Source organism: Pseudomonas sp. NFACC32-1 (assembly GCF_900101215.1).
In the GTDB taxonomy this organism is placed as follows: Bacteria; Pseudomonadota; Gammaproteobacteria; order Pseudomonadales; family Pseudomonadaceae; genus Aquipseudomonas.
The window spans coordinates 167,452-214,391 of record NZ_FMUL01000012.1 but is presented as its reverse complement, the minus strand read 5'-3'; the positions used below and the strand labels follow the sequence as shown (position 1 = coordinate 214,391).

Annotated in this window: 57 protein-coding genes (1 of these 57 running past the window's edge); 42 read left to right on the top strand and 15 right to left on the bottom strand. The window is 61.1% G+C overall.

The annotated features are described in order from the left end of the window. The 31 genes from BLP99_RS19050 to bfr all read left to right on the top strand — a co-directional run. On the top strand, positions 1–707 hold a 707-nt coding region (locus BLP99_RS19050), incomplete at its 5' end, for an EF-Tu C-terminal domain-related protein (protein ID WP_256327880.1). A gap of 156 nt (positions 708–863) precedes the next feature. Further along, positions 864–1,175: a 30S ribosomal protein S10 gene (rpsJ, locus tag BLP99_RS19045; protein ID WP_003186070.1), complete on the top strand. Its 312-nt coding sequence runs from the start codon at positions 864–866 to the stop codon at positions 1,173–1,175. Between the two features lie 80 nt (positions 1,176–1,255). Then, positions 1,256–1,891, top strand: a complete 636-nt coding sequence (gene rplC / locus BLP99_RS19040; protein ID WP_053151955.1) for a 50S ribosomal protein L3 — start codon at positions 1,256–1,258, stop codon at positions 1,889–1,891. 12 nt (positions 1,892–1,903) lie between these two features. After that, complete coding sequence (gene rplD, locus BLP99_RS19035) at positions 1,904–2,506, top strand: 50S ribosomal protein L4 (protein WP_003186057.1); 603 nt, start codon at positions 1,904–1,906, stop codon at positions 2,504–2,506. Next, positions 2,503–2,802, top strand: coding sequence for a 50S ribosomal protein L23 (rplW, locus tag BLP99_RS19030; protein WP_002555488.1), 300 nt, complete (start codon positions 2,503–2,505; stop codon positions 2,800–2,802). Before rplD ends, rplW begins: the two co-directional genes overlap by 4 nt. 14 nt (positions 2,803–2,816) lie before the next feature. Continuing rightward, complete coding sequence (gene rplB, locus BLP99_RS19025) at positions 2,817–3,641, top strand: 50S ribosomal protein L2 (RefSeq protein WP_053151953.1); 825 nt, start codon at positions 2,817–2,819, stop codon at positions 3,639–3,641. Positions 3,642–3,657: 16 nt separating this feature from the next. Next, the gene (gene rpsS, locus BLP99_RS19020) at positions 3,658–3,933 is read left to right on the top strand and encodes a 30S ribosomal protein S19 (RefSeq protein WP_002555486.1); all 276 of its coding nucleotides are present in this window, start codon (positions 3,658–3,660) and stop codon (positions 3,931–3,933) included. 11 nt (positions 3,934–3,944) lie between these two features. Beyond that, positions 3,945–4,277 carry a 50S ribosomal protein L22 gene (gene rplV, locus BLP99_RS19015; protein WP_003103908.1) on the top strand — a complete coding sequence of 111 codons (333 nt, stop codon included), beginning with the start codon at positions 3,945–3,947 and terminating at the stop codon, positions 4,275–4,277. A gap of 13 nt (positions 4,278–4,290) precedes the next feature. Further along, positions 4,291–4,977, top strand: a complete 687-nt coding sequence (gene rpsC, locus BLP99_RS19010) for a 30S ribosomal protein S3 (protein WP_024778328.1) — start codon at positions 4,291–4,293, stop codon at positions 4,975–4,977. Positions 4,978–4,989: 12 nt separating this feature from the next. Then, positions 4,990–5,403 carry a 50S ribosomal protein L16 gene (gene rplP / locus BLP99_RS19005; RefSeq protein ID WP_003186052.1) on the top strand — a complete coding sequence of 138 codons (414 nt, stop codon included), beginning with the start codon at positions 4,990–4,992 and terminating at the stop codon, positions 5,401–5,403. Beyond that, the gene (gene rpmC / locus BLP99_RS19000; RefSeq protein ID WP_002555481.1) at positions 5,403–5,594 is read left to right on the top strand and encodes a 50S ribosomal protein L29; all 192 of its coding nucleotides are present in this window, start codon (positions 5,403–5,405) and stop codon (positions 5,592–5,594) included. Before rplP ends, rpmC begins: the two co-directional genes overlap by 1 nt. Positions 5,595–5,596: 2 nt before the next feature. Further along, a complete protein-coding gene (gene rpsQ, locus BLP99_RS18995; protein WP_003194644.1) occupies positions 5,597–5,863 on the top strand; it encodes a 30S ribosomal protein S17 in 267 nt (88 codons plus the stop codon). A 23-nt stretch (positions 5,864–5,886) separates the two neighbouring features. Next, entirely contained in the window at positions 5,887–6,255 is a 369-nt protein-coding gene (gene rplN, locus BLP99_RS18990; RefSeq protein ID WP_024778329.1) for a 50S ribosomal protein L14, read from the top strand. Between the two features lie 11 nt (positions 6,256–6,266). Beyond that, a complete protein-coding gene (gene rplX, locus BLP99_RS18985) occupies positions 6,267–6,581 on the top strand; it encodes a 50S ribosomal protein L24 (protein ID WP_003186046.1) in 315 nt (104 codons plus the stop codon). A gap of 20 nt (positions 6,582–6,601) precedes the next feature. Further along, entirely contained in the window at positions 6,602–7,141 is a 540-nt protein-coding gene (rplE, locus tag BLP99_RS18980) for a 50S ribosomal protein L5 (RefSeq protein WP_024778330.1), read from the top strand. A gap of 13 nt (positions 7,142–7,154) precedes the next feature. Continuing rightward, the gene (rpsN, locus tag BLP99_RS18975) at positions 7,155–7,460 is read left to right on the top strand and encodes a 30S ribosomal protein S14 (protein WP_072395485.1); all 306 of its coding nucleotides are present in this window, start codon (positions 7,155–7,157) and stop codon (positions 7,458–7,460) included. A gap of 209 nt (positions 7,461–7,669) precedes the next feature. Next, positions 7,670–8,062 (top strand): 30S ribosomal protein S8, encoded by a 393-nt coding sequence (gene rpsH, locus BLP99_RS18970; protein WP_011063773.1) that lies wholly within the window; start codon positions 7,670–7,672, stop codon positions 8,060–8,062. A 12-nt stretch (positions 8,063–8,074) separates the two neighbouring features. After that, the gene (gene rplF, locus BLP99_RS18965; protein ID WP_072395487.1) at positions 8,075–8,608 is read left to right on the top strand and encodes a 50S ribosomal protein L6; all 534 of its coding nucleotides are present in this window, start codon (positions 8,075–8,077) and stop codon (positions 8,606–8,608) included. A gap of 10 nt (positions 8,609–8,618) precedes the next feature. Next, the gene (gene rplR, locus BLP99_RS18960; protein ID WP_003186037.1) at positions 8,619–8,969 is read left to right on the top strand and encodes a 50S ribosomal protein L18; all 351 of its coding nucleotides are present in this window, start codon (positions 8,619–8,621) and stop codon (positions 8,967–8,969) included. A gap of 3 nt (positions 8,970–8,972) precedes the next feature. Next, a complete protein-coding gene (gene rpsE, locus BLP99_RS18955; protein WP_003186035.1) occupies positions 8,973–9,473 on the top strand; it encodes a 30S ribosomal protein S5 in 501 nt (166 codons plus the stop codon). A 2-nt stretch (positions 9,474–9,475) separates the two neighbouring features. Beyond that, on the top strand, positions 9,476–9,652 hold the full coding sequence (rpmD, locus tag BLP99_RS18950) for a 50S ribosomal protein L30 (RefSeq protein ID WP_003176408.1): 177 nt from the start codon (positions 9,476–9,478) through the stop codon (positions 9,650–9,652). Between the two features lie 3 nt (positions 9,653–9,655). Further along, positions 9,656–10,093 (top strand): 50S ribosomal protein L15, encoded by a 438-nt coding sequence (gene rplO, locus BLP99_RS18945; RefSeq protein ID WP_003186032.1) that lies wholly within the window; start codon positions 9,656–9,658, stop codon positions 10,091–10,093. Then, positions 10,094–11,422 carry a preprotein translocase subunit SecY gene (gene secY, locus BLP99_RS18940; RefSeq protein ID WP_072395489.1) on the top strand — a complete coding sequence of 443 codons (1,329 nt, stop codon included), beginning with the start codon at positions 10,094–10,096 and terminating at the stop codon, positions 11,420–11,422. It begins immediately after the preceding gene. Between the two features lie 30 nt (positions 11,423–11,452). After that, a complete protein-coding gene (rpmJ, locus tag BLP99_RS18935) occupies positions 11,453–11,569 on the top strand; it encodes a 50S ribosomal protein L36 (RefSeq protein ID WP_002555468.1) in 117 nt (38 codons plus the stop codon). Positions 11,570–11,699: 130 nt separating this feature from the next. Further along, positions 11,700–12,056: a 30S ribosomal protein S13 gene (gene rpsM, locus BLP99_RS18930; RefSeq protein WP_072395491.1), complete on the top strand. Its 357-nt coding sequence runs from the start codon at positions 11,700–11,702 to the stop codon at positions 12,054–12,056. Between the two features lie 30 nt (positions 12,057–12,086). Beyond that, positions 12,087–12,476 carry a 30S ribosomal protein S11 gene (gene rpsK / locus BLP99_RS18925; protein ID WP_002555466.1) on the top strand — a complete coding sequence of 130 codons (390 nt, stop codon included), beginning with the start codon at positions 12,087–12,089 and terminating at the stop codon, positions 12,474–12,476. Positions 12,477–12,494: 18 nt separating this feature from the next. Next, entirely contained in the window at positions 12,495–13,115 is a 621-nt protein-coding gene (gene rpsD, locus BLP99_RS18920) for a 30S ribosomal protein S4 (RefSeq protein WP_003176404.1), read from the top strand. A 22-nt stretch (positions 13,116–13,137) separates the two neighbouring features. Then, positions 13,138–14,139, top strand: coding sequence for a DNA-directed RNA polymerase subunit alpha (locus BLP99_RS18915; protein ID WP_003186012.1), 1,002 nt, complete (start codon positions 13,138–13,140; stop codon positions 14,137–14,139). Between the two features lie 42 nt (positions 14,140–14,181). Beyond that, positions 14,182–14,568, top strand: a complete 387-nt coding sequence (gene rplQ, locus BLP99_RS18910; RefSeq protein ID WP_024778333.1) for a 50S ribosomal protein L17 — start codon at positions 14,182–14,184, stop codon at positions 14,566–14,568. A gap of 222 nt (positions 14,569–14,790) precedes the next feature. Beyond that, positions 14,791–16,239, top strand: coding sequence for a catalase (locus BLP99_RS18905; protein WP_072395493.1), 1,449 nt, complete (start codon positions 14,791–14,793; stop codon positions 16,237–16,239). A 158-nt stretch (positions 16,240–16,397) separates the two neighbouring features. After that, positions 16,398–16,862 (top strand): bacterioferritin, encoded by a 465-nt coding sequence (gene bfr / locus BLP99_RS18900; RefSeq protein WP_072395495.1) that lies wholly within the window; start codon positions 16,398–16,400, stop codon positions 16,860–16,862. 102 nt (positions 16,863–16,964) lie between these two features. On the opposite strand, the gene uvrA is transcribed toward bfr, so the two are convergent. Further along, positions 16,965–19,799 (bottom strand): excinuclease ABC subunit UvrA, encoded by a 2,835-nt coding sequence (gene uvrA, locus BLP99_RS18895; RefSeq protein ID WP_072395497.1) that lies wholly within the window; start codon positions 19,797–19,799, stop codon positions 16,965–16,967. Between the two features lie 178 nt (positions 19,800–19,977). Here uvrA and BLP99_RS18890 point away from each other — a divergent pair, with 178 nt between their 5' ends. Together BLP99_RS18890 and BLP99_RS18885 are read left to right on the top strand one after the other, a co-directional pair. Beyond that, entirely contained in the window at positions 19,978–21,375 is a 1,398-nt protein-coding gene (locus tag BLP99_RS18890) for an MFS transporter (protein ID WP_072431446.1), read from the top strand. A 9-nt stretch (positions 21,376–21,384) separates the two neighbouring features. Then, entirely contained in the window at positions 21,385–21,897 is a 513-nt protein-coding gene (locus BLP99_RS18885) for a single-stranded DNA-binding protein (protein WP_072395501.1), read from the top strand. 79 nt (positions 21,898–21,976) lie between these two features. Here the strand turns inward: BLP99_RS18885 and BLP99_RS18880 are convergent, their stop codons facing one another. Beyond that, entirely contained in the window at positions 21,977–22,531 is a 555-nt protein-coding gene (locus BLP99_RS18880) for a cysteine hydrolase family protein (RefSeq protein WP_092181414.1), read from the bottom strand. Between the two features lie 98 nt (positions 22,532–22,629). Between BLP99_RS18880 and BLP99_RS18875 the strand changes: the two genes are divergently transcribed. The 3 genes from BLP99_RS18875 to BLP99_RS18865 all read left to right on the top strand — a co-directional run bounded on the left by BLP99_RS18875 (position 22,630) and on the right by BLP99_RS18865 (position 25,666). Further along, the gene (locus tag BLP99_RS18875; protein ID WP_072395505.1) at positions 22,630–23,625 is read left to right on the top strand and encodes a GlxA family transcriptional regulator; all 996 of its coding nucleotides are present in this window, start codon (positions 22,630–22,632) and stop codon (positions 23,623–23,625) included. A gap of 183 nt (positions 23,626–23,808) precedes the next feature. After that, complete coding sequence (locus BLP99_RS18870; protein ID WP_092181412.1) at positions 23,809–24,918, top strand: DUF3182 family protein; 1,110 nt, start codon at positions 23,809–23,811, stop codon at positions 24,916–24,918. Next, positions 24,908–25,666 carry an alpha/beta hydrolase family protein gene (locus BLP99_RS18865; RefSeq protein ID WP_072395509.1) on the top strand — a complete coding sequence of 253 codons (759 nt, stop codon included), beginning with the start codon at positions 24,908–24,910 and terminating at the stop codon, positions 25,664–25,666. The genes BLP99_RS18870 and BLP99_RS18865 overlap by 11 nt, the downstream gene beginning before the upstream one ends. A gap of 132 nt (positions 25,667–25,798) precedes the next feature. Here the strand turns inward: BLP99_RS18865 and BLP99_RS18860 are convergent, their stop codons facing one another. From BLP99_RS18860 to BLP99_RS18845, 4 genes are read right to left on the bottom strand one after another with little or no spacing between them, the layout of a single operon-like run. Next, a complete protein-coding gene (locus BLP99_RS18860) occupies positions 25,799–26,815 on the bottom strand; it encodes a lysylphosphatidylglycerol synthase domain-containing protein (protein WP_072431441.1) in 1,017 nt (338 codons plus the stop codon). Next, complete coding sequence (gene clsB, locus BLP99_RS18855; protein ID WP_072431440.1) at positions 26,802–28,100, bottom strand: cardiolipin synthase ClsB; 1,299 nt, start codon at positions 28,098–28,100, stop codon at positions 26,802–26,804. Before clsB ends, BLP99_RS18860 begins: the two co-directional genes overlap by 14 nt. Next, entirely contained in the window at positions 28,097–28,918 is an 822-nt protein-coding gene (locus BLP99_RS18850) for an endonuclease/exonuclease/phosphatase family protein (RefSeq protein WP_231991113.1), read from the bottom strand. Before BLP99_RS18850 ends, clsB begins: the two co-directional genes overlap by 4 nt. Then, positions 28,915–29,841 (bottom strand): DUF72 domain-containing protein, encoded by a 927-nt coding sequence (locus BLP99_RS18845; protein WP_072395515.1) that lies wholly within the window; start codon positions 29,839–29,841, stop codon positions 28,915–28,917. The genes BLP99_RS18850 and BLP99_RS18845 overlap by 4 nt, the downstream gene beginning before the upstream one ends. 379 nt (positions 29,842–30,220) lie before the next feature. Between BLP99_RS18845 and BLP99_RS18840 the strand changes: the two genes are divergently transcribed. Beyond that, positions 30,221–32,308 (top strand): mechanosensitive ion channel family protein, encoded by a 2,088-nt coding sequence (locus BLP99_RS18840; RefSeq protein WP_092181410.1) that lies wholly within the window; start codon positions 30,221–30,223, stop codon positions 32,306–32,308. A 36-nt stretch (positions 32,309–32,344) separates the two neighbouring features. Here BLP99_RS18840 and BLP99_RS18835 read toward each other — a convergent pair whose 3' ends face one another. Next, positions 32,345–36,658, bottom strand: a complete 4,314-nt coding sequence (locus BLP99_RS18835) for a DEAD/DEAH box helicase (protein ID WP_072458879.1) — start codon at positions 36,656–36,658, stop codon at positions 32,345–32,347. A gap of 325 nt (positions 36,659–36,983) precedes the next feature. On the opposite strand from BLP99_RS18835, the gene BLP99_RS18830 reads away from it, so the two are divergent. Further along, positions 36,984–37,868 (top strand): sugar nucleotide-binding protein, encoded by an 885-nt coding sequence (locus BLP99_RS18830; RefSeq protein WP_072395531.1) that lies wholly within the window; start codon positions 36,984–36,986, stop codon positions 37,866–37,868. Beyond that, complete coding sequence (locus BLP99_RS18825; RefSeq protein ID WP_072395542.1) at positions 37,861–38,790, top strand: NAD-dependent epimerase/dehydratase family protein; 930 nt, start codon at positions 37,861–37,863, stop codon at positions 38,788–38,790. The genes BLP99_RS18830 and BLP99_RS18825 overlap by 8 nt, the downstream gene beginning before the upstream one ends. 84 nt (positions 38,791–38,874) lie before the next feature. Here the strand turns inward: BLP99_RS18825 and BLP99_RS18820 are convergent, their stop codons facing one another. The 5 genes from BLP99_RS18820 to BLP99_RS18800 form a co-directional block, all read right to left on the bottom strand. Further along, complete coding sequence (locus BLP99_RS18820) at positions 38,875–39,573, bottom strand: OmpW/AlkL family protein (protein ID WP_072395544.1); 699 nt, start codon at positions 39,571–39,573, stop codon at positions 38,875–38,877. A gap of 183 nt (positions 39,574–39,756) precedes the next feature. Continuing rightward, on the bottom strand, positions 39,757–40,275 hold the full coding sequence (locus tag BLP99_RS18815) for a DUF3299 domain-containing protein (protein ID WP_072395546.1): 519 nt from the start codon (positions 40,273–40,275) through the stop codon (positions 39,757–39,759). A gap of 11 nt (positions 40,276–40,286) precedes the next feature. After that, positions 40,287–41,552, bottom strand: a complete 1,266-nt coding sequence (locus BLP99_RS18810; protein ID WP_072395549.1) for an ABC transporter permease — start codon at positions 41,550–41,552, stop codon at positions 40,287–40,289. A gap of 1 nt (position 41,553) precedes the next feature. Continuing rightward, entirely contained in the window at positions 41,554–42,264 is a 711-nt protein-coding gene (locus BLP99_RS18805; RefSeq protein ID WP_072395551.1) for an ABC transporter ATP-binding protein, read from the bottom strand. Positions 42,265–42,395: 131 nt separating this feature from the next. Then, entirely contained in the window at positions 42,396–42,980 is a 585-nt protein-coding gene (locus BLP99_RS18800; RefSeq protein WP_072395553.1) for a DUF2796 domain-containing protein, read from the bottom strand. A 130-nt stretch (positions 42,981–43,110) separates the two neighbouring features. Between BLP99_RS18800 and BLP99_RS18795 the strand changes: the two genes are divergently transcribed. Next, the gene (locus tag BLP99_RS18795) at positions 43,111–43,458 is read left to right on the top strand and encodes a hypothetical protein (protein WP_072395555.1); all 348 of its coding nucleotides are present in this window, start codon (positions 43,111–43,113) and stop codon (positions 43,456–43,458) included. A gap of 61 nt (positions 43,459–43,519) precedes the next feature. Here BLP99_RS18795 and trxA read toward each other — a convergent pair whose 3' ends face one another. From trxA to BLP99_RS18780, 3 genes are all read right to left on the bottom strand, one after another. Continuing rightward, entirely contained in the window at positions 43,520–44,392 is an 873-nt protein-coding gene (gene trxA, locus BLP99_RS18790; protein ID WP_072395557.1) for a thioredoxin, read from the bottom strand. A 176-nt stretch (positions 44,393–44,568) separates the two neighbouring features. Further along, positions 44,569–45,228: a class I SAM-dependent methyltransferase gene (locus BLP99_RS18785; protein WP_072431449.1), complete on the bottom strand. Its 660-nt coding sequence runs from the start codon at positions 45,226–45,228 to the stop codon at positions 44,569–44,571. 11 nt (positions 45,229–45,239) lie between these two features. Beyond that, on the bottom strand, positions 45,240–45,704 hold the full coding sequence (locus BLP99_RS18780; RefSeq protein ID WP_072395568.1) for a YbaY family lipoprotein: 465 nt from the start codon (positions 45,702–45,704) through the stop codon (positions 45,240–45,242). A 127-nt stretch (positions 45,705–45,831) separates the two neighbouring features. Here BLP99_RS18780 and nrdR point away from each other — a divergent pair, with 127 nt between their 5' ends. Both nrdR and ribD read left to right on the top strand, forming a co-directional pair. Then, positions 45,832–46,296, top strand: coding sequence for a transcriptional regulator NrdR (gene nrdR, locus BLP99_RS18775; protein WP_013694316.1), 465 nt, complete (start codon positions 45,832–45,834; stop codon positions 46,294–46,296). Beyond that, positions 46,293–46,940: the 5' portion of a bifunctional diaminohydroxyphosphoribosylaminopyrimidine deaminase/5-amino-6-(5-phosphoribosylamino)uracil reductase RibD gene (gene ribD / locus BLP99_RS18770; RefSeq protein ID WP_092181408.1), read on the top strand. 486 nt of this gene lie beyond the right edge of the window; 648 of the gene's 1,134 nt are visible here — the first part of the coding sequence; the start codon lies at positions 46,293–46,295; its stop codon lies off the right edge, out of view. The genes nrdR and ribD overlap by 4 nt, the downstream gene beginning before the upstream one ends.

Below are 46,940 nucleotides of genomic sequence, written 5' to 3'. Positions count from 1 at the left end.
TCCCAGGTGATGACACCCCGATCATCGTTGGTTCCGCGCTGATGGCCCTGAATGGCCAAGACGACAACGAAATGGGCACCACTGCTGTCAAGAAGCTGGTGGAAACTCTGGACAGCTACATCCCAGAGCCAGAGCGTGCTATCGACAAGCCGTTCCTGATGCCGATCGAAGACGTATTCTCGATCTCCGGTCGTGGTACCGTTGTGACTGGTCGTGTTGAGCGTGGCATCGTCCGTATCCAGGAAGAAGTTGAGATCGTTGGCCTGCGCGACACTCAGAAAACTACCTGCACCGGCGTTGAAATGTTCCGCAAGCTGCTGGACGAAGGTCGTGCTGGCGAGAACTGCGGCGTGCTGCTGCGTGGTACCAAGCGTGACGACGTAGAGCGTGGTCAGGTTCTGGTCAAGCCAGGCACCGTCAAGGCTCACACCAAGTTCACCGCAGAAGTTTACGTTCTGAGCAAGGAAGAAGGCGGTCGTCACACTCCGTTCTTCAAAGGCTACCGTCCACAGTTCTACTTCCGTACAACTGACGTGACTGGTAACTGCGAGCTGCCAGAAGGCGTTGAAATGGTAATGCCAGGTGACAACATCCAGATGACTGTCACCCTGATCAAGCCGATCGCGATGGAAGATGGTCTGCGTTTCGCTATCCGTGAAGGCGGTCGTACCGTCGGCGCTGGCGTCGTAGCCAAAGTCATCGAATAAGACTCTTATCAGAGTCAGCTTGATGAGTGAAGAAGCCCCCGCCTAGCGGGGGCTTTTTTATTGAGTTGACACCTACCAGGGGCGTCTATAGAATTGCGCCTCCTTTTAACGGGCGTATTGCGCCCGGTGGGAATAGCAGCCGGAGTCTGAAATCCAATGCAAAATCAGCAAATCCGTATCAGGTTGAAGGCTTTTGACCATCGCCTGATCGACCAATCCACCCAGGAAATCGTGGAAACCGCGAAACGTACTGGTGCTCAAGTGCGTGGTCCAATTCCACTGCCTACCCGTAAAGAGCGGTTCACCGTTCTGGTCTCCCCGCACGTCAACAAAGACGCGCGTGACCAGTACGAGATCCGTACTCATAAGCGCGTTCTGGACATCGTCCAGCCAACGGATAAAACCGTTGATGCACTTATGAAGCTCGATCTTGCGGCCGGTGTGGAAGTGCAGATCAGCCTCGGCTAAGACTCGGTCTTGGTCGTGTAACGCTCTGAAATGGGCGGCCATAGCGGGTGAAAGCCCCGTACACTCATGAGGTTTACAACATGACTATTGGTGTAGTCGGTCGTAAATGCGGTATGACCCGTATTTTCACCGAAGAAGGTGTCTCCATTCCGGTCACGGTCATTGAGATCGAGCCGAATCGCGTCACCCAGTTCAAAACTGAAGAGACCGATGGCTATCGTGCAGTGCAAGTCACTGTCGGCGAGCGTCGTGCTTCGCGTGTAACAGCAGCTCAGGCTGGCCACTTCGCCAAGGCGAACGTTGCCGCTGGTCGTACCGTAATGGAATTCCGCCTTGAAGAAGGCGAGTACCAGGCCGGCGATCTGATCAAGGCCGAAATCTTCGCCGCTGGCCAACTGGTTGATGTAACCGGTCAGTCCAAGGGTAAAGGCTTCCAGGGTACGATCAAGCGTTGGAACTTCCGCGGGCAAGATAACACCCACGGTAACTCCGTATCCCACCGCGTCCCAGGCTCTATCGGCCAGTGCCAGACTCCTGGTCGTGTATTCAAGGGCAAGAAAATGTCCGGTCATATGGGCGCTGAGCGCGTGACCGTGCAGTCCCTGGAAGTAGTGCGCGTGGACGCTGAACGCAATCTGTTGTTGGTCAAGGGCGCTGTTCCTGGCGCTACTGGCGGCAACGTGGTTGTACGTCCAGCAGCCAAGGCTCGCGGTTAAGGGGAAGCTGACATGCAATTAAATGTAAATGACGCTCAAGCGATCGAAGTTTCCGAACTGACATTTGGCGGCGAATTCAACGAGACGCTGGTTCACCAAGCAGTCGTGGCCTACATGGCTGGCGGCCGTCAGGGTAGCAAGCAGCAAAAGACCCGTTCCGACGTTTCCGGTGGCGGCAAGCGCCCATGGCGTCAGAAAGGTACTGGCCGTGCTCGTGCCGGTACTATCCGTAGCCCAATCTGGCGTGGCGGCGGTACCACTTTTGCAGCTCGTCCTCAGGATCACTCCCAAAAGCTGAACAAGAAGATGTATCGCGCAGCGATGCGTTCCATCCTTGCTGAGCTGGTGCGTACTGATCGTCTGGTCGTGGTTCAGGACTTCGCTGTCGAAGCGCCGAAAACCAAAGATCTGCTGAACAAGCTCAATGGCATGGGTCTGACTGATGTCCTGATCGTGTCCGATGCTGTTGATCAGAACCTGTACCTGGCTGCTCGCAACCTGCCACACGTCGATGTTCGTGACGTGCAGGGTTCCGATCCGGTCAGTCTGATCGCATACGACAAGGTGTTGATCACCGTGTCGGCCGTGAAGAAATTCGAGGAGCTGCTGGGATGAACCAGGAACGCGTATTTAAAGTTCTGCTTGGCCCGCACGTTTCCGAGAAGGCTACGGTTCTGGCAGACAAGAAAGGCCAGTTCGTTTTCAAGGTTGCTACCGACGCAACCAAGCTGGAAATCAAGAAGGCCGTCGAAAGCCTGTTCAGCGTGAAAGTAGAGCGCGTGACTACCCTGAATGTTCTGGGTAAGAGCAAGCGCACTGCTCGCGGTCTGGGCAAGCGCAATGACTGGAAGAAGGCAGTTATCTCCCTTCAGCCAGGCCAAGATCTCGATTTCAGCAGCAGTGCTGAGTAAGGAAGGGGTGCATCATGGCAATCGTTAAATGCAAACCGACTTCCCCTGGCCGCCGTTTTGTGGTCAAGGTGGTCAACCAGGAGCTGCATAAAGGCGCTCCTCACGCACCGCTGCTCGAGAAAAAATCGAAGTCTGGTGGTCGTAACAACAATGGCCGTATTACCACTCGTCACGTTGGTGGTGGTCATAAGCAGCATTATCGTCTGGTCGACTTCCGTCGCAACGACAAGGATGGCATCGCTGCCACCGTCGAGCGTATCGAATACGATCCAAACCGTACTGCTCACATCGCCCTGCTGCTGTACGCAGATGGCGAGCGTCGCTACATCATCGCCCCTAAAGGCGTGAGCGCTGGCGACCAGCTGATCTCTGGTGCTCTCGCACCGATCAAGCCGGGCAACGCTCTGCAACTGCGTAACATCCCAGTGGGTAGCACCGTGCACGGCATCGAACTGAAGCCAGGTAAAGGCGCGCAGATCGCTCGTTCCGCTGGCGCCTCGGCTCAGCTGATCGCTCGTGAAGGTGTGTACGTTACCCTGCGTCTGCGCTCCGGTGAGATGCGTAAAGTACTGGCTGAGTGCCGTGCGACCCTGGGTGAAGTCTCGAACTCCGAGCACAGCCTGCGTTCGTTGGGTAAAGCTGGTGCCAAGCGCTGGCGTGGCGTTCGCCCAACCGTTCGTGGTGTTGCCATGAACCCGGTTGACCACCCACATGGTGGTGGTGAAGGTCGTACCTCTGGTGGTCGTCATCCGGTATCGCCATGGGGCTTCCCGACTAAGGGCGCGAAGACTCGTGGTAATAAGCGTACCGACAAAATGATCGTCCGTCGTCGCAAGTAAATAGAGGGATACGACAGTGCCACGTTCTCTGAAAAAAGGTCCTTTTATTGATCTTCACCTACTGAAGAAGATCGAAGTGGCGGCGGAAAAGAACGATCGCAAACCAGTTAAGACCTGGTCGCGTCGTTCGATGATCCTGCCACAGATGGTCGGTCTGACCATCGCTGTACACAACGGTCGCCAGCACGTCCCAGTTCTCGTGAACGAAGACATGGTCGGCCACAAACTGGGCGAGTTCGCCGGTACCCGCACATACCGTGGGCACGTGGCTGACAAGAAAGCCAAGCGTTAAGGGGTAAGGAAATGGAAGTAGCCGCTAAGTTGTCGGGCGCTCGAATCTCCGCCCAGAAAGCCCGCTTGGTCGCCGACCAGATCCGCGGGAAGAAGGTGGGCGAAGCGCTCAACCTGTTGGCTTTCAGCAGTAAGAAAGCCGCCGAGATCATGAAAAAAGTGCTGGAGTCGGCCGTAGCCAACGCCGAGCATAACGAAGGCGCAGACGTTGATGATCTGAAGGTCAGCACCGTTTTCGTTAACGAAGGGCGTTCGCTGAAGCGCATCATGCCACGTGCCAAAGGCCGTGCTGATCGCATCGTCAAGCGGTCTTGCCATATCACTGTCAAGGTTGCTGACAAGTAACGGAGTCGAAGAGATGGGTCAGAAAGTACATCCCATTGGCATTCGCCTGGGAATCGTCAAGGAGCACACCTCCGTCTGGTACGCAGACGGTCGGACTTATGCGGACTACTTGTTCGCTGATCTGAAGGTGCGTGAGTATCTCCAAGACAAACTAAAAAGCGCGTCCGTAAGCCGTATCGATATCCATCGTCCGGCTCAGACAGCACGTATCACCATCCACACCGCTCGCCCAGGTATCGTTATCGGGAAGAAAGGTGAAGATGTTGAGAAACTGCGTCAGGACCTGACCAAGCAAATGGGTGTGCCTGTGCACATCAATATCGAAGAGATCCGCAAGCCGGAGCTCGACGGTATGCTGGTTGCGCAGAGCGTAGCTCAGCAGCTGGAGCGTCGCGTAATGTTCCGTCGCGCTATGAAGCGCGCTGTACAGAACGCCATTCGCATTGGTGCCAAAGGCATCAAAATCCAAGTGAGCGGTCGTCTCGGCGGTGCTGAAATCGCACGTACTGAATGGTATCGCGAAGGTCGTGTGCCACTGCACACCCTGCGTGCCGACATCGACTATGCCAACTACGAAGCTCACACCACCTACGGTGTGATCGGTGTAAAGGTTTGGATCTTCAAAGGCGAAGTAATTGGTGGTCGCCAAGAAGAGCTGAAGCCACAAGCACCAGCGCCTCGTAAAAAAGCTGCTAAGTAAGGGGTACGCCAAATGTTGCAACCAAAGCGTACGAAGTTCCGCAAGCAGATGACCGGTCACAACCGTGGCCTGGCATTGCGCGGTAGCAAAGTCAGCTTCGGCGAGTTCGCGCTGAAGTCTGTTGCTCGTGGTCGTCTCACCGCTCGTCAGATCGAGTCGGCACGTCGTGCTCTGACCCGTCACGTAAAACGTGGCGGCAAGATCTGGATCCGTGTGTTCCCGGACAAGCCTGTCACCAAGAAGCCTCTCGAAGTGCGGATGGGTAAAGGTAAGGGTAACGTGGAATACTGGGTTGCCCAGATTCAGCCAGGCAAAGTCCTGTATGAAATCGAGGGTGTTTCTGAAGAGCTGGCGCGTGAGGCTTTCGCCCTGGCTGCTGCAAAGCTGCCGCTCGCCACCTCCTTTGTTAAACGGACGGTGATGTGATGAAAGCGAATGAACTTCGTGAAAAATCCGCACAGCAGCTGAACGAGCAACTGCTCGGCCTGCTGCGCGACCAGTTCAATCTGCGTATGCAGAAGGCAACTGGCCAGTTGGGGCAGTCTCATCTGCTCTCGCAAGTTAAGCGTGACATCGCTCGCGTGAAAACTGTGCTCAACCAGCAGGCAGGTAAGTAATCATGGCAGAAGCCGAAAAAACTGTCCGTACGCTGACTGGCCGTGTTGTCAGCGACAAGATGGACAAAACCATCACCGTTCTGATCGAGCGTCGCGTAAAGCACCCGATCTACGGTAAATACGTTAAGCGTTCGACTAAGCTGCACGCGCACGACGAAACCAATCAGTGCCACATCGGCGACAAGGTCACTATTCGTGAAACCCGTCCGATGGCCAAGACCAAATCTTGGGCGCTGGTTGATGTTCTCGAACGCGCTGTGGAAGTCTAAGGGCTAGGGGTCGGAGAAATTATATGATTCAGACTCAATCCATGCTTGATGTGGCCGATAACAGCGGCGCTCGCCGCGTTATGTGCATCAAGGTGCTGGGTGGCTCCCATCGTCGTTACGCTGCAATTGGCGACATCATCAAGGTTACCGTCAAGGAAGCAATTCCTCGCGGTAAGGTGAAGAAAGGCCAAGTGATGACTGCTGTTGTAGTCCGCACTCGCCATGGTGTTCGTCGTGCAGACGGCTCCATCATCCGCTTTGATGGCAACGCTGCTGTTCTGTTGAACAACAAGCAAGAGCCAATCGGCACCCGTATCTTTGGGCCAGTGACCCGTGAACTTCGTACTGAGAAGTTCATGAAGATCGTCTCGCTCGCCCCAGAAGTGCTGTAAGGAGATCCGACATGCAAAAGATTCGTCGTGACGACGAGATCATCGTGATCGCCGGCAAAGACAAGGGCAAGCGCGGTAAGGTGCTTAAGGTTCTCGCTGACAACCGTCTGGTTGTTGGTGGTCTGAACCTGGTCAAGCGTCATACCAAGCCTAACCCGATGTCGGGCGTACAGGGCGGTATCGTCGAGAAAGAAGCGCCACTGCACGCTTCCAACGTCGCCATTTTCAACGGCGAAACCAACAAGGCTGACCGCGTTGGTTTCAAAGTAGAAGACGGCAAAAAAATTCGTGTCTTCAAGTCGACCCAAAAAGCGGTTGATGCTTGAACACTGCTAGGTAGAAGACCATGGCACGACTGAAAGAGATTTACCGGAAGGAAATCGCACCGAAGCTTAAGGAAGAACTTAAGCTGGCGAACGTGATGGAAGTTCCGCGCATTACCAAGATCACCCTGAACATGGGTCTGGGCGAAGCGATCGGCGACAAAAAAGTCATCGAGCACGCGGTAGCTGACCTGGAGAAGATCACCGGCCAGAAAGTCGTTGTGACTCACGCTCGCAAATCCATCGCTGGCTTCAAAGTCCGTGAAGGTTGGCCGATCGGTGTCAAAGTGACCCTGCGTCGCGATCGTATGTATGAGTTCCTGGATCGTCTGCTGTCGATCTCCCTGCCTCGGGTTCGCGACTTCCGCGGCCTGAATGCCAAGTCCTTCGACGGTCGTGGCAACTACAGCATGGGCGTGAAAGAGCAGATCATTTTCCCGGAAATCGATTACGACAAGATCGATGCTCTGCGCGGTCTGGACATTACCCTGACCACCACTGCCAAATCGGATGACGAAGGTCGCGCTCTGCTGCGTGCTTTCAAATTCCCGTTCCGCAACTGATTGGAGTAGGAAAATGGCCAAGAAGAGCATGAAGAACCGTGAGCTGAAGCGTCAGCTCACCGTTGCCAAGTACGCCGCCAAGCGTGCAGCGCTTAAAGCTATCATCGTTGATCTGAACGCAAGTCCAGAAGCACGCTGGGAAGCTACCGTAGCACTGCAGAAGCAGCCACGTGACGCAAGCGCCTCGCGCATGCGTAACCGCTGCCGCCTGACTGGTCGTCCGCATGGCGTGTACCGCAAGTTCGGCCTGGGCCGTAACATGCTGCGTCAAGCTGCAATGCGTGGTGACGTTCCAGGTCTGGTCAAAGCCAGCTGGTAAGCACTGTCAAAGTCTCGGTGGTCAGGGTCTCAGGATCCTGACCACCGGTGGCCTTGAAGCCGAATCAAGCCCCTTTTGGGGCTTGATTCATTTCTGGGGTGTGTCTAGAATGACCGGCTCGCCTGAGCCCGTGTTTTTCATGCCCGGAGTTTCTCGGCGACACGTAGTAGCCGTAAGGCTAATTTTTTTGCATTAGGAGCGTCTAGCCCATGAGTATGCAGGACCCGTTAGCGGACATGCTAACTCGAATCCGTAATGCCCAGATGGCTGAAAAGTCCGTCGTAAGCATGCCGTCTTCCACGTTGAAGGTGGCTGTAGCAAAAGTCCTGAAGGACGAAGGTTACATCGCGGGTTATCAGATCAGCAGCGAAATCAAGCCTCTGCTGTCCATCGAGCTGAAATACTTCGAAGGCCGTCCGGTCATCGAGGAAGTGAAGCGCGTTAGCCGTCCAGGCCTGCGTCAGTACAAGTCCGTCGAGGAGTTGCCGAAAGTTCGCGGCGGTCTGGGCGTGTCTATCGTCTCCACCAACAAGGGTGTGATGACTGATCGTGCTGCGCGCGCTGCCGGTGTCGGCGGCGAAGTTCTTTGCACTGTGTTCTAAGGGGGGATAAGCATGTCTCGCGTCGCTAAGAACCCCGTTAAGCTGCCAGCCGGTGTCGAAGTCAAATTCGCAGGCCAACAGCTTTCGGTGAAGGGTGCCAAGGGCACTCTTGAACTGAACATCCATTCGTCCGTTGAGATCGTTCAGGAAGCCGGTGAGCTGCGTTTTGCTGCTCGCAATGGTGACCAACAGACTCGCGCAATGGCTGGTACCACTCGTGCGTTGGTAAACAACATGGTCCAAGGCGTAAGCCAAGGCTTCGAGCGCAAGCTCCAGCTGGTCGGTGTTGGTTACAAAGCGCAAGCAAAAGGCTCGGTTCTGAACCTGGCTCTTGGCTTCTCGCACCCAGTGGATTACGAACTGCCGGAAGGCATCACCGCTGAGACTCCTAGCCAGACCGATATCCTGATCAAGGGCATCGACAAGCAGCTGGTAGGTCAAGTGGCCGCCGAGATCCGCGACTTCCGTCCACCAGAGCCGTACAAAGGCAAAGGTGTGCGCTACGCGGACGAAGTCGTCCGTCGTAAAGAAGCCAAGAAGAAGTAGGGCATAGCAAATGACCGACAAAAAAGTTACTCGACTGCGTCGCGCTCGCAAAGCACGCCTGAAAATGCACGAACTCGAAGTCGTGCGTCTCTGCGTGTTCCGCTCTTCGCAGCACATCTACGCCCAGGTCATTTCGGCCGACGGCAACAAAGTCCTGGCAAGTGCCTCGACTTTGGATAAAGAACTGCGTGATGGTGCTACCGGCAACATCGACGCGGCCACTAAGGTTGGCCAGCTGGTCGCTACGCGTGCTAAAGCCGCTGGCGTCTCGCAGGTGGCTTTCGACCGCTCTGGCTTCAAGTACCACGGCCGCGTCAAGGCGCTGGCTGATGCTGCTCGTGAAGCTGGGCTGGAGTTCTAAGTTATGTCCAATAACGACCAAAAGCGCGACGAAGGCTACATCGAGAAGCTGGTTCAAGTTAACCGCGTAGCCAAAACCGTAAAAGGCGGCCGTATCTTCACTTTCACCGCGTTGACCGTGGTAGGTGATGGCAAGGGCCGTGTTGGCTTCGGCCGTGGCAAGTCGCGTGAAGTGCCTGCTGCGATCCAGAAGGCAATGGAAGCTGCTCGCCGCAACATGATCCAGGTTGATCTGAACGGCACCACTCTGCAGTACGCAATGAAGTCTGCCCACGGCGCTTCGAAGGTGTACATGCAGCCTGCTTCTGAAGGTACCGGTATCATCGCCGGCGGCGCCATGCGTGCTGTCCTCGAGGTTGCTGGCGTTCAGAACGTTCTGGCCAAGTGCTATGGCTCGACTAACCCTGTAAACGTGGTTCACGCCACTTTCAAGGGCTTGAAGGCTATGCAGTCTCCTGAATCCATTGCCGCCAAGCGTGGCAAAAGCGTCAAGGAGATCTTCTGATCATGGCTACCGTAAAAGTTACGCTGATCAAAAGCATGACCGGCCGCATCCCTAACCACAAACTGTGCGTTAAGGGTCTGGGTCTGCGTCGCATCGGTCACACTGTAGAAGTCCAGGATACTCCCGAGAACCGCGGGATGATCAACAAGGCTTACTACATGCTGCGTGTCGAGGGTTAATCGATGAAACTCAATGATCTGAGTCCAGCGCCGGGTTCCCGTCGCGAAAAGCATCGTCCGGGCCGTGGTATCGGTAGTGGTTTGGGCAAGACTGGTGGCCGTGGTCACAAAGGTCAGACCTCCCGCTCCGGTGGCACCATTGCTCCAGGCTTTGAAGGCGGTCAACAGCCGCTGCATCGTCGCCTGCCGAAGTTCGGTTTCGTTTCCCTGAAGGCCATGGACCGCGCAGAAGTGCGTCTGTCCGAGCTGGCTAAAGTGGACGGCGACATCGTCACCGTGCAGTCCCTGAAGGATGCCAACGTGATCAACCAGAACGTACAGCGTGTGAAAATCATGCTGTCGGGCGAAGTTGCTCGCGCTGTCACCATCGGAAAGGGAATCGGCGCCACCAAAGGTGCGCGTGCGGCTATCGAAGCAGCTGGCGGCAAGTTCGAGGAATAAATGGCTAAGCAAGGTGCTCTCTCTGCGCTCGGCAAAGGCGGTATGTCTGAACTCTGGGCTCGTCTGCGTTTTCTGTTCCTGGCGATTATCGTCTACCGAATAGGCGCACACATCCCGGTTCCAGGTATCAACCCGGACCGACTCGCAGACCTGTTTCGACAGAATGAGGGGACCATTCTTAGCTTGTTCAACATGTTTTCCGGCGGCGCGCTGGAGCGGATGAGCATCTTTGCACTGGGGATCATGCCGTACATCTCGGCATCGATCATCATGCAGCTGATGACCGCTGTCAGCCCGCAGCTGGAACAGTTGAAGAAGGAAGGTGAAGCTGGCCGTCGCAAGATCAGCCAGTACACCCGCTACGGCACTGTCGTTCTCGCTCTTGTCCAGGCCATTGGCATGTCCATCGGCCTGGCGGGGCAAGGCGTTTCGTTCACTGCTGACTTCAGCTTCCATTTCGTCGCGGTAACCACTTTCGTGGCGGGCGCGATGTTCATGATGTGGCTGGGTGAGCAGATTACTGAGCGTGGTGTTGGCAACGGTATCTCGATGTTGATCTTCGCAGGTATCGTCGCCGGTCTTCCGAGAGCGATCGGGCAGTCTTTCGAGTCTGCGCGTCAGGGTGATATCAACATTTTCGCTCTGGTTGCCATCGGTTTGCTGGCAGTAGCGATTATCGGTTTCGTGGTATTCATCGAGCGTGGTCAGCGTCGTATTGCTGTTCACTACGCCAAGCGTCAGCAGGGCCGCAAGGTATTTGCTGCGCAGACGAGCCACTTGCCGTTGAAGGTGAACATGGCCGGTGTTATTCCGGCTATTTTCGCGAGCAGCATCTTGCTGTTCCCGGCTTCGTTGGGCGCCTGGTTCGGCCAGTCTGAAGGTATGGGCTGGTTGCAGGATCTCTCGCAGTCGATCGCTCCTGGTCAGCCGTTGAATATTCTGCTGTTTAGTGCAGGGATTATTTTCTTCTGCTTCTTCTATACGGCGTTGATGTTCAATCCGAAAGACGTAGCGGAAAACCTGAAGAAGTCCGGTGCCTTTATTCCGGGTATCCGTCCGGGTGAGCAGTCTGCGCGCTACATTGATGGCGTTCTGACTCGCTTGACCATGTTCGGTGCTCTTTACATGACGGCCGTCTGCCTGTTGCCCCAGTTCCTGGTGGTTGCGGCAAACGTACCGTTCTACCTTGGCGGGACCTCGTTGCTGATCGTGGTCGTGGTTGTGATGGACTTCATGTCCCAAGTACAATCGCACCTCGTTTCGCACCAGTACGAATCCCTGATGAAGAAAGCCAACCTGAAGGGCTACGGCAGCGGCATGTTGCGCTGAGTAGCGTCCATAAGGTTCGAGGAGTTGGTGATGAAAGTTCGTGCATCGGTGAAAAAGCTGTGCCGTAACTGCAAGATTATTCGCCGCGAAGGTGTTGTTCGGGTAATTTGCAGCGCGGAACCGCGTCACAAACAGCGCCAAGGCTGAGTGTGATTGTGCTTTAAGCCCGGCAGCTAGTGCGCTGCCGGGTTGATTATTTGTTATTACAGCGATATTATCTCGCGCCCTATTTCTTGGCTTCCGGGGCGTAGGTAGCTGTCAATTGGAGTCCCACTGAATGGCCCGTATTGCAGGCGTCAACATTCCAGATAACAAGCATACTGTTATCTCGCTGACCTACATCTATGGTGTTGGTCGCACTACTGCACAGAAAATTTGTGCAGTGGCTGGGGTCAACCCAGCGGCAAAGATCAAAGATCTGAGCGACGAGCAGATTGAACAGCTGCGTGGCGAAGTGGCGAAGTTCACCACTGAAGGTGACCTGCGCCGTGAAACCAACATGAAAATCAAGCGCTTGATGGACCTCGGTTGCTATCGCGGTCTGCGTCATCGTCGTGGTCTTCCAGTACGCGGTCAGCGTACCAAGACCAACGCGCGTACCCGTAAAGGCCCGCGTAAGCCGATCCGCAAGTAATCGCCCCAGCGAATCGACAGGAATTTAATCATGGCAAAACCTGCTGCTCGTCCTCGTAAAAAAGTTAAAAAGACAGTGGTTGATGGCATCGCCCACATCCATGCATCTTTTAACAACACCATCGTGACCATTACCGACCGTCAAGGTAACGCTCTTTCCTGGGCTACCTCCGGTGGTTCGGGTTTCCGCGGTTCCCGCAAGTCCACCCCGTTCGCCGCTCAAGTTGCTGCTGAACGTGCTGGTCAAGCTGCGCTGGAATACGGCCTGAAAAACCTCGACGTCAACGTCAAGGGTCCAGGTCCAGGTCGTGAATCCGCAGTTCGTGCATTGAACGGCTGTGGCTACAAGATCGCCAGCATCACCGACGTGACGCCAATCCCGCACAACGGGTGCCGTCCGCCGAAGAAGCGCCGCGTGTAATCCAGGAGATTGTAAAGAATGGCTCGTTACATTGGTCCAAAATGCAAACTCGCTCGTCGCGAAGGCACCGATCTCTTCCTGAAGAGCGGCGTGCGCGCGATCGAATCGAAGTGCAACATCGAAGCAGCACCTGGTATCCACGGCCAGCGCCGCGGTCGCCAGTCCGATTACGGCACCCAACTGCGTGAGAAGCAGAAGGTTCGTCGTATCTACGGCGTTCTCGAGCGTCAGTTCAGCGGCTACTACAAAGAAGCAGCTGGCAAGAAAGGCGCAACCGGCGAAAACCTGTTGCAACTGCTCGAATGCCGTCTGGACAACGTTGTATACCGTATGGGCTTCGGTTCTACTCGTGCCGAATCCCGTCAGCTGGTATCGCACAAGTCGATCAGCGTTAACGGTCAGACCGTAAACGTTCCGTCCTACCAGGTTCGTGCTGGTGACGTGGTTGCTGTTCGCGAGAAAGCAAAGAATCAACTTCGCATTGTCCAAGCTCTCGATCTGTGTGCCCAACGTGGCCGCGTAGAATGGGTAGAAGTAGACACTGAGAAGAAGTCGGGCGTTTTCAAGAACGTTCCAGCTCGCAGTGATCTGTCCGCCGACATCAACGAAAGCCTGATTGTCGAGCTCTACTCCAAGTAAGGGCTAGAAAATAGGTGCATCCATGCAGATTTCGGTAAATGAGTTCCTGACACCCCGCCATATCGATGTGCAGGTTGTCAGTCCAACCCGCGCCAAGATCACACTCGAGCCTCTCGAGCGTGGTTTCGGCCACACCCTGGGCAACGCGCTGCGCCGCATCCTGTTGTCCTCAATGCCCGGCTGTGCAGTAGTCGAGGCCGAGATTGACGGTGTACTCCATGAGTACAGCGCGATCGAAGGCGTACAGGAAGATGTCATTGAAATCCTGTTGAACCTTAAAGGCCTGGCTATCAAGCTGCACGGTCGTGACGAAGTTACGCTGACCTTGTCGAAGAAGGGTTCGGGGGTGGTTACCGCTGCCGATATTCAGCTGGATCATGATGTCGAGATCGTTAACCCCGATCACGTAATCGCTAACCTGGCGTCTAACGGCGCCCTGAACATGAAGCTCACCGTAGCTCGTGGTCGTGGTTATGAGCCGGCAGACTCGCGTCAGAGCGATGAAGACGAAAGCCGCAGCATCGGTCGCTTGCAGCTTGACTCTTCGTTCAGCCCGGTTCGCCGTATCGCATACGTGGTGGAAAACGCCCGTGTCGAGCAGCGTACTAACCTGGACAAGCTGGTTATTGATCTGGAAACCAACGGTACCCTGGATCCTGAAGAGGCTATCCGTCGTGCTGCAACCATCCTGCAACAGCAGTTGGCTGCGTTCGTCGACCTCAAGGGTGACAGTGAGCCAGTGGTTGTCGAGCAGGAAGACGAGATCGATCCGATCCTGCTTCGCCCGGTTGACGATCTGGAACTGACTGTACGTTCGGCTAACTGCCTTAAGGCGGAAAACATCTACTACATCGGCGACCTGATTCAGCGTACCGAAGTAGAGCTGTTGAAGACTCCGAACCTTGGCAAGAAATCCTTGACTGAAATCAAGGACGTTCTGGCCTCCCGCGGTCTGTCCCTCGGCATGCGCCTCGACAACTGGCCGCCTGCAAGTCTTAAGAAGGACGACAAGGCGACTGCCTGATCGTCGTAATCACCGAACGTTGTGTTTGGTAAGGAATGAACCATGCGTCATCGTAAAAGTGGTCGTCACCTGAGCCGCACCAGCTCGCACCGCAAGGCCATGTTCCAGAACATGGCGGTGTCGCTGTTCGAGCACGAGCTGATCAAAACTACACTGCCGAAAGCCAAAGAACTGCGCCGCGTTGCCGAGCCGCTGATCACTCTGGCCAAGACAGACAGCCTGGCTAACCGCCGCCTGGCTTTCGACCGTACTCGTTCGAAAGCTATCGTTGGTAAGCTCTTCAACGACCTGGGCAAGCGTTACGCTACCCGTGAGGGTGGCTACCTGCGCATCCTCAAGTGCGGTTTCCGCGCTGGCGACAACGCGCCTATGGCGTACGTCGAGTTGGTTGATCGTGCTACCGGCGGTGAAGCTGTATCCGCTGAGTAAGACGGCAATAAAGAAAAAACCGGGCCTTGTGCCCGGTTTTTTTGTGCCTGTGAAAAGGTAAACGGCCGTTTCGGCTGGTCTCGCTATTGGCAACACGGCAGCATTAGATAATGACTATCGATGTCCATGATTTAATGAATTTGGATACTGTAACTAACATGGTCAATACTCCTTTCCAGCCGATTAGCCGGCAGTTCAGAGACCGACCGAGGAAGATTGAGCATGAGCCAGACCAAAACGCTTACGACAGCAAGCGGCGCTCCTGTCGCCGATAACCAGAATTCTCGCTCTGCGGGCCCCCGTGGCCCGTTGCTGCTCGACGACTTCCACCTTATCGAGAAGCTCGCTCACTTCAACCGCGAGAATATCCCCGAGCGCCGCGTGCACGCCAAAGGCTCGGGCGCCTACGGCACATTCACCGTGACACGGGATATCACCCAATACACCTGTGCTAAATTGTTCGAGTCTGTCGGCAAGCAGACGCCTACTTTCCTGCGGTTTTCCACTGTCGGAGGCGAGCGAGGCTCTGCCGATACTGAGCGCGATCCCCGTGGTTTCGCCCTGAAGTTCTACACCGAGGAAGGTAACTGGGACATTGTGGGTAACAACACGCCGGTATTCTTCATTCGCGATCCGCTGAAGTTCCCGGACTTTATCCACACCCAGAAACGTCTGCCGCAAAGTAACCTGAAAAGCGCCCAGATGATGTGGGATTTCTGGTCGCATTCGCCTGAGGCCCTGCACCAGGTCACCATTCTGTTCTCTGACCGCGGCATTCCTGACGGCTATCGCCACATGCACGGCTTTGGTAGCCACACCTACAGCTTGATCAATGCACAGGGTGAGCGTCACTGGGTCAAATGGCACTACAAGACCAAGCAAGGCATCAAGAACCTGTCGCCGGCCGAGGCCGCTCGCCTGGCGGGTACTGATCCGGATTACGCCCAGCGTGACCTGTTCAACGCCATTGAGCGCGGTGATTTCCCGAAATGGAGCGTCTGCATCCAGATCATGACCGAAGCCCAGGCTGCTGCGCATTACGAAAATCCGTTCGATGTGACCAAGACCTGGTCGCAGAAAGAGTTTCCGCTGATTGAAGTCGGCGAACTGGAGCTCAACCGCAACCCTCTGAACTACTTCGCTGAAGTGGAGCAAGCAGCGTTCGGGCCCAGCAACATGGTGCCAGGTGTGGGGCTTTCGCCGGACCGCATGTTGCAAGGCCGCGTATTCGCCTACGCGGATGCGCACCGCTACCGTGTCGGCACCAATCATCAGCAGTTGCCGGTGAATGCTCCGCGCAGCCCGGTCAACACCTATCAGCGCGACGGTGCCATGGCGTTCGGCAGCAACGGTGGAGCAGCGCCCAACTACGAGCCGAACAGCTATGTGGAGGCGCCGAAGCAGGCACCACGTTATGCGGAGCCGGCTCTGGCCTTGAGCGGGGCGGCCGATCGCTACGATCATCGCGAGGATACTGACTACTACAGCCATGCGGGGGCGCTGTTCCGCTTGATGAACGACGAGCAGAAAGCGCTGTTGATCAGTAATATCGCCGGTGCGATGGCGGGTGTCTCGGCAGACGTCGTCGACCGTCAATTGCAGCACTTCTTCAAGGCAGACGCCGCTTACGGCGAAGGCATCGCAAAGGCGTTGGGCGTACAGCTTAACTAAGTCTAAACGAGAAGCAGAACCGCCCTCATTTGGGCGGTTTTTGCGTTATTTAACCCTATTTTCTCGGATTTTCTTCGCTTTTATTGCGATGAGCGAGTGACCTTGCAGTCAGCATGGTTCAAACTAGAGCCTTTCAAAGCTTGTGGAGATGTAGGGCGATGCAAGGTCACCCAGACGTAATCGATTACCTCAACACGCTGCTGACCGGTGAGCTGGCGGCACGTGATCAATATTTCATCCATTCGCGGATGTACGAGGATTGGGGTTTTACCGAGCTCTACGAACGTATCAACCATGAGATGGAAGAAGAGACTCAGCACGCCGATGCACTCATGCGCCGGATCCTGATGCTTGAAGGCACTCCACGCATGCGCGCAGACGACCTGGATATCGGAACCACCGTGCCCGAAATGCTGGCCGCTGACTTGCGTCTGGAATACAAGGTCCGCGCGGCGTTGTGCAAAGGCATCGAACTGTGCGAGCAACACAACGACTACGTGACCCGCGAGATCCTGCGCGTCCAGCTCAACGATACCGAGGAAGACCACACCTACTGGCTTGAGAAGCAGTTGGGGCTGATCAAGTTGATCGGGTTGGAAAACTACCTGCAGTCGCAGTGCTGATTCTGGCTTGAGGTCGGTGAGACCGTTGTTCTGGTGGGCATGCCGTTATGAAAAAGCCCCTGGCATCGATGAGATGGCAGGGGCTTTTTCATGACCGGTGTCTCAATCCCGGTCGCGCTCCAGCAGAGGCTTGAGGTAGTGACCGGTATGGGATTGCTTCATCTGCGCCACTTGCTCGGGCGTCCCCACCGCGATGATCTGGCCACCCTTGGAGCCACCTTCCGGCCCAAGGTCCACCAGCCAGTCGGCGGTCTTGATCACGTCCAGATTGTGCTCGATCACCACCACGGTGTTGCCGTGGTCGCGAAGACGATGCAGCACGTCGAGCAATTGCTGGATATCGGCGAAGTGCAAGCCCGTGGTCGGTTCGTCGAGGATGTACAGGGTCTTGCCGGTGTCGCGCTTTGACAGTTCCCGGGACAGCTTGACCCGTTGGGCCTCCCCCCCGGACAAGGTTGTCGCCGACTGCCCAAGCTTGATGTAGGACAGGCCCACGTCCATCAGCGTCTGGAGCTTGCGTGCCAGGGCCGGCACCGCGTCGAAGAACTCCCGCGCCTCTTCGATGGTCATCTCGAGGGTTTCGTGGATGTTCTTGCCCTTGTATTTGATCTCCAGGGTTTCGCGGTTGTAGCGCTTGCTCTTGCACACGTCGCACGGCACATAGATGTCCGGAAGGAAGTGCATCTCCACCTTGATCAGGCCATCGCCCTGGCACGCTTCGCAGCGCCCGCCCTTGACGTTGAACGAGAACCGGCCCGGGCCGTAGCCCCGGGAACGGGATTCGGGCACGCCGGCGAACAGCTCACGAATCGGCGTGAACAAGCCGGTGTAGGTCGCCGGGTTCGAACGCGGCGTACGGCCGATCGGGCTCTGGTCGATGTCGACCACCTTGTCCAGGTGCTCCAGGCCCTTGATGCTGTCGTGAGCCGCCGCTTCCAGGGTGGTTGCGCCGTTCAGGGCCGTGGCGCTGAGAGGGAACAGGGTGTTGTTGATCAGGGTGGATTTGCCGGAGCCGGATACGCCGGTGACACAGGTGAGCAGACCGATCGGGATCTCCAGGTCAACGTTGCGCAGGTTGTTGCCACGGGCTCCCTTGAGGGTCAGGGACAGCTTCTTGTTGCGCGGCGTACGTTTGGCCGGGACCTTTATCTTCACACGGCCGGACAGGTATTTGCCGGTCAGGGAGTCAGGATGGGCCATGACCTCGGCGGCAGTGCCCTGCGCCACGATATGCCCGCCATGTACCCCCGCACCGGGGCCGATATCCACCACGTAGTCCGCCAGGCGGATCGCGTCTTCATCGTGCTCCACCACGATCACCGTGTTGCCGATGTCCCGCAAATGCTTCAGGGTCCCCAGCAGCCGATCGTTGTCCCGTTGGTGCAGGCCGATGGAAGGTTCGTCGAGGATGTACATCACCCCCACCAGGCCCGCGCCGATCTGGCTGGCCAGGCGGATGCGCTGGGCTTCGCCGCCGGACAAGGTGTCCGCGCTGCGATCGAGGGTCAGGTAGTCCAGGCCGACATTCACCAGGAACTGCAAGCGTTCACGAATCTCCTTGAGAATCTTGTCCGCGATTTCGCCGCGGCGCCCGGTGAGCTTGAGGCCGCCGAAATAGTCGGTGGCATCGCCGATCGGTAGGTTGGTCACCGCCGGCAAGGTCTTCTCGCCCACCCAGACATGCCGGGCCTCCCGCCGCAAACGGGTGCCACGACAGTCGGGGCAGGGCTGGGTGCTGAGAAACTTGGCCAGCTCTTCGCGCACGCTCGCCGATTCGGTCTCACGGTAGCGCCGCTCGAGGTTCGGCACGATGCCTTCGAACGGGTGGGAGCGCTTGACGATGTCGCCGCGGTCGTTCAAGTACTTGAAGTCGACGTTCTGCGAGCCGCTGCCGTGCAGGATGTACTGCTGCCGGTCGGCGGGCAGTTCGTTGAACGGCTTGTCCAGGCTGAACTTGTAGTGGGCCGCCAGGGACCCGAGCATCTGGAAGTAATAGACGTTGCGCCTGTCCCAGCCGCGAATCGCGCCTTCGGCCAGGGTCAGTTCGCCATTGACCAGGCGCTTGGTGTCGAAGAACTGCTTGACCCCCAGGCCATCGCACGTCGGGCAGGCGCCCGCCGGGTTGTTGAAGGAGAACAGCTTGGGTTCCAGCTCGCTGATGGCATGGCCGCAGACCGGGCAGGCGAAGCGTGCGGAAAAAATGATTTCCTCACCGGGTTCGTCGTCCATCGGCGCGACCAGGGCAATGCCGTCGGCCAGCTTCAAGGCGGTCTCGAAGGACTCGGCCAGGCGTTGTTGCAGGTCGGGTCGGACCTTGAAGCGGTCCACCACCACATCGATCGAATGCTTCTTCTGTTTATCCAGCTTCGGCAGTTCGTCCAGTTCGCACAACTTGCCGTTCACCCGGGCCCGCACGAAGCCCTGGGCTCGCAGCTCTTCGAAGACCAGCAGGTGCTCGCCCTTGCGCTCGCGGACGACCGGTGCCAGCAGCATCAGCTTGCTGCCTTCGGGCTGGGCCAGTACCAGGTCGACCATCTGGCTGACGGTCTGGGCTTCCAGGGGGATGTCGTGATCGGGGCAGCGGGGGATCCCGACTCGCGCGTAGAGCAGGCGCAGGTAGTCGTAGATCTCGGTGATGGTGCCGACCGTCGATCGGGGGTTATGGGAAGTCGATTTCTGTTCGATGGAAATCGCCGGCGACAGGCCTTCGATGGTGTCGACGTCGGGTTTTTCCATCATCGACAGGAATTGCCGGGCGTAGGCCGACAGCGATTCGACATAGCGTCGCTGGCCTTCGGCGTACAGGGTGTCGAAAGCCAGGGATGATTTGCCGGATCCGGACAGGCCGGTGATGACGATCAGCTTGTCCCGTGGCAGGGTCAGGTCGATATTCTTCAGGTTGTGGGTACGGGCCCCACGAATCAGGATCTTGTCCAAAATGGCCTCGCTCGGCGGGCGTCGAAAACGTAGGAGTATAAGGGCAAATACTGGATGGATGCACACTATTGAATCGCGACGGCGGCCATACATGAAGACTGCGCGTCAAACCGTCGCGATATACCCCCTCAATCGATGGGACTGGTAGAATCGCCGCCGGTTCAGATGAGGTTTTTCCATGCACGATCCCCACAGCGAACGCATGAGTAGCGGCGAGACCCGAGCGGCAAGCGGTCTGGCCCTGGTGTTCGCCTTCCGTATGCTGGGCATGTTCATGGTGTTGCCGGTGCTGGCGACCTATGGCATGGACCTGGCGGGCGCGACGCCGGCCCTCATCGGGCTGGCGATTGGCGCGTATGGCCTGACCCAGGCGATTTTCCAGATTCCCTTTGGTGTCATTTCCGACCGTATCGGCCGGCGTCCGGTCATTTACCTGGGGTTGATCGTCTTTGCCCTGGGCAGCGTCCTGGCGGCCAGCGCCGATTCGATCTGGGGCGTGATCGCCGGGCGGATCCTGCAAGGTGCCGGGGCGATTTCCGCCGCCGTCATGGCACTGCTGTCAGACCTGACCCGCGAGCAGCACCGGACCAAGGCCATGGCCATGATCGGCATGACGATCGGCCTGTCGTTCGCCGTCGCCATGGTGGTCGGTCCCTTGCTGACCCGGGCTTTCGGCCTGTCGGGGCTGTTCCTGGCGACCGGTGCCATGGCCCTGCTGGGCATCCTGATCGTGGCCTTCGTGGTACCGCAATCCACCGGGCCGCTGCAGCATCGCGAGTCCGGCGTGGCCCGCCAGGCGCTGATACCCACGCTCAAGCACCCGGACCTGTTGCGCCTGGACCTGGGCATCTTCGTGCTGCATGCCATGCTGATGTCCAGCTTCGTGGCCTTGCCGCTGGCGCTGGTCGAGAAGGCCGGCCTGCCCAAGGAGCAACACTGGTGGGTTTACCTCACCGCGCTGCTGATTTCTTTCTTCGCCATGATTCCCTTCATCATCTATGGCGAGAAGCGACGCAAAATGAAACGAGTTTTGCTCGGCGCCGTCGTGACGCTGATGCTCACTGAGCTATTCTTCTGGCAGTTCGGCGACAGCCTGCGGGCCCTGGTGATCGGCACGGTGGTATTTTTCACCGCGTTCAATCTGCTGGAGGCCTCCCTGCCGTCGCTGATCAGCAAGGTTTCACCGGCGGGCGGCAAGGGCACGGCGATGGGGGTCTATTCCACCAGCCAGTTCCTGGGTTCGGCGTTGGGCGGGATCCTGGGCGGCTGGTTGTTCCAGCATGGCGGTTTGTCGGTTGTATTCCTGGGATGCGCGGCGCTGGCTGCACTTTGGCTGGTCTTTGCTGTTACCATGCGCGAACCTCCGTATGTGACGAGCCTGCGCTTGCCGTTGTCGCCCGAAGCCATCCGCGAAGCAGGCCTGGCCGAGCGCCTCAGGGCCGTCGTTGGAGTAACCGATGCAGTGGTGGTCGCCGACGAAGCGGCCGTTTATATCAAACTGGACACCGAATTATTGGATCGTGCGACGCTCGAGCGCCTGGTGAACAACCCGGCACCGACCGCGTGCGAAGCCTAGGAGAACGTTATGGCCCGTGGGGTTAACAAAGTCATATTGGTCGGTACTTGCGGCCAGGATCCCGAGGTTCGCTACCTGCCTAACGGCAACGCCGTGACCAACCTGAGTCTGGCGACCAGCGAACAGTGGACCGACAAGCAGACCGGCCAGAAGGTCGAAAAGACCGAATGGCACCGCGTGTCGATGTTCGGCAAGGTGGCGGAGATCGCCGGCGAATACCTGCGCAAGGGTTCGCAGGTGTACATCGAAGGCAAGCTGCAGACCCGCGAGTGGGAAAAAGACGGCATCAAGCGCTACACCACTGAAATCATCGTCGACATGCAGGGCACCATGCAACTGCTGGGCGGCCGTCCGCAGGGCGATCAACAAGGTGGCAACAACTACCAGCAGTCCGCGCCTCGTCAGCAGGCTCCACGTCCGCAGGCGGCGCCTCAGCCACAGCGCGAGCGTCCGGCCCCGCAACAGACCGCACCGCAGCCGGCGCCGGATTTCGACAGCTTCGATGACGATATTCCGTTCTAAGAGTCGCTGAATACCGCATCGCACAAAAAACCGCGCTTCGTTTTCGAAACGCGGTTTTTTTACGCCTGGCCCTTGGTGCTCAGGCTCTGCCACCTAGAAATTCCTCCGTACTCACCACGCTCGCGTACGCAAACTCCAGCGCCGCCATGAAGGCCGCATGCACTTGGGCGGCGGGGACGACGACGCCGTTGAATTCCAGGTCCAGGGTGGCGCAAGCGTCGTGGATCACCGTGACGTCATAACCCAGATCCGCCGCCGCACGGGTGACACCGTCGACGCACATATGGCTCATGCTGCCGACGATGACCAATTGTTCGATACCGTGCTGGTCGAGGAGGGCCTGCAGCTCGGTTTCACGGAACGAATTGACATAATGCTTGAGCACCACCGGCTCATCGGCGCGGTTGAGCACCTTGGAATGCAGCTTCGCGCCTTCGGAGCCTGGCGTGAAGAACGGAGCATCTTCGGAGGTGAATTCGTGGCGAATATGCACTACTTGGTTGCCGGCCTGGCGAAAGGCTTCAATGATCCGGGCGGCGTTGTCGGCGGCGGCTTCGGCGCGGACCAGCGGCCATTTTCCCTGGGGGAAGTAGTCGTTCTGGATATCGACTACGATGAGCGCTTGCTTGGACATGGGGCTTTCCTCGATCAGGTTGGAAGTGAGGCCATCATCGGCTTTTGCCGCCGCGTCGAGGATTGGCCGCAACGACAATAAGCGAGGGAAAACTGACAATGGTGCAACAAAGGGCGGTCGCGGAGCTCGGGGTGTTGATCTATCCGGGCGCGCAGTTGGCGGCGGTGCATGGCTTGACCGACCTGTTCGCCGTGGCGGACCGGATCGCGCTGGAGCATGCCAGCGCGCCGTTGCCGCGTCTGCGGGTCAGCCATTGGCGGGCGGAGCACGGTGAGGCACCGTCACGGGTGTTCGACAGCGCAGCCGGGCCGGCGGGCCAACTGGCCGCGCTGCTGATCCCGCCATCCCTCGACGGTTTCAGCGAAGGCCAGGCTGCCGACGGACTGATGAACTGGCTGCGGACACAGCATGCCGGCGGCACGGTACTGGGCGGGGTCTGCGTCGGTTCGATCCTGCTGGCCGAAAGCGGCTTGCTCGATGGGCGTAGCGCCACCACTCACTGGACGTCCGCCAAGAGTTTCGCCGCCCGCTACCCCAAGGTCAGGCTCCAGGCGGACAAGCCCATCGTCGACGATGGCGACCTGATTACCACGGCCGGACTGATGGCCTGGTCGGAGCTGGGGTTGCGCCTGGTGGACCGCCTGCTCGGGCCGAGCATCGCCACACGCACGGCGCAATTTCTGGTGATCGAGCATAGCGACAGCGCCAGCCAGTGCGGCAGCAACTTCGCGCCGATCCTCGGGCATGGGGATGCGGCGATTCTCAAGGTCCAGCACTGGCTGCAAGGCAGCGGAGCGGTGGATGTGTCTCTGGGCGCGATGGCCGAACGGGCAGGGCTGGAAGAACGCACCTTCCTGCGAAGGTTCCGCGCCGCCACCGGCCTCAAGCCTACCGAATACTGCCAGCACCTGCGGGTTGGCAAGGCACGGGAAATGCTGGAATTCACCAACGGCACCATCGACCACATCGCCTGGACCGTGGGCTATCAGGATGCGAGCGCCTTCCGGGCGATCTTCAGGAAAATCACCGGGCTGGCGCCGAGCGACTACCGGACGAGATTCGGTGTGAGCCCGCCGAGCGGTTCAAAGGGATAGCGACGCCTTTATCCCCAGTCGTGCAAATTGCGGGATGCTTTGCGCTGGTCGTGCAGAATGAAACAGGCCAGATGCTATTAATCCTCCGACGGGACGCCCATTTTCCTGACCGTTCGTCCCCCGCCGAGCCTTGGCCTGATCTCTGCACCCCTTTACTTGAAGCCATCGAGGTAAGGGCAACGCATGACGTCAGTCAAACGCAACAAAACGGTAGTGGCGCATTCCATCAATCCTCACGCGCCCGTCCATGAGGTGCACACCAATCGAGCCTTGGCCCATTGGTTGGCGCAGATCCTCGGGTTTGAATACGGCGGCAGCTATGACCGCGAGCAACATGCGGGGCGCGACTTGTATCTGCTGCCTACGCAAACCCTGATCGGCGCCGAAGCCGCGCGGCAGTTCGGTGTCCATGGGCCGGACGATCTGTGGGGCGGCTATGTCGAGCATGATTTCATCTGCACCAAGGCCATCACCCACGGTCTGTTGAACAAGTACGCCGTCGCGCCCGAGGGGTGGTCGCCGTTGTTCGCCAAATTGAGCCGCGGCGTGGTGCTCGACGGTGTCAGTGTCTTTTCGCTCAAGGACGCGCGCCCCGCAGCCGAACATCTGCTGTACGCCGGGCCGATCCGCTTCAAGCCCATCCATGCCTGTGCCGGGCGCGACCAGCGCGTGATCGAGAGCATCGCCCAGTTCGACGAAATCGTCGCCGCGCCCGATGCCCAGGCGTTGTTCAGCGCCGGAGTGGTATTGGAGCAGAACCTGCGGGAGGTCAAGACCCAGAGCGTTGGCCAGAGCAGCATCGGCGGCAAGGTCATCAGCTATTGCGGCGTGCAACACCTCACCCGTGACAGCGAGGGGCTGGAGGTCTACGGCGGTTCGGACCTGCTGGTGGTGCAGGGCGGTTACATCGAGTTGCTCAGGCTTGAACTGGCCGACGACGTTCGCGAAGCGGTGCGACTGGCCCAGGTGTTCGACGATGCCGCCAACCAGGCCTATCCCGGTTTCTTCGCGTCGCGGCGCAACTACGACATTGCCCAGGGCCTCGACGCCGGCGGCCAGCCCCGTAGCGGTGTGCTGGAACAATCCTGGCGCATGGGCGGGGCCAGCAGTGCCGAGCTTGCGGCGTTGCAGGTATTCGTCGAGGACCCCTCCACCAGTGTGGTGCGCGTGTCCTCGGTGGAAACCTATACCGACCAACCGCTACCCGCCGGTGCCCGGGAGGTGTATCGCGGCGCGGCGGAAAATGGTGATTTCCTACTCAAATACGTAACGGTTCAATCCCATGACGGCTAGAAGCGAAACCATTCAGATCGAGATCGATGATGAGCACATGAACGGGACGTTCCTCAGTCCCAAATCGAAAGTGCCCGGCGTGTTGTTCGTACACGGTTGGGGTGGCAGCCAGGAGCGTGATCTGGAACGGGCCAAAGGCATCGCCGGCCTGGGCTGCGTGTGCCTGACCTTCGACTTGCGCGGCCACACCGGCGGGGCGGGCATTCCGTTGTCCCGGGTCACCCGGGAAGACAATCTGCGTGATTTGCTGGCGGCCTATGACCGGTTGCTCGCCCATCCGGCCCTGGACACCTCGGCGATTGCTGTGGTGGGCACCAGCTACGGCGGTTACCTGGCAGCCATCCTGACCTCGCTGCGACCGGTACGCTGGCTGGCCCTGCGGGTGCCGGCCCTGTACCGCGACGAGCAATGGCATACGCCCAAGCGCGACCTGGACAAGACTGACCTGCTGGATTATCGCAGCACCCTGGTCCACGCCCATACCAATCGTGCCTTGCACGCGTGTTCGCAGTTCACGGGGGACGTGCTGTTGGTGGAGTCGGAGACCGACGATCATGTACCCCACGCCACCATCATGAGCTACCGCGCCGCGTGCCAGCAGACCCACTCGCTGACGCACCGGATCATCGACGGAGCCGACCATGCCCTGAGCGATCCCGTGTCACAGCAGGCTTACACCTCGATCCTGGTGGACTGGATCACGGAAATGGTGGTGGGAGAGCGGTTGAGCATCATCCAGGAGCGCTGATCATGTGGGTGTGTGCGGGGCTTATCGCGAGCAGGCTCGCTCCCACACCGGACTGCGACGGGCGCCAACCCCATGTCCAATGCCATCTCCTGTGGGAGCGAGCTTGCTCGCGATGGGGCCGGGCGTGGCACCTCAGCGCTTGACCCCAGGCTTGACCCGCAACGCCTTGGCCTTCGCCTCGATCACCAGATACATCACCACCGTGATCAGCAACGGCAGGATGAAATAGATCGCCCGATAGGCGATCAACCCCGCCAGCAAACTGCCCCGAGAGACTTCGTGTTGCAGCAGCGCGATGAACACCGCTTCCAACACGCCGAGCCCCGCAGGAATGTGCGTAATCACCCCGGCGATGCTGCTGATGAGCAATACGCCCAGCACCAGCGGATAGTCCAGTTTGCTCGGCAGCAAGGTAAAGATCACCGCCGCCATCAGCGACCAGTTCAACGCGCCGAGCGCCAACTGCAGCACCGCCATGCGCAGGGACGGCAGATTGATTTCCATGCCCCGGATCGTCCAGGCCCGACGTTTGGAGAACCGGCAGGCCAGCAGATAACCGGCACTCACCAACAGCAGCAGCACACCGACACCCTGCAAGGCATTGCTGCTGAGTTTCCAGCCCGGTGGCAGGGTGACCAGCCCGCTGCTGAACACCACGCCGGCCAGGGTCATGTAGCCGAACCAGTTGGTGGCCAGGCTCAGGCCTAGGATCTTGGCGATGTTGCCGGTGCTGACCCCCAGCCGCGAATAGAGCCGGTAGCGCATGGCGATGCCGCCGACCCAGGCGCTGAGGTTGAGGTTGAAGGCGTAGCTGATCACCCCCACCGGCAGGATCTGCCGCCACCCCAGTTTCTGCCGGATGTAGGTACGTCCGATCAGGTCGAAGCAGGCATAGGTAATGAAGCTGGTAATGGTCAGGGCTGCGGCGATGAGCAATGTGCGAATCTTGAAATCGGCCAGGGTGGCCAGGACTTCCGCCCAGTCGATACGCCTCGCCAGGGCTGTGAACAGTACGATCAGCAGCAGGAAGAACGCCAGGGTCAGCGGTCTTTTCCAGCGGCTCCAGCGCGATGCGGGCCTGGATGCGGTGTTGGCCTGGTCCGGCCCGTGGGCGTCCCTCGGCACGGAATGCGCTTCAGAGTGGTTCATGGGGTTCGCTCCGAACCGCCGTCGGCGGCGAAAAAGGTTTCAGACGCGGTTTATGGGCCGGCAGCCATCCGGCCCAGGCCGGAAAATGCCGCAGGAAGTGGAACACCATGAAACCGATGGTCATGCGCCACAGCAGCCCGCGTGGGGCATGGTTGGGGCGCATGACGGTGCAATGGTTGTGGCTCAGGTGTTCGAGCCGCTGGAACAGTTCGCGGTTGAAGGCCCGGTCGCGGATCAGCACATTGGCTTCCAGGTTCAGCGACAGGCTCAGGGGGTCGAGGTTGCTGGACCCGACCGTGCTCCAATCCTCGTCCACCAGGGCCACCTTGCCGTGCAGGGGGCGCTCGCAGTATTCGTAGATCACCACTCCGGCCTTGAGCAGATAGTCGTAGAGCATGCGCGCCGCGAGCTTGGCGATCATCATGTCCGGCTGGCCCTGCAGGATCAGCCGCACCTCCACGCCACGCCGCGCCGCATTGCGGATTTCGCGCAGCAACCGGTAGCCGGGGAAGAAATAGGCATTGGCGATCACCACCCTGCGCTTGGCGCTACGCAGCACTTGCAGGTAGACCTCTTCGATATCGGTCTGGTGCTCGTGGTTGTCGCGATAGACCAGGCGCACCTGGCCATCATGTTCGTTGAACGCCAGTTCGCTGCGGCGGCTGCGGCGTCGCTGCCACCAGTATTTGGCCCGGGCCGGCCGGCCGCTTTGCAACAGGGCGAAGTGATGGATATCCACCACTGCCGGGCCTTTGACTTCCACGGAGTAGTCCTGCTTGGCCTCGGGGCCGAAGTCGCCCAGGTGGTCGGCGGAAAAATTGATCCCGCCAATGAACGCGATCACCCCGTCCACCACCACGATCTTGCGGTGCAACCGCCGGAACCAGTTGGTGCGGATGCCCAGGTGCCGGGGTGCCGGGTCGAACATCTGCAGGCGCACCCCCGCGTCGCTCAGCGATGTCAGGAACTGCGGCGTCAGTTCGCCGCAGCCGAAGCCGTCGAGACTGACGGTGATGCGCACGCCCCGTTGGGCGGCGTCCACCAGCAGGTCCCGCAGTTCGTAGCCGACCTTGTCCTCGAACAGGATGAAGGTTTCCAGGAGGATCTCCTGCTCGGCCCGGCGTATGGCCTCGAAGACCCTGGGAAAGTATTGCTCGCCATTCTCCAGCAGTGTGACGCGGTTATTGCCATGCCAACCGTATTCGATGTCCACCAGCGCCGGATTGCGCTCGGTGGGTGGAACCTCGACCTGTTCCACCGTCGCCTTGTTCATCGTCGCGCTCATAACTCGATCTCCACCGACAAAGGGGCATGGTCGGAAAGGTGCGACCAGGGTCGTACGCTCAAGACCTTGGGATGATGGGCCTTGAGGTTGCGCACGTAGATGCGGTCCAGGCGCAGGATGGGCAGGCGCGCCGGAAAGCTGCGGGCCGGTTTGCCCCATTGCTCGGCGAACACTTCCCGCAGGCCGCAGGGCGCAAGCAGCTCGTTGGCCTTGCCGCGCCAGTCGTTGAAATCCCCGGCCACGATCACCGGCGCTTCGGGCGGCAATTCGCTCAACCGTTGGCAGAGCAGTTTCAATTGCTCGACACGATGGTTCTCGCGCAATCCCAGGTGTACGCAGATGGCATGCACCTGCGGGGCATCGCCATCCGGCAGGCGCAGCACGCTATGGAGCATGCCGCGGTTTTCATGGCCGCTGATGGAGACGTCCAGGTTGTCGTGACGGATGATCTGGAATTTCGACAGCAGCGCGTTACCGTGGTCCCCCGCCGGGTAGACCGCGTTGCGCCCGTAGGCGAACTGTGGCCACAGGCTGTCGGCCAGGAATTCGTATTGCGGCATGCTCGGCCAGTTGCTATAGCGCTGGGGATGATGCTCGTGTGTGCCATGGACTTCCTGCAGGAACACCACATCGGCGGACACGCTGCGCACCGCTTCGCGCAGCTCCGGCAGGATGAAGCGCCGGTTCAGGGCGGTGAACCCCTTGTGGGTATTGACCGTCAGCACCGTGAAACGGCGGATCCGGCCAAGATCCCGGGCCTGGCCCTGGATCGCGTCACCCCTTGGGTCCAGGCCCGTTTCGGAGGGGATCGTGCTCATGGCAACACTCCCTCGGCGGGACGCTGGCCGGGAGCTGTGGCCAGGTCCTTGTCCAGATCGAAGCGCTCCAGCAGATGGCGTGCGTCGTAAGGGGCGCGAACCTTGATGTCGTTGTCGAAATAGCAGAACACTTCCCGGTGCTTGCGCGCCCTGGGTCGGGTTGTCGGATCGATCAGTTGGGCATCCTCCGGTTGCTTGCCGTGGCTCCAGGCTTCGATCCGGTCACCCCAGCGCTTCAAGGCTTCGTCGGTATAACCGCTGGCATACAGTTCCTCGGCGCCGTGCAGGCGCAGGTAGACGAAATCGCTGGTGACGTCTTCGCGATACGGCCATTTACCAGCGGTGTCGGCGATCACCAGGGCGACGTCGTAGCGCTTGAGCAGCGCGACGAAGCGCGGGTCGATGAAACTTTCATGGCGGATTTCGACCGCATGGCGCAGCGGGCGTTTCTTGTCGGTTTCGGTACTGGCGTGGCCTTCCATGCGCGGTTCGTGCTCCCGGGCCAGGGCCGCGGCCGCTTCGGTGTCGTGGGGCAGTTGTTTGAGAAAGTCTTCGAACAGCTCAGGGTCGAATTTGAAGCTGGGGGGGAATTGCCAGAGGATCGCCCCTAGCTTTTCCTTGAGCTCCAGCACCCCGGAGGCGAAGAAATTGGCCAGGGGCTTGCGGATGTCCCGTAGACGCTTGATGTGCGTGATGAAGCGCGGCGCCTTGACGCTGAACACGAAGCCCGGCGGTGTTTCGGCGTACCACTGGGCATACCGTTCAGGGCGTTGCAGGGCATAGAACGATCCGTTGATCTCGATGCTGTTGACCGCTCGCGAGGCGAACTGCAATTCACGCTTTTGGGTCAGTCCCTTGGGGTAGAAGTCCCCCCGCCAAGGCGTGTATCGCCAACCGGAAATACCGATGTGGATCGCCGTCATGTGTCCCTCCCGCGCCAGATGACCTCGTACTGCCTGTGTCTTGTGATGACCTTCGCGCGGTGAAGAAAGTTTCGACGGGATGCCCGGCGGTGAGGCCCATGAGGTCCTGTGGAGAAAGGTATTGATGGCAGTGAGCATTGTGGCGAGGGGATTTATCCCCGCTGGGCCGCGAGGCAGTCCCAGACAAAAACACGCGGTTGAGCTGATGCACCGAGGTGCCGCCTTATAGGGCTGCTGCGCAGCGGGGATAAATCCCCTCGCCAAAGGATCTGGTCTTGGCTGAAGTCCCGGAGGTTTTCCCGATTCACCCGGCAAAGCGAACTTGCCGGCTCGTTTTGAATCAGTTCCTTACCAATCCCGTGTGAAGGAGCCTCGCGTTTTGTCTCGATTGAGCACTGCCTTGCTGCTGGTCCTGTCGCTGCTGACGGGCGGTATCGCCCACGCTGCGGCCGCTGCGCCTGCCGCACCGGCGCCCAGTGAGGCCCCCGCCGAACCCGAGCCACTGGTGCAGGGCGGTTTACTGGGCGCCATCAGTTCGAGCATCGACGATGTCCAGGACAAGCTCGACCTCAACCAGAGCCTGATCGATGCCTGGCGCCTGCGGGCGGACCGGGCGGCGGACGAAGTGGACAGGCTGGTGGACCAGACCGCCCGGTCCTCCTGGCGCGTGGCGGGGGATTTCCTGTTGCTTTCCGGCGTCTGGCTGGGTGCCTTTGCGCTGATCTGGACCGGGGCCCGGCTGCTGCTGCGCCATCTGGGCCATCGTCGTTGGCTGCGCAGCCGGCAACGGATACGGGACCTGCTCGGCTACCTGCTGCCCTACACCGTGCCGGCGCTGGTCTGCCTGCCGCTGACCCTGTATGTCAGCCACTTCCTGCAAGTTTCGGTCGGGCGTGCCCTGGCCCTGTGTTTTGCCTATGCCACCAGCAGCGGGATCTTCTCCACCTCGGTGCTGCTCTGCGTGATCGTGATGTTCAATGCCGGCCACAAACGTCGGGCGGTGTCGATCATTCGCCATTTCATTCCCCGTCCGTTGTTCCTGTTCGGTTTCCTCGCCGCCCTCAGCGATGCACTGACCAGTCCGCAGATCGCCCGGCAACTGGGGGGCAACATCACCGCCAGCGTCGCGGTGTTCACCGGGCTGTTCGCCTCGGTGCTGTTTGGCTGGCTGGTGATCCGCATGCGCCGGCCCGTGGCGCATCTGATTCGCAACCGCCCGCTGGCCCAACGCTTGAAACAGCCGGCCCTGCAGGAGTCGCTGCGGGTTTTTTCCGGGCTGTGGAACTGGCCGATATTGCTGATGGTGCTGGTCTCGGCGGTGAGCCTGATCGGCGTGGGCGAGGATAACCAGAGGGCCCTGCGCTGTGCGTTGTTCACCACTATCCTGCTGATCGCCACGGTATTTCTCAGCACCGTGTTCCAACAGGTGTTCAAGTCTCCCAAGGCCGAAGCCATCCAGCGCAACAGTGCCTACAAGGGCCGGTTGTTGAGCCTGTTGCATGCCTTGCTGCGGATTGTCATGGCGGTGGCGTTCATCGAGATCCTCGGCAGGATCTGGGGGCTTTCGTTGTTCGAATTCGCTTCGCGCAATGCCGTGGGGCGGGCGATCAGCGATTCCTTGAGTCGCATCGGGTTGATCCTGCTGGTGACCTGGCTCATGTGGGTGGTGCTCGATACGGCCATCCAGGAAGCCCTGAAACCACCGCTCAACAAACGTGGGGCGCGCCAGCCCAGTACGCGGGTCAAGACCATCCTGCCGCTGTTGCGCAACGCGGCGAAAATCATCCTGGTGGTGATTTGCGCAATCACCACCATGGCCAACCTGGGTATCAACGTCGCCCCGTTGCTGGCCGGTGCCGGAGTGGTGGGGTTGGCGATCGGTTTCGGTTCGCAGCAATTGGTGCAGGATGTGATCACCGGGCTGTTCATCATCATTGAAGACACGCTGTCCATCGGCGACTGGGTGGTGCTCAGCTCCGGCCACGCCGGCACCGTCGAAGGCCTGACCATCCGCACCCTGCGCCTGCGCGACGGCAAGGGGTTCGTGCACTCGGTACCGTTCGGCCAGATCAAGGCGGTGACCAACCAGTCCCGGCAATTCGCCTTTGCATTTTTCTCGGTGCAGTTCACCTACGACACCGATGTCGACCAGGCCATCGAGCTGATTCGCGAGGCCGGGCGTTCGATCGCTGAAGATCCGTTTCTCAAGTTCAACCTGCAAGGGCCGCTGGATGTGTTCGGCGTGGACAAGATGGACCTCAACGGCGTGGTGCTCACGGCGCAGTTCCGCACGGTCTCCGGCGGGCAGTACGCGGTGAGCCGCGCGTTCAACCATCAATTGAAGAAGCTTGTGGATAACCACCCGGCGGTGCACTTTGCGCAGACTTATCCACAGCAGGTGATGATGCCCAAGCGATTCGTGGAAGAGCCGAAAGAGGGGGAGCAGGTGCCTGATCAATCTCGGTAGTGGGTGAGGTTCGGGCGGGGGCCCGTCCAGACACCCTCAACCTTTCTGAATAAGCTTGTTCCGGACCTCAGCCATCCCTTGAGCATCCAGCTCCATCCAAAGATGCTGCTTGCCGGCGATCTGCGCCGCTACCGGCAGCCCATCCAGATACACCAGCCGATTACTCGCCAGCGCCGGTACTTTCGCCCCTGGCAGCAGGGTGCCGGCCAGGTTCAATGGGTCGACCCCGCACACGGCGATCAGGCTGCCGTCGGTGGGGCGGCGGCGCACTTCGCGCAGCAGCGGGATGGCTTCCGGCAGGGCGAATTGCTCGCCTGCCAGGCCGCTGACGAAGCGCCCGCCGCGAATTTCCCCGCGGGCTTCCAGGCGATGGAACGTGCGCAGCAGCTCGCGCCAGCTCGGCAGCCAGTCGGCTTCGCGCTCCAGCATGCGCCAGAACACCACCCCGTAGCGGCGCAACAGGGTCATGGCGATGTGTTCCAGCGTCTCGGGCGGGGTCGATGCGGGGCGATTGCCTTCTTCGGGGGCGGGTTGGCTGCGGCGGAGCAGGGCCCAGCGGCCGGCGTCGTCCATGCCGCCGACAAACGCCCCGCGCCCACGCCGACTGCTGCGGGCCTGGCGTTTGCTGGCAGGGGTGATCAACGCCCGTAACCCGGCGAAACTGTCGGCGTTCACCAGTCCGGCGCCCACCAGCTCCTGCAAGGCGATCTCCAGTTCACTGCGCAACAGATGCGCTTCGTGCAGCAGTTCGTCGAAGAACAGGGCGCCGTGCTCGCTGAGGGCCCGATGGACCTTTTGCGTCTTCAGGGACAGTTCGCCGGGGGGCGTTTGCTCGGCCAGGCCACTCCACAGGGCGACCCGGTTGCGCGGCAGCAATACGATCGGCGTGCTGCGCAGGGCGCCGGCCGATGGTTTCTGCCGGGCATTGAGGCGCGTCCACACCAGTTTGCCGCTGCGACACAGTTCGTCGAGCCAGGTGGGCGAATAGTCCTTGATCCGCGCCGGCAGCAGCTCACCGTCCCAGGCCGAGGCGGCGGCCGGGTAGCCTTCGAACTGACCAACGATCGACGGCAGGACGGCCGCGCCCCGGCCCTGGGTGGCGGGCGACAGGTGTTGCCAGTCGAACAAAAAGCGCATGAAGTCCTTAAGCGACACCGGTTCGATTTCCCGGCGCAGACGCTTGACGGTATAGCGATGGATGCGCGCCAGCAGGTGTCGCTCGCACCATTGCTCCTGCCCGCCACCCGGTGTGAACCGCCCCCGCAGCACGTAGCCTTGCTGTTCGAGTTGCGCCAAGGCCTGGGTGACCTGTGGCGTCGACAAGCCCAACGGGTAAGCGATGGCCATGAGGGGCTGCGGACCGAAGGCGCTGAGGCGAGCGCGGAGCAGTTCCACCACGGCCTCGTCGGGATCCCAGGCTTCGTCGAAACCGGCCAGGGGAGTCAATGGCGGTTGCCATGAAGCCTGTGGATAAATCGCCTGCAGGCAGGTCAACCGTTCCAGGGGCAGCCACAGGCCGCGTTCGGTGCTGAGCTGAATGTGACAGGCGCGACCGCTGTCGGCCAACGTCCGCAACCAACCCGGCCATGAGGCATGGGCGGTGGCTTCGTGGTCGGCGATACAGGCCAGGCTCATCAGCGTTTCATGCATTTCATCGACAGTGGCCGGTGTCGGCCAGGCTTCGTCCTGGACGGCCTGGATGGCCTCGGCGTCCAGCGCGCCAAGGTCATCGGTGGACTGTGGGTCGCTCCAGCGGCGATTGATCACCGCCTGGGTGCGACGCTCTTCCAGCGGTGCATCGTCGAGGAACGTGTAGGGCCGGGCGCTGAGGATTTCCGCCGCCAGGGGCGAGGGGGCCGGCAGGTCCCGGCTGATCAGGCGGATTTCCCCCGCTTCCATGCGTCGCAACAGTGTCAGCCAGCCTTCGCTGTCCATGGCTTCATGCAGGCAATCGTCGAGCGTCTGTTCCACCAGGGGATGATCGGGGATCTCCCGTTCACCGGCGAGGTTTTCCAGGCAGGCGATCTGGTCGGGAAACACGCTGGCGATCAGGTCTTCGCTTTTCATCCGCTGGATCTGCGGCGCGACCTTGCGCCCGCCGGTGTAGCGCGGCAAGGCCAGGGCCACGCCGGCGTTCCAGCGCCAGCGCACGCCGAACAATGGCGCATCCAGCACGGCCTGGACGAGGACCTGCTCGGCGCTCTGGCTGTTGAGGTAGCGCCAGACCTCGTCCAGCTCGAAGCTATGACCGGTGGACAGCGAAAGCACGATGGCGTCTTCGCTGGCGGCGGCCTGCAGCTCGAAATTGAAGGTGCGGCAGAACCGCTTGCGCAGGGCCAGGCCCCAGGCGCGGTTGATGCGGCTGCCGAAAGGGCTGTGGATGATCAGTTGGGTGCCGCCGGACTCGTCGAAAAAGCGTTCCATCAGCAAGGTGTCCTGGGACGGCAAGGCGCCGAAGGCCAGCCGGGCCGGGGCCAGGTAATCCACCAACTGCTCGGCGCTGGCCTGGTTCAACTGCAGGGTGCCGGTCAGCCAGTCCAGGGCCGGTTGCAGATTGCCCGGCGTCGCGCCCAACAGACGGTCGAGCTGAGCCTGCAGGCGCGCCACCGCCATGGACAGCTCGGCGCTGCGCCCTGGCGCTTCGCCGAGCCAGAACGGAATGGTCGGGGGCTGGCCCTGGGCGTCCTCGACCCGCACGCGGCCGGTCTCGACGCGAATGATGCGGTAGGACGTGTTGCCCAGCTGGAACACGTCGCCGGCGATGCTTTCCACCGCGAAGTCTTCGTTGACGCTGCCGATGTTCAACCCCTGGGGTTCGAGCAGCACGCTGTAGTCGGCGTTGTCCGGGATGGTGCCGCCGCTGGTCACCGCCGTCAGCTTGCTGCCCCGGCGCCCGCGCAGGGTACGGCTGACAGCGTCTCGGTGCAGGTATGCGCTGCGCACGCCCTGGCGGCCGTTGACGCCTTCGGCGAGCATCTGCAGCAATGCCTGGTAGTGCCCTTCGTCCAGGGCGGCGTAGGGCGACGCGCGACGGAAGGTCTCCAGCAGCGCCTGTTCCTGCCATTCCTGGCAACTGACCTCCGCGACGATCTGCTGGGCCAGCACATCCAGCGGCGCGGTGGGAATGTGCAGGATGTCCAGCTCGCCACGGCGCACGCAATCGAGCAGGGCGGCGCATTCGATAAGGTCGTCGCGGGTGGTGGCGAACAGGCGCCCCTTGGGCGTCCCTCCGACCTGGTGGCCGGAGCGGCCGACCCGCTGCAGGAACGCCGAAATCGAGCGGGGCGAGGCGATCTGGCACACCAGGTCGACATCACCGATGTCGATCCCCAGTTCCAGGGACGCGGTGGCGATCAATACCTGCAGTTCGCCGCGCTTGAGACGCTGCTCGGCGTCGAGGCGGAACTCCTTCGCGAGGCTGCCGTGATGGGCCGCCACCGCGTCCTTGCCCAGGCGTTCGCTCAGATGGCGACTCAGGCGTTCGGCCAGGCGTCGGGTATTGACGAACACCAGCGTGGTGCGGTGCTCACGGGCCAGGTCGGCGAGGCGGTTGTAGACCAGCTCCCACACATCGTTGGCCATTACCGCCGAGAGCGGTACCGGAGGCACTTCGATGCCCAGGTCCCGGGGGCGGGCGTGGCCGATGTCGACGATTTCACACGGGCGTCCTGCGCCCACCAGAAAGCGCGACACCGCTTCGATGGGTTTCTGCGTGGCGGACAGGCCGATGCGCACCAGCGGTTCGGCACACAACGCCTGCAGGCGCTCCAGGCTCAAGGCCAGGTGACTGCCGCGCTTGCTCGCCGCGATGGCATGTATCTCGTCGACGATGACCGTACGGGTGCTGGCGAGCATCTGCCGGCCCGAATCGGAGCCCAGCAACACATAGAGCGATTCAGGGGTGGTCACCAGGATGTGCGGCGCGGTCTTGCGCATGGCCGAGCGTTCTTTCTGCGGCGTGTCGCCGGTGCGCACGGCGGTGGTGATGTGCAGGGGCGGCAGGTCCATCCGCCGCAGTTGTTCGGTGATGCCGGCCAGTGGATTCTGCAGGTTGATCCGGATGTCGTTGCTCAGCGCCTTGAGCGGTGAGACGTAGACCACCAGCGTCTGGTCCGGCAGGCCGCCCTGTTCAAGGCCGCGATGCACCAGTTCATCGAGCACCGCGAGGAAGGCGGTCAGGGTCTTGCCCGAGCCGGTGGGCGCGGCCACCAGGGTCGAACGGCGCTGGCCGATCAGCGGCCAGGCCCGGGCCTGGGCGGCCGTGATCGCCGGGAATGTCTGGCTGAACCAGGCGCGGACGGCAGGGTGGAAGCCTGCCATGGCGTGGTCGGCGGCAAGGGGCAGATTCATGTGGCAGTTTATGCGGGCGCAGTGGGGAAGATGCAAGTACTGATACTGCGTCTGTGGCGAGGGGCAGTTATCCCCGCCGGGCTGCAAGACAGCCCCGGACGAATGGAATGGACCTGACCCGCCCGGGTGGCAATCAAAGGGGCCGCTTCGCAGCCCAACGGGGATAAATCCCCTCGCCACAGGCCAGCTACCAACCTTGTAGGATGCGATCCACACTTTACGGATGACGGTTGCGCACTAAACCCGCAAAATGCAAGGATTCCGACGACGCCTGTGGGCGTTGTCGACCAAATTCTTGTGCCAACAGACTGGGCCTGCTGACTTTATGCGAATGCGCCTTATGTTACTGGGCGGCGGAAATGCCCTTGGGCAGGCGCTGATTCGCCTCGGTGCGGAAGAAGACATCGGTTTTCTCGCCCCCCGCCCGCCCGAAGACGGCTGGGATGCCGCGAGCCTGACGCAGCTGCTCGACGACACCCGCCCGGACGCCGTGATCAACCTGGCGTACTACTTCGACTGGTTCCAGGCCGAGGCGGTGAGCGAACAGCGCCTGGCCAGCCAGGAGCGTGCCGTCGAGCGCCTGGCCGAGTTGTGCCAGCATCACAATATCGTCTTGCTGCAACCGTCGAGCTATCGCGTCTTCGACGGTTCCCGCGCCACCGCCTACAGCGAAAAGGACGAACCGGTGCCCCTGGGCCTGCGCGGCCAGGCACTGTGGCGGATCGAGCAGAGCGTGCGGGCCACCTGCCCGCAGCATGTGCTGCTGCGTTTCGGCTGGCTGCTGGACGACAGCCCCGACGGCATCCTGGGGCGCTTCCTGGCCCGGGCCGAACACCCCGAGGAATTACTGCTGGCCGACGACCGTCGCGGCAATCCAACGCCGGTCGATGACGCGGCGCGGGTCATCATCTCCGTGCTCAAGCAGCTCGACTGTGCGGCGCCGCTGTGGGGCACCTACCATTACGCCGGACACGAGGCGACCACGCCGCTGGCGCTGGGGCAGGCGATCCTGACCGAAGCCCGCGCCCTGCATCCGCTGGCGATCGAGTCGCCCACGCCCCAGGCCCACGCCGCACGGCCGGACGCCGCGGAAGAACCGCAGCACGCGGTCCTGGCCTGCAAGAAAATTCTGCATACCTTCGGGATCAAGCCCCGCGCCTGGCGCGCGGCCCTCCCGTCTCTCCTGGATAGGTTCTATCGTCATGGCTAAAGGCCCTGTTCTCATTACCGGCGGTGCGGGTTTCATCGGTTCGCACCTGACCGACGCGTTGCTCGCCCAGGGCCATTCGGTGCGAATCCTCGACGATTTGTCTACCGGCAAGCGCAGCAACCTGCCCCTGGACAACCCTGCCGTGGAGCTGATCGAGGGCGATGTCGCCGACGCGGCGCTGGTGGCCCGGGCCATGGCCGGTTGCAGTGCCGTCGCGCACCTGGCCGCCGTGGCCTCGGTGCAGGCTTCGGTGGACGACCCGGTGCGCACCCACCAGAGCAATTTCATTGGCACCCTGAACGTCTGTGAAGCCATGCGCCAGGCCGGCGTCAAGCGGGTGCTGTTCGCTTCCAGCGCGGCGGTCTATGGCAACAACGGCGAAGGCCAGTCCATCGACGAAGACACCCCCAAGGCGCCGCTCACGCCGTATGCCTCGGACAAGCTGGCCAGCGAGTTCTACCTGGATTTCTATCGTCGCCAGCATGACCTGGAGCCGGTGGTGTTCCGCTTCTTCAATATCTACGGCCCGCGCCAGGATCCGTCCTCACCGTATTCCGGTGTGATCAGCATCTTCAGCGAACGGGCGCAGAAAGGCCTGCCGATTACCATCTTCGGCGATGGTGAGCAGACCCGGGACTTTGTCTATGTCGAAGACCTGGTGGACCTGCTGGTGCAGGCCATCGAGAAAACCGAGGTTGAAGTCGGGGCGGTGAACGTGGGCTGGAACCAGGCCACGACCCTCAAGCAGATGCTTCAGGCGCTGGCCGCGGTGGTCGGTGACTTGCCGCCGATCAGCCATGGTCCGGCGCGTCCTGGCGATATCCGGCACTCACGGGCCGACAATCACCGGCTGTTGCAGCGCTTCCGCTTTCCCCCACAGACACCGATGAGCGTGGGGCTGGCTCGGCTGCTGGGCCGCTGAATGAGAAAAGGCGCCTTTCGAGGCGCCTTTTTTTTGTCACGGCATACGCTGTTGTGTGTTTTCAACTTGCCATCGTGCTGCAGGTCAGAACTTGTAGCCCAAGCCCACCATGTAGATCCATGGATCCACGTCGACGTTCACCTTGGCCCGGGTGCCGCCGGCCACGGCGTTGTTGTCGACATAGGCGGTAGTGTCGATGTCGATATAGCGAACCTGACCGTTGATCATGATGTTGTCGGTCAGCATGTAGTCAGCGCCCACCTGCCACGCCATGCCCCAGCTGTTGCTCGCGCGGAAGTTGCTGAAGCCGTTGGCGCTGGCTTCGCTGCCCACGTGTTCGTCGTAGATCCAGGTGTAGTTGATGCCGGCGCCGACATAAGGCTGGAAGGCCGACTTCGCGTCGAGCGGGTAGTAGACCAGGCTCAGGGTCGGAGGCAAGTGCTTCAGGGTACCGAGCTTGTTGTTGGCCGCGCCCAAGGCGGTGCCCTTGATCTTCACATCGTGCTCGAACGGCGACGCCGCCAGCAGCTCGATCCCCAGGTTGTTGGTGATCATGTAGGCGAAGTTCAGGCCCAGTTGAGTGTCGCTGCTCATGGTCGCCTTGCCGCCCAGGTCGGCACCGGCCAGCGGACCACGGTCGACCTTGACGCTGGAACTGTCGGCCTCCGGATTGACGGTGATGGCGCCGGCGCGAACGATGATATCGCCGGCCGTATGGGCCTGGGCGATGGGGGCAGCGAGTGCGAGGGCGACCAGGGAGGCGCTGAGCAAGGACTTGTGCATGGGGGCTCCAGAGAACATTTGAAATTGATGTCCTATGGTACGAAGGCGTCTGCCCCGGTCTTTTGACTCAGCTCAATGAGTCTTGGTCGATTAATTGACTCAGCTCAATGAAGTGATGATGAGCAAGCCTTGACGGCCCCATCGCGAGCAAGCTACCCGACGGACTGCACATCACCAGCCGATTCACTCCGGCAACTCATACACGTAGATCTTCTCGGCCTCCATCTGGTACCCGGCATCGGCCAGTTCACTGGTGGACGGCTTGACCTGCATCGGCCCTTCGACCCAATACGGCTGGTACAGCTCATCGAGCTTGACCCCGACTTCGCTTTTCACATGCACGATCTGGTTCGAGGGCGGAGGCGGTACATGGATGCAGGCGCCGAAATACGGCACCAGCAGGAAGTCCGTGGTCCGGCCTTCCTCGCTCACTTCCAGGGGCACGATGTAGCCCGGCAAACGAATCTGCTGGCCATCGAGTTCCTTGACCACCGGCGCATTGGGCATGTCCTGCCTGGCCGCCGGGGCGGATTCGGCGGCCAAGGCATCGCCCATCTGCGATAGGTCGTGCAGCGGGGTCATGTTCGGCACCTCGGGCGGTGCCCCGGCCGGGATCATTTCCGACCAGGCCAGGTCTCTCGGTTCGGCCGCCCACAGGGGCAGGGCGACCATCAGCAGCAGTGCAAGCACGGCGCGGGGCATGTTCAACGTCCTCATAAACGGATCGACAGGCCATCGGCCAGGGATTGGCGATAGGCGCGCCAGGCCGGCACGGTGCCCATCAGCAGGGCGGCGACCAGGATGCCAGCCATGAGCGTCCATTCATACTCGCTCGGCCAGGCCAGCGGCAGGTACAAGCCGTAGGTCGACTGCACGTAGCCCTGTGCCGCGGCAATGCCGACATAGAGCAAGACCAGCCCCGCGGCCACCCCGGCCAGCGCCAGGGCGAAGGCCTCGAGCACCAGCAGGCTCGCGATGTGCCACGGCCGGGCACCCACCGAGCGCAGGATCGCCATTTCCCGGCGGCGCTCGTTGAGGCTGGTGAGGATCGCCGTGAGCATGCCGATCAGGCCGGTCAGCACCACAAACAGGGATATCACGAACAGGGCCTTTTCCGCCGTGCCCATCAGGCTCCACAGCTCCTGCAACGCCACGCCGGGCAGGATCGCCAGCAGTGGTTCGCCTCGGAACTCATTGACCTCGCGCTGCAGGGCAAAGGTGGAAATCTTGTTGTTGAGGCCGAGCATGAACGCGGTGATCGCCTGGGGCGTGAGGTCCATGTTGCGAGCCTGGTCGGCGCTGATGCGACCGTTGCCCTGGGCCGGCACGCCATTCTTCCAGTCGATATGGATCGCCTCCATGCCGCCGAGGCTGATGTGCAGCGTGCGATCCACCGGAGTGCCGGTGCGCTTGAGGATGCCGACCACGGTGAAGGGCTTGTCGTCATGCTTGACCAGGCTGACTGTCGCCACGCCGTGGGCCAATACCAGTTTGTCGCCGAGCTTGTAGTGCAACGCTTCGGCCACTTCGGCGCCAAGCACCACTTCGAAGGGATCGGTGGCGAACGCCCGGCCATCGGCCAGCGCCAGGTGTTGCTGGCGGCCATACCGGTAATGCTCGAAGTAGGCCTCGGTGGTCCCCATGACCCGGTAGCCGCGATGGGAATCGCCCAGGGACATGGGAATGGCCCATTTGACCTTCGGATTGCTGGCGAAGTGTTCGAAGCTGTCCCAGCGAATGTTATTGGTGGCGTTGCCGATGCGGAATACCGAATACAGCAACAGGTTCACCGAGCCTGAGCGGGCGCCGACGATCAGGTCGGTGCCACTGATGGTGCTGGCGAAACTGGCGCGGGCCTCGGTGCGCACTCGCTCCACCGCCAGCAACAGGCAGACCGAGAGGGCAATGGCAAAGGCGGTGAGGAACGCGGTGAAGCGGCGGTTCGCCAGGCTGGCCATGGCTAGACGGAACAGATACATCTCAGACCTCGAGTGGCTTGGCGGCGCGATTGAGATCGGCCAGCGAGAGGTTGCGGTCGAACAGCGGCGCCAGGCTCCGGTCATGGCTGACAAACAACAGGCTCGACCCCGCTTCGCGGCATTCGGCGAACAACAGCCGCAGGAAGTTTTCCCGAGCATCGTGGTCCAGTGCCGAAGTGGGCTCGTCGGCGATCACCAGTTCCGGCTGGCCAATCAGGGCCCGGGCGGCAGCGACCCGTTGCTGCTGGCCGATGGATAATGAGTCGGCGCGGCGCCCGAGCAGGTCCGGATCGGCCAACCCCAGGTGCGTCAGCAGCGTAGCGGCGGCCTGGCCGATACTGCCATGGCGCTGCACGGCACGTTGCGCGCGCAACCGGGAAAAGTGGCAGGGCAGCTCGACGTTTTCCCGCACCGAAAGGAACGGCAGCAGGTTGAATTGCTGGAAGATATAGCCGGTGTGGTCCACCCGAAAGCGATCGCGGCTGGCGGCGCTCAGCGCGCTGAGCTCCTGACCGAGCAGGCGAATGCTGCCCCGGTCCGGTGTCTGTACTGCGCCCAGCAGCCCCAGCAGGGTGGTCTTGCCGCTACCGCTGGGGCCTTTCAGGAACAGGGTCTCGCCGGCTTCCAGGCGAAATGCCGGGATGTCCAGCAAGGGCGGATGTCCGGGCCAGCTGAAGACCAGGTCGGACAGTTCGATGAGAGCTTGGGTCATATGAAACCGGTCAGATCAAGGTGAACCCTGTGGGAGCGAGCTTGCTCGCGATGGCGGTGTCAGGCTGCATCCGTTCGGATGTGTCGGCCTGATCGCGAGCAAGCTCGCTCCCCCATGGGGTTTGCAGTGAATCAGAATTTCAGGCTGGCCGCCTTGGGCGTCAATTCCGCGCCTTGCTGGCCGCTCGGGCCGATCAGTTGTACCTGGATTTTCTGGGTGGCGGGGAAGATCTTGAACAGGGGCGCCAGGTCCAGGTGGGTCAGGGCGCCAGGCGCGACACAGGTGAACTGGTAACGGGCGTGGATCTCGCTGTGTTCGTGGTGCTCGTCGCCATCGTCGTCTTCGTCATGGCCTGCATGCTCCGGCTCGTCGCCGAACAGCGGGCTTTCCAGCTCCTGCTGGGCCAGGGAGCATTTGGCATCGGCCAGGTTGAACAAGGCCTGGGGCTTTTCCAGCTGGGCCCGGACGGCGGCGACCTTCTTCTTGTCGGCGTCGCTGGTGGCGGCATGTTCGAAGCCCACCAGGTTCATGGCCGGGCTGTCCAGGTCCAGTTCCAGGGTCTGGCCGTCCAGCACGGCGCTCAAGCGGCCGACCCCGTGTTCGTGGGCGCCGAGGCTGCCATGTTCATGGTCATGGTCGTGATCATGCTCGGCGGCCGCATGGGCGACAGCCAAAGGCAGCAGGGCAAACGGCAGGGCGAGAAGCAGACGGCGCATGACGAGTCTCCGGACAGGTGAATATGTGTTATGTAATCTTATAACGAAAGTGCGGAGAGTTTGACCGGCTGCTTGGCGTCGCGCAAGGCCCATGGGAGCATGGCAACATTAAATCTTCAGGAGCACGGTGATGTTGCGCATACGCGGAACCGTCGGCGATTGGCCGGTGGACTTGTCGATCGAAATGGATGAGGGCGACTGGGCGCAGCTCGGCGCGCAGTTGCAAGTGGCCAAGTCCGAAGGCACGGCGGCACCGGCGACCAAACCGACGAACCAGGACGATGCCCAATGGCAGATCGCCAGGGAACTGCTGCGCAAGGCTGGGCAACTGAGCGGCCCGGACCTGCTGGAACAGCTCGAAGGCCTGACCGGCAGCGCGTCGGCGGGCAAGCGTCTGCTGGTGCGGTTGCGCCATTGCGCCGAGGTGAAAGTATCGAGCGGCGGCGATACGCCGCTCTATAGCTGGGTCGCAGAGTAGGTTTCAAGCTACAGGCTAAAACCGTCTTGACGCTTGTAGCGTGAAGCTTGCAACTGCCTCTTCAATACAACGCTGCGAACAGCTTGCGACGATAGGTCGTCACCAGCGGATGGTCGTTGCCCAGCAGTTCGAACACCTGCAGCAGCGTCTTGTGAGGCAAGCCTTCGCTGTAGGCGCGGTTGCGGGTGAACAGCTTGAGCAGCGCATCGAGGGCCGGTTCGTACTGCTGGCGGGCCAGTTGCTGGACAGCCAGTTGATACACCGCTTCATCGTCCTGCGGGTCCTTGGCCAGGCGTGCCTTGAGGTCGGCGGCATCCGGCAGGTTCCGGGCCAGGGCGAGAAACTGGATCTGCGCCTTGGCCCCGGCAAGGGCGGCCTTGTGCTCATCGCTTTTCACCGCGTCGAGCACGGTTTGCGCTTCGCCCAGTTCACCGCGTTCGGTCAGGCAACGGGCGTACAGGATCAGCGCCTTGGCGTTGGTGTTGTCTTCACCCAGCAGCGTCTTGAGCAGGGCTTCAGCGTCGGCATAGCGCCCCTCGTCGAACAGTGCCTGGGCTTGCTCGAACGGGTCGGCGGCGGCTGGCGGCGGCATCTGTACGTGGGGTTCGAGCATCGCCCGCACCGCCGATTCGGGCTGGGCCCCGGCGAAACCATCGACGGGCTGGCCATCCTTGAACAGCACCACCGTGGGCAGGCTGCGGATACCGAAGCGGGCGACGATGTCCTGTTCGATATCGCAGTTCACCTTGGCCAGCAGCAGTTCGCCCCGATAACTCTCGGCGATCCCTTGCAGCATCGGCATCAGCGCCTTGCACGGGGCGCACCACTCGGCCCAGAAATCGACCAGCACGGGCTTGTGGAAAGAGTTCGCGATCACCGACTGGTCGAAATCGGCGGTGGTGGCGTCGAAGATGTAGGGCGTGTCCTGGGTCATGGGAATCTCATAGAACGCTTGAATGGAGCAACTATACGGCTTGGTGGGGGTGGCTGAAAGCGGGGTGTCGGTAAGAGGCGTGTTGATGGGCAGGGCCCCATCGTGAGCAACCCCGCTCCCACGGGGCTCGCATGAGCACTGGATCCCTTGTGGAAGCGAGCTTGCTCGCGAGGCTTCTAGAACTGGCGCTGCGCGTGGTACAGGCTCACATGCCGAAACTCTTCTGGCTCGGCCAGGTCCGGCAAGGTCATGGCCTCGAGCAGTTCGATACGTCGGTACAGCGGATGCCGGAAGTCCCGTACCCGGGAGTCGGCCACCAGGGCCTCGCGGCCGCGGCTGAGGAAGTGATCGAGCAGTGGCAGGTTGGCCCGGTCGTAGAGCACATCGGCCACCAGGACCAGGTCGAAGCGATCGGCCTCGGCGAAAAAGTCCGTCGAATACCCCAGCTCCACGCCATTGAGCGCCGCATTGGCCCGGCACGCGGCAATCGCCAGCGGATCGAGGTCGCACGCCACCACTTCCAGCGCCCCGGCCTTGACCGCCGCGATGCCCGCCACGCCGGAGCCGGCGCCGAAGTCCAGTACCCGCTTGCCTTCCACCCAGTGCGGCCGCTCAGCCAGATAGCGGGCCATCGCCAGGCCGCTGGCCCAGCAGAAGCTCCAGTACGGCGGTTCGTGAAGGATGCGCCGGGTTTCTTCCGGGCTGAAGGCCCGGTCCATGTTGTCGCCGTCGATCAGCCACAGCCCCAGGTCCGTACCGGGCAGCGGGCAGGCCGTCAGCCGCGCGTCGCCCAGCAGTTCGCCCAGGGCCTGTTGCAGGGTCTGCGGTGCCTGCATGCCTTGGCGGATCACGGCGCCTTGACGAATTGCAGCGAGCCCAGGGCCTGGGTGGTCGGTTGCGTGATCCGCTGTTCCGGCAGGTGCAGGATCAACTGGCCCGACTGGGTGGCGCGTCCGCGCAACTCCACCCGTGCGCCGACCGGGAAGGCCTGTGGGTTGAAGCGCAGGCGGAAGGGCAGGGTCTGGTTGGTACCGATCAGGCTCGAACTGGCGAGCAGTTGCTGGGGACGATCCTTGTCGTCGATCACCAGCAGTGCCAACTCCACTTCGGCCCCGGCCGGTACACCGTCGAGGGTACCGCTCAGCTCTCGTTGGTGGGCGGGCAACGGCCCCAGCTCCGCGGCTTGCCGGGCTTTCTCCTGGGCCTGTTTCGGCGCCGGAGCCGGTGCTGGCGCAGCGGGTTTCGGGGCGTCGCTGCTGCACGCCACCAGCAGGCTGAAAAGACTGAGCAGAACGAGCGATCGTAGCGGCATGTGTGGCTCCAGCAAGGTGAATTCCATGGGTCAGGCGATAAGCCCGTCTGTATACCGTAAACCCTATGGCTTGTCTTGCCAGTGGGATGCGCTACCATGGCCCTCCCTTTTTTTGTTGCCTGCCACCATGCACTGTCCCTTCTGCGGTGCCAACGACACCAAGGTCATCGACTCGCGACTGGTCGCCGAGGGCGAACAGGTGCGCCGCCGGCGCGAATGCCTGGCCTGCGGCGAACGCTTCACCACGTTCGAGACCGCTGAACTGGTGTTGCCGCGCCTGATCAAGACCGACGGCAGTCGCCAGCCGTTCGACGAAGAAAAACTGCGCGCCGGTATGCAGCGCGCCCTGGAAAAACGCCCGGTGAGCGTCGAGCGCCTGGAAGCGGCGCTGGTGCACATCAAGCACAAGCTGCGGGCCACCGGCGAGCGGGAAGTCAAATCCCTGGTGGTCGGTGAGCTGGTGATGGCCGAGCTGCAGAAGCTCGACGAAGTCGCCTATATTCGCTTCGCCTCGGTGTATCGGCGCTTCCAGGACCTGAACGAGTTCCGCGAGGAAATCGACCGCCTGGCCCGCGAACCGGTGAAAGAATGACCGTTACGGCGCAACAGGCCATCCTCGATGCCCAGTTCATGGCCCGTGCCCTGGAGCTGGCGCGGCGTGGTCACTACACCACCCATCCCAATCCGCGGGTCGGTTGCGTGATCGTGCGTGACGGACAGATTGTCGGGGAAGGCTGGCATGTCCGCGCCGGGGAGCCCCACGCCGAAGTCCATGCCCTGCGCGCCGCCGGTGAACTGGCCCGGGGCGCCACGGCCTACGTGACCCTGGAACCTTGCAGCCACCATGGGCGTACGCCGCCCTGTGCCGATGCGTTGGTCAATGCTGGTGTCGCCAGGGTCGTGGCGGCGATGCAGGACCCGAACCCGGAAGTCGCCGGTCGCGGCCTGCAGCGGCTGGCCCAGGCCGGCATCGCCACCCAAAGCGGCGTGCTGGAGGGCGAGGCGCGCAAGATCAACGAAGGTTTCCTCAAGCGCATGGAACACGGCCTGCCCTTCGTGCGGGTCAAGCTCGCCATGAGCCTCGATGGCCGCACCGCCATGCAAAGCGGCGAAAGCCAATGGATCACCGGTCCCGCCGCGCGTTCGGCGGTACAGCGCCTGCGCGCCCAGGCCAGCGTGGTCTTGACCGGTGCCGACACGGTGCTGGCGGACAATGCCCGGCTGACCGTGCGCGCC

Excerpts from the sequence above, each read along its gene's own strand:
- rplV (WP_003103908.1), top strand. The coding sequence starts at position 3,945 with ATGGAAGTAGCCGCTAAGTTGTCGGGCGCTCGAATCTCCGCCCAGAAA.
- rpmD (WP_003176408.1), top strand. The coding sequence starts at position 9,476 with ATGGCTACCGTAAAAGTTACGCTGATCAAAAGCATGACCGGCCGCATC.
- rplF (WP_072395487.1), top strand. The coding sequence starts at position 8,075 with ATGTCTCGCGTCGCTAAGAACCCCGTTAAGCTGCCAGCCGGTGTCGAA.
- clsB (WP_072431440.1), bottom strand. The coding sequence starts at position 28,100 with ATGAGCGCGACGATGAACAAGGCGACGGTGGAACAGGTCGAGGTTCCA.
- BLP99_RS18825 (WP_072395542.1), top strand. The coding sequence starts at position 37,861 with ATGGCTAAAGGCCCTGTTCTCATTACCGGCGGTGCGGGTTTCATCGGT.
- rplO (WP_003186032.1), top strand. The coding sequence starts at position 9,656 with ATGAAACTCAATGATCTGAGTCCAGCGCCGGGTTCCCGTCGCGAAAAG.
- BLP99_RS18890 (WP_072431446.1), top strand. The coding sequence starts at position 19,978 with ATGCACGATCCCCACAGCGAACGCATGAGTAGCGGCGAGACCCGAGCG.
- rplE (WP_024778330.1), top strand. The coding sequence starts at position 6,602 with ATGGCACGACTGAAAGAGATTTACCGGAAGGAAATCGCACCGAAGCTT.
- rpsD (WP_003176404.1), top strand. The coding sequence starts at position 12,495 with ATGGCTCGTTACATTGGTCCAAAATGCAAACTCGCTCGTCGCGAAGGC.
- BLP99_RS18820 (WP_072395544.1), bottom strand. The coding sequence starts at position 39,573 with ATGCACAAGTCCTTGCTCAGCGCCTCCCTGGTCGCCCTCGCACTCGCT.
- rplN (WP_024778329.1), top strand. The coding sequence starts at position 5,887 with ATGATTCAGACTCAATCCATGCTTGATGTGGCCGATAACAGCGGCGCT.
- rplW (WP_002555488.1), top strand. The coding sequence starts at position 2,503 with ATGAACCAGGAACGCGTATTTAAAGTTCTGCTTGGCCCGCACGTTTCC.
- rpsH (WP_011063773.1), top strand. The coding sequence starts at position 7,670 with ATGAGTATGCAGGACCCGTTAGCGGACATGCTAACTCGAATCCGTAAT.
- rpsN (WP_072395485.1), top strand. The coding sequence starts at position 7,155 with ATGGCCAAGAAGAGCATGAAGAACCGTGAGCTGAAGCGTCAGCTCACC.
- rpsJ (WP_003186070.1), top strand. The coding sequence starts at position 864 with ATGCAAAATCAGCAAATCCGTATCAGGTTGAAGGCTTTTGACCATCGC.
- rplR (WP_003186037.1), top strand. The coding sequence starts at position 8,619 with ATGACCGACAAAAAAGTTACTCGACTGCGTCGCGCTCGCAAAGCACGC.
- BLP99_RS18810 (WP_072395549.1), bottom strand. The coding sequence starts at position 41,552 with ATGTATCTGTTCCGTCTAGCCATGGCCAGCCTGGCGAACCGCCGCTTC.
- rplQ (WP_024778333.1), top strand. The coding sequence starts at position 14,182 with ATGCGTCATCGTAAAAGTGGTCGTCACCTGAGCCGCACCAGCTCGCAC.
- BLP99_RS18805 (WP_072395551.1), bottom strand. The coding sequence starts at position 42,264 with ATGACCCAAGCTCTCATCGAACTGTCCGACCTGGTCTTCAGCTGGCCC.
- rplD (WP_003186057.1), top strand. The coding sequence starts at position 1,904 with ATGCAATTAAATGTAAATGACGCTCAAGCGATCGAAGTTTCCGAACTG.
- BLP99_RS18795 (WP_072395555.1), top strand. The coding sequence starts at position 43,111 with ATGTTGCGCATACGCGGAACCGTCGGCGATTGGCCGGTGGACTTGTCG.
- BLP99_RS18850 (WP_231991113.1), bottom strand. The coding sequence starts at position 28,918 with ATGAGCACGATCCCCTCCGAAACGGGCCTGGACCCAAGGGGTGACGCG.
- BLP99_RS18885 (WP_072395501.1), top strand. The coding sequence starts at position 21,385 with ATGGCCCGTGGGGTTAACAAAGTCATATTGGTCGGTACTTGCGGCCAG.
- rpsC (WP_024778328.1), top strand. The coding sequence starts at position 4,291 with ATGGGTCAGAAAGTACATCCCATTGGCATTCGCCTGGGAATCGTCAAG.
- rpsE (WP_003186035.1), top strand. The coding sequence starts at position 8,973 with ATGTCCAATAACGACCAAAAGCGCGACGAAGGCTACATCGAGAAGCTG.
- BLP99_RS18785 (WP_072431449.1), bottom strand. The coding sequence starts at position 45,228 with ATGCAGGCACCGCAGACCCTGCAACAGGCCCTGGGCGAACTGCTGGGC.
- BLP99_RS18835 (WP_072458879.1), bottom strand. The coding sequence starts at position 36,658 with ATGAATCTGCCCCTTGCCGCCGACCACGCCATGGCAGGCTTCCACCCT.
- trxA (WP_072395557.1), bottom strand. The coding sequence starts at position 44,392 with ATGACCCAGGACACGCCCTACATCTTCGACGCCACCACCGCCGATTTC.
- BLP99_RS18815 (WP_072395546.1), bottom strand. The coding sequence starts at position 40,275 with ATGCCCCGCGCCGTGCTTGCACTGCTGCTGATGGTCGCCCTGCCCCTG.
- BLP99_RS18845 (WP_072395515.1), bottom strand. The coding sequence starts at position 29,841 with ATGACGGCGATCCACATCGGTATTTCCGGTTGGCGATACACGCCTTGG.
- BLP99_RS18870 (WP_092181412.1), top strand. The coding sequence starts at position 23,809 with ATGACGTCAGTCAAACGCAACAAAACGGTAGTGGCGCATTCCATCAAT.
- BLP99_RS18860 (WP_072431441.1), bottom strand. The coding sequence starts at position 26,815 with ATGAACCACTCTGAAGCGCATTCCGTGCCGAGGGACGCCCACGGGCCG.
- BLP99_RS18865 (WP_072395509.1), top strand. The coding sequence starts at position 24,908 with ATGACGGCTAGAAGCGAAACCATTCAGATCGAGATCGATGATGAGCAC.
- bfr (WP_072395495.1), top strand. The coding sequence starts at position 16,398 with ATGCAAGGTCACCCAGACGTAATCGATTACCTCAACACGCTGCTGACC.
- rpmC (WP_002555481.1), top strand. The coding sequence starts at position 5,403 with ATGAAAGCGAATGAACTTCGTGAAAAATCCGCACAGCAGCTGAACGAG.
- rpsQ (WP_003194644.1), top strand. The coding sequence starts at position 5,597 with ATGGCAGAAGCCGAAAAAACTGTCCGTACGCTGACTGGCCGTGTTGTC.
- BLP99_RS18830 (WP_072395531.1), top strand. The coding sequence starts at position 36,984 with ATGCGAATGCGCCTTATGTTACTGGGCGGCGGAAATGCCCTTGGGCAG.
- nrdR (WP_013694316.1), top strand. The coding sequence starts at position 45,832 with ATGCACTGTCCCTTCTGCGGTGCCAACGACACCAAGGTCATCGACTCG.
- rplC (WP_053151955.1), top strand. The coding sequence starts at position 1,256 with ATGACTATTGGTGTAGTCGGTCGTAAATGCGGTATGACCCGTATTTTC.
- rpmJ (WP_002555468.1), top strand. The coding sequence starts at position 11,453 with ATGAAAGTTCGTGCATCGGTGAAAAAGCTGTGCCGTAACTGCAAGATT.
- BLP99_RS18875 (WP_072395505.1), top strand. The coding sequence starts at position 22,630 with ATGGTGCAACAAAGGGCGGTCGCGGAGCTCGGGGTGTTGATCTATCCG.
- secY (WP_072395489.1), top strand. The coding sequence starts at position 10,094 with ATGGCTAAGCAAGGTGCTCTCTCTGCGCTCGGCAAAGGCGGTATGTCT.
- rpsK (WP_002555466.1), top strand. The coding sequence starts at position 12,087 with ATGGCAAAACCTGCTGCTCGTCCTCGTAAAAAAGTTAAAAAGACAGTG.
- rpsM (WP_072395491.1), top strand. The coding sequence starts at position 11,700 with ATGGCCCGTATTGCAGGCGTCAACATTCCAGATAACAAGCATACTGTT.
- BLP99_RS18880 (WP_092181414.1), bottom strand. The coding sequence starts at position 22,531 with ATGTCCAAGCAAGCGCTCATCGTAGTCGATATCCAGAACGACTACTTC.
- rplP (WP_003186052.1), top strand. The coding sequence starts at position 4,990 with ATGTTGCAACCAAAGCGTACGAAGTTCCGCAAGCAGATGACCGGTCAC.
- BLP99_RS18800 (WP_072395553.1), bottom strand. The coding sequence starts at position 42,980 with ATGCGCCGTCTGCTTCTCGCCCTGCCGTTTGCCCTGCTGCCTTTGGCT.
- BLP99_RS18915 (WP_003186012.1), top strand. The coding sequence starts at position 13,138 with ATGCAGATTTCGGTAAATGAGTTCCTGACACCCCGCCATATCGATGTG.
- BLP99_RS18905 (WP_072395493.1), top strand. The coding sequence starts at position 14,791 with ATGAGCCAGACCAAAACGCTTACGACAGCAAGCGGCGCTCCTGTCGCC.
- BLP99_RS18780 (WP_072395568.1), bottom strand. The coding sequence starts at position 45,704 with ATGCCGCTACGATCGCTCGTTCTGCTCAGTCTTTTCAGCCTGCTGGTG.
- rplB (WP_053151953.1), top strand. The coding sequence starts at position 2,817 with ATGGCAATCGTTAAATGCAAACCGACTTCCCCTGGCCGCCGTTTTGTG.
- rplX (WP_003186046.1), top strand. The coding sequence starts at position 6,267 with ATGCAAAAGATTCGTCGTGACGACGAGATCATCGTGATCGCCGGCAAA.